This is a genomic window from Zobellia galactanivorans (assembly GCF_000973105.1).
Taxonomy (GTDB): Bacteria; Bacteroidota; Bacteroidia; order Flavobacteriales; family Flavobacteriaceae; genus Zobellia; species Zobellia galactanivorans.
The window spans coordinates 1861495-1919165 of record NC_015844.1 but is presented as its reverse complement, the minus strand read 5'-3'; the positions used below and the strand labels follow the sequence as shown (position 1 = coordinate 1919165).

The following is a 57671-nucleotide window of genomic DNA, read 5'->3' as shown; positions in this document are numbered from 1 at the left end:
ATCAACTGCAGGACTTATAGCATTGCTGGAACTTGATGAAAAAATGAATTTTGAACCAGACCGTTTTGTTGCGGTGCTGACAGCAAAAAATTAATACGAAGAGAATGAAAAAATCAATTGATGGAAAGGCCCTGGTGTATTGCGATGGGGCTTTCAATACCCCTAATGGAAAAACAGCACACGGCTTGGTTCGTTTTACCGAACGTTACGATATTGTGGGCGTATTGGATGCAAATTATGCTTCAAGGGATGCGGGCGAAGTACTTGATGGAAAAGCCAATGGTATTCCCATTTTTGCAACGATAGACGACGCCATTGAAACCTTGGGCGCTTCGGGAAATACCCCTGGGTCGCTGGTTATCGGTTTGGCTCCCGATGGCGGAAGATTGCCACAAGAAGCAAAGGCTACCATTTCCAAAGCCTTGGAAATGGGCTGGAATGTAGATAGCGGACTGCACGACTTTTTGACCAACGATACCGCATTGATGGCAATCGCCGCTAAACATAATTGTCGGGTACGTGATGTACGTAAAACACCGGATAGGGATAAACTCCATTTTTTTACAGGGGAAATAGAAAAGGTAGATTGTCTGAAACTAGCCATTTTAGGAACGGATTCCGCACTGGGAAAACGCACTACGGCTTGGTTATTGGTCCACGGTCTAAGGGATGCCGGTCAGAAGGCAGAAATGATAGGGACCGGGCAGACCGCTTGGATGCAAGGGGCAAAATACAGTATGGTAATGGACAGCTGCATCAACGATTTTGTCTCGGGTGAGATTGAACATGCCGTTGTGAGCGCGTATAAAAATGAAGACCCCGATGTTATCGTTATTGAGGGTCAGGGAAGTCTTATGAACCCGGCCTACCCAGGTGGTTTTGAGATTTTGGCAGCGGGAAGGCCTGATTATGTCATATTGCAACACGCCCCAAAGCGATTGGAATATGATGGGTTTCCAGGCTATAAAATGCACTCCTTGACCGAACAGATCAATGCCATTGAAGTGATTTCGGGCAAAAAGGTAATAGCCATTACCGTAAACCATGAAGAAATGGAGGAAGAGGAGATTTTAGAGGCGTGCAAACAAATTACCTTAGAAACAAAACTCCCTGCCTTTGATGTCTTGAAATATGGCACCAAAGAATTGGTGGCCTTGGTAAAGGAAAGAATGATATGAAAATAACCAATGTATCTTACGAGCGACTTGACCTTAAGCTCTCCATTCCCTATACCATTGCTTACGAAACCATTGATCATACGGTAAATTTTATCCTTAAAATAGAGACCGATACGGCCATTGTTGGCTACGGTTGTGGAGCTCCCGATAAGATAGTGACGGGAGAGCATCCTAAAGAAGTAGAGGCGGCCTTAAAAGACATTATCCTTCCTTATTTAAAAGGCAAGGACCCTTTTACCTACGCCTTTATTCTTAAAGACCTTAAAAAGCTCTTAGGGCGCAAGTCATCTTCTTTGGCCATGGTAGATATGGCGCTTTTCGATGTCGTTTCAAAGAAGGCCGATGTGCCACTGTATAAGTTTCTAGGCGGTTACCGACAGAGCATTCCAACAAGTATAACGATTGGTATATTATCTTTGGAAGAGACCATGGCGCAGGCCAAGGAGTTTGTGCAACAGGGTTTTTCTATCCTTAAGGTTAAAGGAGGCCATAGCTTAGCGGAAGACATTGAAAAAATGACCTTGTTACACGAAAAATTTCCCGAGGTGACTTTTCGCTTCGATGGAAACCAAGGGTATTCGGTGGTAGATTCGGTGGCATTTGTAAAGGCGACCAGCCAAATAGGTATCGAAATTTTTGAACAGCCCACGAAGCAGGAAAGGGAAGAACGCCTAGGTCAGGTCATGGATCAGATCGACATTCCGCTAATGGCCGATGAAAGTTTAAAAACCCTGACCGATGTATTCCGGCTGGCCCAGAATGAAAGGGTAGATATGGTAAATATCAAGTTGATGAAGGTAGGGGGCATTTTTGAGGGAATGCACATCAATTCCGTAGCCAAATCGGCAGGTATTGAAACCATGGTGGGCTGTAACGACGAATGTGCCTTGGGAATTTCGGCAGGACTTCATTTTGCACTCTCCCGACCCAATATAGGTTACGCCGATCTAGACGGGCATTTAGATGTGGTAGACGACCCTTTTAAAGGCTTGTTCTTACTGGAAAAAGGGGTGTTATACCCGTCCGATGTCCCGGGCTTGGGAAAAATAAATTGGTAATCGACTATTTTTCCTTGGTCTCTTGAATGGAATAATCTCTTCGAAAAGGAATAAACAAGGGGTCTACATCCTTGGTTTCTCCGACTACCGATTCGATTTCCCTTTTCAAATAGTTCAAATGGGCAATGGTCAGCCTATCGGTCATTACCGGGATGGTTCGCTTTATTTTGCTTTGCAGGTTGATAAGGTTGTCAAGGGCCAAGGAACGTACGTCGGTATTGGCGGTGTAACCTTCCGATAATTTGGCCAAGATACCTTCGACCAGACCTTCCGCTTCATCGGGTTTGTAAAGGGTAATAAGGTTGGAAACGTATGATTTTTGCAGTTTTCTACGGTAGGCGTTGGTTTGATAGAAAACGTTCATATCCCCCCAGACCAACTGGTTCAAATCGTCCATATATTCCTGGGGATGATAGGGATCTTCGTCTTCGTAGCGCTCGGCAATAAAGGTCATTCGACTCAAACGGCTGCCGCCCAAAAGGTTCATCATGACGCTTTCCATGGTCTTGGTTACCGATTCTTTCGATTGGGGAGACTGAATGGCGTTCAATATATCGTTCCGCAACAACCATTTCGGTTCCTTAAAGATATAATTGCTCAAAAACACCAAGGCCTGTTTTTGCTTTTGCTTTTCAACCGGACGGTAGACTTCTCCTTCTTCACCCATGGTCTTCGGGGTAACATAGATGCCCCCAATGTTTTTCGCTACGTGAAAAATATAATCGCTATACTGCCCTACGAGGTCCTTATAGATTTGATCGAGGTTGGCGTAGTCATCGCTACTTTTTTCCTGCGTCCATTTTTTTAGATAGGGCGCAATACGCTGTAAGTTCAGAATGCCGTACATACTGGCTTGCATGGCATCGTCACCAAGGTCTTCGGTCTGTGACCTAGGGTCGAAATCACGGCCTTCGCCACCGAACCAAAGTCTTGGGTTGGCCGAAACACTGTCGACTACCATTTGGCTCAAAAGTTCTTTTTCTTCCTTTAACGACAAATCATCCGCAAACCTTGAATAGCCCCATTGTATGGCCCATTTATCGTAATCGCCGATGCGGGGCATTAGATCTTCCGCAGGAATACTGTCTTCAGGTTGCGCTACGTAATTGAAACGGGCATAGTCCATGATCGAACTGGTATGTCCGTTCTTAAGTAAAAATTCCGCATCGCGTAATTTCTCTACGGGCGTTGCCGAGCTGGCGCCCATATTGTGTCTCAATCCTAACGTATGTCCGACCTCGTGGGAAGCGACAAAACGGATAAGATTTCCCATAAGTTCGGTGTCGTATTCCATTTTTCTTGCGCGCTCGTCTACGGCACCTGCCTGAACCATGTACCAACTGTGCAATAGGCTCATCAGGTTGTGGTACCACCCAATATGGCTCTCTAATATTTCACCGCTTCTGGGGTCGACAATATTGGGGCCGTATGCATTTTTGGAAGGAGAGGCAAAATAGCGTAAAACGGAAAAGCGGGAATCTTCCAGGCTCATGCTTTTGTCGTTCTCTGGCCAAGGTTTGCCGATGATGGCGTTTTTAAATCCGGCCTGTTCGAAAGCCACTTGCCAATCGTTGATTCCTTGTATCAGGAAAGGCCTCCACTTCTTAGGGGTGGCCGGGTCGATATAATAAACGATTGGTTTTTTCGGCTCTACCAATTCGCCGCGCTTCCATTTCAATGAATCTTCAGGCTTGGGTTCTAGTCTCCATCTGTGAATGTAGGTATTGCGGTCGACCTGTTGCTGGTCGTCGCCGTATTCCAAGTACGAACTGGCAAAATAGCCTACGCGGGCATCGTACAGTCTTTTTCTCATGGGCTCCTTCGGAAGCAAGATAAAAGAGTTGTTGATTTCCAAGGTGACGACTCCTGCAAGAATGGCCGCAGGAAGTTCCTTTCTTTTATTGGAACCCGATTTGGCCTTATAGGTCTTAACGGTCTTGATTTCCGTATTTACGGGAAATGAATTGATTTCCTTTATATATGATTTGTCTTTTTCAAGCGAGGTAAGCTTGTAATCGTCTTTTTGGTCACTACTAAGGGCCAAGAGCGGATTTTCGCTATTGATGAAATCGGTAACCTCTATTACATGCGATTGTCGGTCTTCATTGGTCGCCTTAATCGGGAAGGCTTCAAGAATGGGGGTAATGTTGGAATTGTTGACCGCCTTTGATATGGCATCGTCTTCACTGGCAGCGCTTACCAAGGTAGAAATACGAAGAAAAATATTGTTTGAAGGTCCCCTTTCAAAGGTAATGGTGTTCTCTGAAATTTTTTCACCACCGTAGTTTCCCGCACCTGAAGGGGTTTTTATGAATCGGGTCACGACCAGCATCTCACGTTTGAAAAGACTATCGGGTATTTCAAAATAATACTTGTCCCCTATTTTGTGAACATCAAAAAGTCCGTTGTTGGTATCGGCTTCACTGGTAATCAATCGGTCATAGGCCTTGGCACTGGTCGAGGCAAAGCTTTCGACCTTCCCTTTTTTATTTGATTTTCGGGCTACGCCTATGGAGCTGCATGATACAGCAAACAATAGCAAGCCTATATATGTAAAAAGTTGTTTCATTGCTATAAAAATTTACCGTCCCCTATAATTGGGAATTATAGGTGTTCGTCGGTATTTGCCCCTTAAAATCTGCCCGCGATGGGTCTTCGTATAAGTAGCGAACGCATCAGCGTATACTTTTAGTATGGTTTTGGCCGGGTCTTGGTCGCTTTTAACAGAAAATTGTACTGAACTTAAGTGGTTTACGCCCGTAATGATAAATATATACGACCATCCCAGCAAAAAAGACGAGTTCAATATACAATTCTGCCAGCTTGATATCAATTTAAATTTGAAAAAGCGTAGGCGATATGCTTTTAAGGGTAGAATGAAGCCGAAATCGTTAAACCGTATTAGCGTATCAGGATCATTATGGCCCCAAGGGCCGTAAGTACCAAAATCATCTTTCGGTAGAAATCCTCTTTAATGATCTTCACCAAACGTATGCCCAAGAAGACCCCTAAAATAATACCCGGTATCAGTTTCAGGTCGAATAAAAGGGTTTCAACGGTTATGGTCTCCCAAACAAAGATGTGCAGGGGTAATTTGAGTACATTGATAATAAGGAATAGCCAAGCGGCCGTTCCGATAAACTCATTTTTGGGTACCCGCATGGCCAAAAAGTAGATATTGCTGAAGGCCCCACCTAAATTACCGATCATGGTAGTGATGCCGGCAACGGTTCCTACAAGGCCCGCAAAGAGCCAATGCGTTGGTACGGATTTCGATTTACGCCTGTCCCACCAATACATCATAATGACGCTGACCAAGATGATAATGGCCATGGCAATTTTAAATACGGCTTCATCCAAGTCGTTTCCAATTAATACGCCGCAAACGATACCGACCAGGATCCACGGCAAGAACTTCACGATATGTGACCATCTGGTGTGGCGGTTGTAATAAATAACGGCAAAAATATCGCCCACGACCAGTAGCGGAACTACGATGCCCGTAGATGCCTTGGCGCTAAAGGCAAGGGCCATAAGGGTTACATTAACGATTGCAATTCCCTTAATACCAGCCTTTGAGAGTCCGATAACGATGGCGGCCGTAAATGCAAGGGCCCAAGCGGTAAGCGTAATGTCGAAAGAAGTGGTTAAAAACACAAGAAGAGGTTTGATTGATAAACAGCAAAAGTATTCTAAAAAAACAATATCTTTAACGATTCACCGAAAACCCTTAATTATTAATGGAGTTATCTACATTAGACTACAGTTTTATCATTGTTTTTTTTACAATTGTTCTTGGTATAGGTTTTTATGTTTCTAAAAAGTCGGGTAAAGATTCTTCGGAATTTTTTCTTTCGGGACGAACCATGCCTTGGTGGTTGTTGGGGCTGTCAATGGTTGCGACTACCTTTTCTACCGATACACCCAATTTGGTGACCGATATCGTTAGAACCAATGGCGTGTCGGGCAACTGGGTCTGGTGGGCGTTTTTGATTACGGGGCTTTTAACGGTTTTTGTCTATGCTAAACTTTGGCGTAGGTCAAATGTCAATACCGATTTAGAGTTTTATGAAATGCGCTATGGCGGTAAACCCGCTAGTTTTTTGAGAAAGTTTAGGGCCATTTATTTAGGGGCCCTTTTTAATATAATCACAATGGCTTCGGTTACCTTGGCGGCCATTAAGATCGGGGGTATTATGCTAGGCTTGGAACCATGGGAAACCGTGGTCGGAGCGGGTTTGATTACCGTTACTTTTAGCGCCCTAGGTGGTTTTAAAGGAGTGGTTTATACCGATTTTCTTTTGTTCTTCGTGGCTATGGCAGGAGCAATAGGCGCCGCGTATTATTTGGTGAACATTCCCGAAGTAGGCGGTATCGAGGCATTGATGGCCCACGAAAATGTAATGAACAAGCTTGATATCGTACCTGACTTTAGCAATAGAAAGGCGTTGATAACCCTCTTTATAATTCCTTTGGCCGTACAATGGTGGTCCTCTTGGTATCCAGGTGCGGAACCCGGTGGTGGGGGATATATCGCCCAACGTATGTTGGCGGCAAAAGATGAGAACCATGCTATCGGTGCCACTTTCTTTTTTAATATCATGCACTATGCCCTAAGGCCTTGGCCTTGGATTTTGGTAGCCTTGGCCTCATTGGTCGTATATCCTGATATTGCCAGTATCCACGAAGCCTTCCCGAATATTGCCGAAGACAAGTTGGGGCAAGATTTGGCATATTCCGCTATGTTGACCAAATTGCCGAGCGGACTCCTTGGGGTGGTTCTGGCTTCCTTGATCGCGGCTTATATGAGTACCATTTCAACCCAGCTAAACTGGGGGTCCTCCTATATTGTGTTTGATTTTTATAAGCAACAGGTAAATCCTAATGCTACGGAAAAGCAAATGGTGGCCGTGGGAAGAATCTCTACGGTGGTGCTTATGGTTCTCAGTGCAGGTTTGGCATTGGCCCTTGAAAACGCACTACAGATATTTGATATATTGTTGACTTTTGGTGCAGGTACGGGACTCATTTTTATCTTGCGTTGGTTCTGGTGGCGAATTAATGCATGGAGTGAGATTACCGCTATGTTCGCTTCCGGGATTATATCTATATTATTGAAGACAACGGCCTTAGGTCCTTTACTGTTTGCAGAAACGACCGGGGTTTTTCCAGATTGGGCCGAGTATCCCTTTGTGGTAGTGCTTACTACTACCATTTGGTTAACAGCGACCTTTATGACACAACCCGAATCGAAAGATACCCTTCGTTCTTTCTACAAGCGTATTCAACCCGGTGGTCCAGGATGGGCTAAAGTGGTCGATGAGGCCGAAGTGGACGGGGAAGTCATCAAGAAAGAAAATGAAAAGTGGAGTGTACCTCAAGGTATCACTGCAATGGTTCTTGGTTGTGTGTTGATCTATACCATTATGTTCGCGACGGGTTATTGGATCTATGGAAGAACCGAGTCCGCACTATGGCTTACCGGAATAGCCGTAGTATCCGGTATCTTGCTTATAAGGGCATGGGGCAAGATGAAAGAAAATATTCTGTAACCTCATAAAAAAAACAGGGGAAGCGTTCTAAAGCGCTTCCTCCAAGAAAATTTTAAACACCGCGTTTTTCTTGATCTCGACAATAGAGGTCGATTTGATTTCTTTTTTATTGCCTTCGGCATCAATGGTGTAGGCGCTATAGGGGATTTCTTCGCCTTCCGCAAATACCTTTATTTGGTAAATGGTCCGCGCTCCTTCCTCTAGCTCGGTATAACTGTATGTATCGAGACTTTGTCCGTATTCTTTTTCGGCATTGGTGCCATGCCTTAGCTTGAAGGTCACATGGTCGGCAGTGAAGCCTTGCGAGTTTACAAATGATAGTCCGGTTTCATTCGATATTTTGGCCTCTCCGTTTATAAGGTCGGGTTCCTTTTCGTCTTTTGAGCAACTTAGGGTCATCGACGCGAAAACAGTGCATAGTAGGTATACAAAGTACTTTTTCATAATGGCAGGTTTAGGGAGTGATTTGGGACTCCTGATTAGTGTAGATGTATGGGCAACATCTTATGAATCAACGCTGGTTGTTCGCTCTTATTGTGTTTTGGCCGATGGGTCGGTGCTCCTAATTTAGCGGGTTTAGTGGTTACATCTAGTTTTCCATATCACGTATACCAATTATGGGAAACCTGCGTTATCATCTATCCAAACCCAACAAAACCTGCCTCTGCCATGAGATTTCTTCGCATTTTGCTCGTAGTTTGTGCCCTGTCCGTTTTTTCCGTCCAAGGCCAAGAAAACACCAAATTGGAAACCCATTGGCAATACCTCTTTCAAAATCGGCAGTCTGAGGCACTCTCAAAGTTCGAAAAGAAGAAACAGAAAACCCTACAAGAAATACTCACTAGGGAAATTATTAAGAACGAGAACGGCATCTTCGCCAATGATGAAGGCTTTATAGAAAAAGTCAGTTCCTTTCCCGATTATGAATACTATCTCTATGCCCTTTGGAACCATAATTTCTTCTTTGATACCTATCTCAGCACGGGTTTTAACGGAAAAAACGTAAGGAACATAAATGAGCTAAAACTTGATGCGATCCAAAACCCAACGGTAAAGGAATCGCTTCGGTACCTAAAATCGGCCGTGGCCCAACATTCCGATGACTGGGAAACCTACTATCAAATAAATGCTGAAATACCCGCGATCAAAGCATGGCAATTCTGTGGTAGTTTTGAAAATTTGAATGGCAGTGGACTTGACACGGAATACGGTCCTGAAAAATATGCCGTGTCCCAAAATGATTTTAATGCCAACAGCAATGGTTTTATAAACTGGTATGAAATCGATGAACGTAAAAAGGAAGCCTACCAGTATTACTCGAACCATAGCGAATACGGAGGAGGGGTCAATTATGCCCAAACATTCATTTACAATCCATCGGATAGAAAAGTGGTAGTGCGCTTGGGCAGCTCGTCTTTTTCAAAACTCTGGTTGAACGATGTACTGATCTATGAGAATACTAATGACGGCATTACCGACTTAGATGCGTATAACGTTTTGGTCAACCTTCCAAAAGGCAATAACCGACTTTTAGTAAAAAATGCGGATACGAACGGCATTGCCTATTTTATTGTTAGGATTACCGACGAAGAAGGTCGCCCTATCAGTGATTTGACATATAGCGCCAAGCCGAGCGATTACCAAAAAAGTACCTTGGCTAGAATCGCCCCGCAACCGGTAGACCATCCGATAGAAGCTTTTTTTAAGAAGAGATTAGAGGCAAGCCCCAACGATTTTATGAACAAGCTATGCCTGATCAACGCCTATTTGCGTAATTCAAAGTACAACGAGGCCAAGGCTTTGTTGCAGCCTTTGCTGGCAGCATACCCGCAAAGTTCGTTTTTGCGAAAGTACCTGATCGAAAGCTACTCTAAGGAAAACGATTACGTCTCGGCCAAAGAGGTGCAGAAGAATATTCAAAACGATGACGAAAATTATTATTTGTCGTATGTATACCAATTTGAAGATTCGCGTGAATTATTCAAGCTTCCCTTGGTTGAGTTTGAAAAATTTGTAAACGATTTTTCGGCCTCTACGGATATGGATGTTTTAAAGGAATCGGCCCAATTGTTATTGCATATTAGAAAAGAAGATAAGGGTGCCGTAAAGCAGAGTCTAAAGGAAATTACAGAAAAGCACCGTGACCAATTGGGCGTAGTAAAGGCCTATATCGGAATATACTCGGGCTATTTGAACGAAGACGACAAGGCTATTGAACTGCTTGAAAACATAAACGCCAGCTATTTTGATTACGCCGCCCTGAAGACCCTGGCCAGTTTTTACAATAAGCAAAACCGAAAAGACGAGGCCTTGTCCCTGTTTGAAAATAGATATGACCTGGTCGCCCATGATAATATCTATCTCTCAGATTATATAGCCTATCTGCACGAATATAAAAAGTATGAAGCGTCATTGCCCTATATTGACCAGATGCTCAAGAACTTTCCGTATTCCTTTGTTGCCATGGAATTAAAAGGAACGGCATTGGAACAGTCTGGCCGCAAAAAGGAAGCCTTGACCTGGTATAAAAAGTCATTGAAGCACAATAGCGCCAACGCCGCGCTCCGTAAAAAAATCGACGACCTTTCGAACGCCAAAGACTATTTGGAAGAATTTGCCACCCCAAATATTTACGAGTTTATGGCCGAGAACAGGAGCAGGGGCGTTAAAGGTCATTATGGGTTTAATTATTTGTTAGATGAAAGCCTGTTGCAACTCTATCCTGAAGGGGGAGGCAAATCAAGAACCCGTTATGTGGTGGAAGTCACCAGTGACAGTGGAATAGAATCGTTGAAGGAAGTAAACTTGGGGCTTTCGGGAAATTACCACATCACGAAATCCGAAATCGTAAAGCCGAACAAAAAAATCGTTCCGGCATCGAGGAGCGGTTCAAACCTTGTTTTCAATAACCTTGAGATCGGCGATATTCTCTATGTCGATTACGAAAGTAGTTATGCCAATAGCGGACGCTTTTATAAAGACCATGTCGATTATTTTCAATTCGATTCCTATCACCCTATTTACAAGAACAGTTTAAAGGTGTTGGTACCCAAGGGTAAAGAGTTTATAAGCAAGACCCTAAACGGAGAGGTGCCCTACCGCACCGAAGAGGTAGATGACTATGTCTACCATGAGTGGGAAACCACGGGTCAAGAAGAATTGGAGCCCGAAGAGAACTTTATGCCCAGCCTTGGCGATATTGCCAGGTATGTGCATGTAAGTACCATTGGTTCCTGGGATGATATAGCCCATTGGTATTCTGATTTGGTGCGACCGCAAATGGTGGTCAATTCAGATGTTCAGGAGGCCTTCGACAAAATCTTTCCAAGGGGAAGTGCATCCCTAACCGACGACGAAAAGGCTTCAAGGATCTACTACTATATTATGGAGAACTTCAGTTATAGCTATGTAGGTTTTAGGCAGAGCGGATACGTGCCACAACGGCCAGCGAAAACTATAAAGTCCAAACTGGGCGATTGTAAGGATTTTTCCACCCTCTACGTGACCTTGGCCCAAATGGCCGGGTTAAAGGCCCACTTGGTTTTAGTGCTGACTTCAGATTACGGGGAAAAAACCATGACCTTGCCCAGTCAAGATTTCAACCACTGTATCGCCAAGGTGTTTATAGAGGGCAAGCCCCAGTACTTGGAGCTAACGGACAACAATATGCCCTATAGGGCCATACCTACCAGTTTAGAGCATGCGACCGCTTTAGATATACCTAATAAATGGGTAAAGGACGTCAAAAGCGGTATTTACAAGCTAGACGATATTGCCCATATCGCCACGGAACTTGAAAGTAAAATGGAATACAACATAGGTGAGGGGAGACATCAGTTACGGATAGAATCTATTTTAAAGGGAAGCATCAATTCGCATTATGCGGCTATTTTTAAGGAGAAGAACTATGAGGTCATACGAAAGAGCCTTGCCGATGATTTTAAAAGTAGGATTTCGGAAGACTTCACCTTCGATAGTATTCACGACATTCATTATGAACTGCGTTCCCCGGTATTAAAATATGTGTCAGATCTTACCGTAAACGAAAAGTTCGATGAAATTGGCAGTATGAAGGTATTTCGTATTCCGGCCGTGAACAATGCCTATAATACTTCGATCATACAAGATGATGAGCGGGCCTTTCCCATAGATTATCTATTGTATGAGAATGCCGACACCTACAAATCGAGTTATGTGATCAAATTGGAGGAGGGTCAGCGCTTTGTTGAAATTCCTGAAAGTGCCGATTACAGTTTTAAAAAGCATCGTTTCAAAATCGATTACGATTTGGTCAAAGACAATGAACTACATATTTCCATAGAGGCAAATACCCCTAAAGTACGTATTGCCGCAAGTGACTACAAAGCCTTTAAGGCCTATGTAAAAGCGGCTTTGGATGCCAAGCAGCAACTGATCGGTTTTAAAAAGGACAAAAAGGGCACCAAGGTGAGCTTTTCGGAGAAAAAATAGTTTAAGCCTCGTTTCGGTGAGACATGAGCTTGGCTACATACTTGCCGATAACATCGAACTCAAGGTTGACCACCGTGCCGATTTGGTACGACTTAAATCGGGTGTGCTCGTAGGTGTAGGGAATAATGGCAACACTAAAACTGTTCTTGCCTGAATTTACGACAGTAAGGCTCGTGCCGTCAATAGTAATGGAGCCTTTTTCTATGGTAGGGTTTCCGGTAGCGGCATCGTATTCGAAGGTAAAGAACCAACTTCCGTCTTTTTCCTCAATGGCCGTACAGGTTCCGGTCTGGTCAACATGGCCCTGAACGATATGGCCGTCTAGGCGCGAACCCAAAATCATGGCGCGTTCCAAGTTTACCTTTTCGCCTACCTTTAATTCCCCTAAATTCGTTTTTTGTAGGGTCTCGTCAATGGCGGTTACGGTATAGGTGTTTTCATCTAATGAAACTACGGTAAGGCAGACGCCGTTATGCGCTACGCTCTGGTCAATTTTGAGTTCTGGGGCCAAAGAAGATTTTACCGTTATGTGAAGGTTTCCGCCTTCATGTTGTAATTGCTGTATTTCGCCCAAAGTTTCGATAATGCCCGTAAACATGTTCCGTTAAATTTAAGTAGTTTTGTACCCTATATGATTAGGCAAAGGTAAAGAATAAGATGCAGGAAGAAGGAAAAATTAGACTCGGTATTTCAATAGGCGATTTGAACGGAATAGGTTGCGAGGTCGTACTCAAGACCTTTGAAGATGCCCGTATGCTCGATTTTTGCACCCCGGTTATCTTTGCTTCGAACAAAACCATTTCTTTTCAGAAAAAGGAATTGGGGCTCGATATCAACTATCACGGTGTAAGTGATGCCTCAAAAGCGGTGGACGGCAAGATAAACGTGGTAAATGTCTGGAAGGAGGTTCCTAAAATCAAATTCGGCGAAGCCACCCCAGAAGCCGGTAAGTTCGCCATTGCATCTTTACGTGCGGCGGTCGAGGCATTGAAAAACGACAGCATAGACGTTTTGGTTACGGCCCCGATCAATAAGAACAATATTCAGGCCGATGATTTTAAGTTTCCCGGACATACCGATTTCTTGGCGCAAGAGCTGGAAGGGGAGAGCTTGATGTTCATGGTCACCGACGATCTTAAGGTGGGCTTGCTTACCGATCACCTTGCGGTAAAAGATGTTTCTGCCGCAATCAACCCGATTTTAATTCGGGATAAAGTGCGCACCATAGAAAAATCACTTCAGATGGATTTTGGCATACGTGCGCCTAAAATAGCTTTGTTGGGCATTAACCCGCATAGTGGCGATAACGGCGTTATCGGCAAAGAAGACGATGAGGTGTTGAAGCCGGTCATTAAAGAAATGTCAGATGCGGGCCATTTGGTTTTCGGGCCTTACTCGGCCGATAGCTTTTTCGGTTCCGATGCCTATAAGAGTTTTGATGCCATATTGGCCGCATATCACGACCAAGGGCTTATCCCTTTTAAAACCTTGTCGTTTGGCAAGGGGGTCAACTATACGGCAGGCCTTTCAAAGGTGCGGACTTCCCCCGATCACGGTACGGCCTACGAGATTGCCGGAAAAGGAGAGGCCGACCCCAGCTCCTTCAAAGAAGCGGTGTTTACCGCCTTGCATATATTTAAGAACAGAAAAGAGTACCAAGAGCTTACTGCAAACCCCTTGCAAAAGCAGCGAATTCGCCGTTAAAATTGGGTTTTTGCCGTATACAAGCCGCTAAAATTCAATAAATGGGCTAAAAGATAGGCGAACTTCTTGAAATCCAATTAAAAAAGCGTTGGAATTTTACTAAAAAATAGTATCTTTGCACCCGCCTTTAATCAGGCGGTATATTAAAATCAGTGTTGAAATGATGAAGCAAAAGGAGTTTTACATTCCTTTCTCGGGGTTAGGACAAGGAAAACACGAATTTGAGTATACGATTAACAACCCGTTCTTTGAATCTTTTGGGTACGACGAATTCAACGCCGCCGACATCGATTTGCATGTGGTCTTGAATAAAATGAGCACTATGCTCGAGTTTGAGATGAAAGCCCAAGGCACGGTTAATGTAAATTGCGACCTGACCAACGAACCTTTTGATCAGCCTATTGGGGCAGATTTGGAATTAGTGGTCAAGTTCGGGAGTGAGTTTAATGACGAAGATGATGAGATTTTGATTATTCCCCATGGAGAACATCAGGTCAATATTGCGCAATACGTATACGAAATGTTAGTGTTGGCCGTACCACAAAAAAGAATTCACCCAGGGGTTTTAGATGGTACGTTGCAGTCGGAAGCTTTAAAAAAGCTAGAAGAATTGCAGCCCAAGGAAGAGAAAAAAGAGAGTGATCCCAGATGGGACGAATTAAAGAAACTGTTAACGGATAAATAAGTTTTAAATGGCACATCCTAAGAGAAAAATATCGAAAACCAGAAGGGATAAAAGAAGAACCCACTATAAAGCGGTAGCGCCAACTTTGGCAAAAGACCCTACCACTGGCGAGATGCACCTGTTTCACAGAGCACACTGGCATGAAGGTAAGCTTTATTACAAAGGTCAGGTTTTAATTGACAAGACTGAAGAAGCCGAAGCATAAATGTCTCCGGTTATCTTATAATGAATTCACGACTCCCGTATTTTATGACGGGAGTTTTTTATTTCTAGTACTCAAATCTCAAAAACGCTTAGTTTTAAAACAAAAATTCGTAAAAATTGATTAATTTTCACCAATTTTGAGGCATTTTTGAAGGTTTCTGATATCAAATCAACTTTAAGATGAGTAAAACAACAGCAGCGATTACAGCTGTAGGAGGATATGTTCCTAATTTTGTTCTAACCAATAAAATGCTGGAAGATATGGTAGAGACAAATGATGAATGGATCGTCTCTAGAACGGGGATTAAAGAAAGAAGGGTGCTGAAACCCGAAGAAGGTCAGGGTACTTCGTACTTGGCCATAAAAGCCGCTGAAGATCTTATCAAAAGAAAGAATATTGATCCAAAAGAAATAGACCTTGTTATTGTTGCCACGGCCACACCTGATAGTATGGTGGCATCGACCGCAGCGTTTGTAGCATCTAAAATAGGTGCCGTTGATGCGTATGCCTACGATCTTTTGGCCGCCTGCTCGAGTTTTTTGTTCGGTATGTCTACCGCGGCAAGCTATATTGAATCGGGAAGGTATAAAAAAGTACTATTGATCGGGGCTGATAAAATGTCGTCGATCATAGATTATACGGATCGAACCACTTGTATTATTTTTGGCGATGGTGCCGGTGCGGCGTTGTTCGAACCGAACGAGGATGGTTTTGGTCTGCAAGACGAATACTTGAGGGCCGATGGTTCGGGAAGACAATATTTGGGCATGGATGCCGGAGGTTCCCTAATGCCGGCTACGGAAGAAACCGTTAAGAACAGAAAACACTTTATCTATCAAGATGGTAGAACGGTGTTTAAGTTTGCCGTTTCGAATATGGCCGATGTTGCCGAAAAAATAATGAAAAGGAACGACCTTGAGCATACCGATGTTTCTTGGTTGGTGCCCCATCAGGCGAATAAAAGAATTATTGATGCTACGGCCAATAGAATGGGGCTCGACAATTCTAAAGTGCTAATGAACATAGAAAAATACGGGAATACCACATCGGCTACCCTGCCTTTGTTATTGTCCGATTTTGAAAGTAAATTGAAAAAAGGTGACAACCTTGTTTTTGCCGCTTTTGGAGGCGGTTTTACATGGGGTTCCATCTACCTAAAATGGGCCTACTAATAAAATACCGATCATTTAAATAAAATCAAATTCCATGGATATTAAAGAAATTCAAACCCTGATCAAATTTGTTGCAAAGTCGGGAGCCAGTGAAGTAAAGTTAGAGATGGAGGATTTAAAAATTACCATCAAGACCGGTTCTTCCGATTCTGGAAACGAAACGACTTACGTACAACAAATCCCAATGGCGCAGCCTCAAATGATGGCTTCCCCCCAACCGCCTGTGCAGAGCATTGAAGCAGGTTCGACCGATAAAAAGGCCGAGAAAAAGGAAGACGATTCAAAGTATATTACTATCAAATCACCTATCATAGGTACTTTTTATAGAAAGCCATCACCAGATAAGAGCCCCTTTGTAGAGGTGGGCAGTACTATCGGTAAAGGTGATGTCCTCTGTGTTATAGAGGCCATGAAACTTTTCAACGATATAGAGTCAGAGGTTTCAGGTAAAATTGTGAAGATTTTGGTTGAAGATTCCTCTCCGGTAGAATTCGACCAGCCCTTGTTTTTGGTAGATCCTTCATAAATGTAAATTCTGAATCCCAAATTATTGTCCCCGAACCGGGATTGCATTTTTGGTACTTGGATTTTAGAATTTAAATTGAAAAAGTATGTTCAAAAAAATATTGATTGCAAATAGGGGAGAGATTGCGCTTCGGGTTATACGTACCTGTAAGGAAATGGGTATAAAAACCGTTGCCGTCTACTCTAAGGCAGATGAAGAAAGTTTGCATGTGCGCTTTGCGGATGAGGCTGTCTGTATAGGTCCGGCCCCGAGTAGTGAGTCGTACCTTAAAATACCGAATATTATTGCGGCGGCTGAAATTACCAATGCCGATGCCATTCACCCAGGTTATGGTTTTCTTTCGGAAAACTCTAAGTTTTCTAAAATTTGTGCCGAACACGATATAAAGTTTATCGGTGCTTCCGGAGAGCATATTGACCGTATGGGAGATAAGTCTTCCGCCAAAAAAACCATGAAAGAGGCCGGTGTACCTACCGTGCCTGGATCCGATGGTCTTTTGAAAGATGTTGCCGACGCTAAAAAGATTGCCAAAAAAATGGGCTATCCCGTTATGATAAAGGCAACCGCAGGTGGTGGAGGAAAAGGTATGCGTGCCGTTTGGAAAGAAGAGGAAATGGAAGACCTCTTTGAAAGTGCCGTTCAAGAAGCTACGGCTGCTTTCGGTAACGGGGGTATGTATATGGAAAAATTGATCGAAGAACCAAGGCATATTGAAATCCAGATTGTAGGAGACCAATATGGTAAGGCCTGTCACCTTTCTGAAAGGGATTGTTCCATTCAACGTAGGCACCAAAAGCTGACCGAAGAAACGCCTTCTCCGTTTATGACCGACAAGCTTCGTGAAGATATGGGCAAAGCGGCCGTAAAGGCAGCCGAGTACATCAAATACGAAGGTGCGGGTACCATTGAGTTTTTGGTAGATAAACACCGGAACTTCTACTTTATGGAGATGAATACCCGTATTCAGGTAGAGCATCCTATTACCGAGCAAGTTATCGATTACGATTTGATCCGTGAGCAGATCTTGGTAGCGGGCGGCGTGCCGATCTCAGGTAAAAACTACCTGCCGAAATTACATTCTATAGAGTGTAGGATCAATGCCGAAGACCCGTATAACAACTTTAGGCCTTCTCCAGGTAGAATAACTACCTTGCATATTCCAGGTGGCCACGGTGTTCGTATGGATACCCATGTGTACAGCGGATACAGCATTCCTCCGAACTATGACTCCATGATCGCCAAACTGATAACCACGGCGCAAACCCGTGAAGAGGCTATCAATAAAATGAAAAGGGCGCTTGACGAATTCGTAATCGAAGGCGTGAAAACGACCATTCCTTTTCACAGACAATTAATGGATCATCCTGATTATTTGGCCGGTAACTATACCACCAAATTTATGGAAGACTTTAAAATGGATCCTCCCCCAGCGGAATAATCCATATTCTATAAAAAAAAAGACCGTGATCACATCACGGTCTTTTTTTGGTTTTATCCTTTAATTAAAAGTGGTAAAATCTTTTAAGGGAGCGGTAACCATCTGCATCAAATGTAACTACTCTTGTAAAGTCGGGACTCGCAATAATCTTATTATATTGCTCAAGGGTTACACTACCGCTCAAGCTTACTTCATTTGCACCACCAATTTGATTTACGAAGTAGTTCTTTATCTCAATACCTCCAATCTTCAATTGGTATATGTCGTAATCTTCCGCCTCACTTATTAAATTGTTTTCAAACTTTACAACAAATTGTAAGGGTGTTGTTTCGTGTTCCGGTCCATAAAGTACAACACTCTCAATGTTGGCAGTAGTAGGACTGTACTCGGTTACGCGTACTTGAAGATTTTCATTATCGCTTTTTGAGTAGTACATGGTTCCATTCCAATCGGTATCCCAGCCAAGTTCAAACTGTAAATTGTACGTTTTATTGGTTTCTGGTACATCTTCTGAATCAAAATTATAGGTAATTGAACCATCCTGATTTATACCGAATGCCCCAGTAAACTTTTCACCGTCTAAGTAAAAGTTTACCTCATTCAATCCACCCTTGTCGTATAGATTTGGTATGGTGAATATACGTTTTGGTTCATTGGTCTCTTGCTCTATGGTAAAGGTAGCCGGGGGAGCGGGATCAGTGCTTATTTCCAAGGTATTACTAAAGGTTCTGCCTCCTTTGCGGTCAGTAGCCCTTACTTGTACCTTGTAAGTGGTGTTGGCCTGTAGACCATTTTGTCTGGCGCCACCGCTTCCTATGGTTACCGTTCCTCCATACTTCTCTTCGGTAGCATTCACATCATCTATAAATAGTTCATATTTTAAACTACCATCGTTATCAGGGTCTTCCGATTCGCCCACGTCTATTAGAAATGAATAAAAGGTGGTTTCCAAAAGGGTTATGTCAAAAGCTGTCGGAGGTGCGTTGTAGAGCGTCTTAAATTGAAACTCTTTCACTCCTAATTCCTTTCCGTCTTGCTTGGCCACTATCTTACCCTGATATTCGGTATCGTTTTCCAGCACGAAAAATTCGTATTTTTTATAGGTTAAATCGCTTTCGCGTAGTTCGTCCATAAAATAGAGGTCGTACTTGATTTCCCCTGAATTACTGGAAGTATAAGACCATGAAATTTTTGCATTGGTATATTTTGCATAATCTAAGGTAATGTTTAGGTTGGCATCTACCTTGGCCTTGTCCGTGGTGTTGAAGTTCAATTTTTTCTCATTGCGGTTGCCTTCTGGGTCGGTTGCGATGAGTTTCACTTCGTAGTTGGTCTTGCTTTCGAGTCCCGTTAGGTTGTAACTGTTTGTGCTAAGCCCTTCTACAATTGAAGAATTGTTCAGGTAAAGCGCATAGGATACAACACTTCCTTCAGGGTCTATGGCGGTGGTCCAATTTATTTCGGCCGTAGTGGCCGAAACTTCGCCTAGGCTTAGTTCAAAATCTTTTGGAGAAAGGTTGCCGTTTTCGTCTTTTGAACACGAAGAGAGGGCAAGCACCGCTATCAATAAAAGTGTGAACACTTTATTTTTCTTTGGGTACTTTAGGGGAACAAATTTGAGCATATGTTTATTTTTAGAATATTTTAACGAAGCTATGGTCTATATATTTCGATGGCGTGCGCTAAATAAGCTATTTAAAAACCAAGTAATTTTGTAACTAATCTTAACTGTCTTGAAACTAAGTTATTGGGAGTATAACACCTGGTTGACCGATATCGACTTTACCATTGTTGGCAGTGGTATCGTAGGGCTTAACTGTGCCCTGCGACTTCGTGAGCGATTTCCAAAAGCGAAAATATTGATTTTGGAAAAAGGCTTTTTGCCCCAAGGGGCCAGCACCAAAAATGCCGGTTTTGCCTGTTTCGGGAGTATTTCCGAGGTTATGGCCGATTTGGGGAGCCACAGCGAACAAGAGGTGATAGACCTCGTGGCCCAACGTTGGAAAGGCATAGGCTTGCTCCGAAAGAAACTCGGGGATCAAAGTATCGATTTTCAAGTGAACGGCGGACATGAACTGTTTCTCGATTCGGCCGATGCGCTCTATCTCGACTGTGCGGAACGGCTTCCTGAAATCAACAAACTCTTGCAATCGGTCTATGGGGCCGATGCCTTTCACTTGGGGCCCAATACGTTCGGCTTCCATAAAGTGAAGAAAAAATACATTACCAATAGCTTCGAAGGGCAATTGCACACCGGTAAAATGATGAACGGACTATTGCGCTTGGTACAGGCGGCAGGGGTTCTCCAATTGAACTCCATCACCGTAGAGGATTTCTCGGGAAAAGCATCGGGCGTGCACGTAAAGACCGACAGGTTTGAGTTTGTAACCCGTAAGTTGTTTATTGCCACCAATGGTTTTGCCGCCCAATTGTTGAACGAGGAAGTTCAACCGGCCAGGGCACAAGTATTGATTACCGAGCCTATCGCCGGTCTTCATATTAAGGGGACTTTTCATTTCGATGAGGGCTATTATTATTTCAGGAATATCGATGACCGTATTTTGTTCGGGGGAGGAAGGAATCTCGACCTAAAAGGTGAGGAAACCGACCGGTTCGCTTGTACGCCACGCATTCAAGAACGTCTGGAAATGCTGCTTAAAGAAGTCATCTTGCCCGATACACCCCATAAGGTTGCCCAAAGGTGGAGCGGGATCATGGGCACGGGGCCACAGAAGAAACCGATTGTTAAAGCGATTTCCGACCATGTTTATTGCGGACTGCGTTTGGGAGGGATGGGAATAGCCATAGGAAGCGCCGTAGGGGCAGAGTTGGCCGACTTGACCCAATAGGCCGTTACCCAAAAGAACCGTCTTTAAAACCGAAAAAATGTCTTTTTCTAGGGAATTGGTTTTTCGTTTTGTCAACATGGTTAGAATTGCTACTTTAACTACTTCCAAGTAATTTCTCCTTGATTTATGAAAGACAAGAAACACCTCCGCAGTAGTGAATGGTTTGGCGGAAAGGACAAAATGGGCTTCGTACATCGCTCATGGTTAAGAAACCAAGGTTATCCCGACGATTATTTTAAAGACAAACCCGTAATAGGCATCTGTAATACCTGGTCTGAACTCACTCCTTGTAACGGACATCTGCGCGATTTTGCCGAAGTGGTCAAAAGGGGAATTTTGGAAGCCGGCGGTTTTCCTATGGAGTTTCCGGTCATGTCTTTGGGCGAAACCATTATGAGGCCAACCTCAATGCTGTTCCGTAACTTGGCCAGTATGGATACCGAAGAATCGATACGCGCCAATCCGCTTGATGGCATCGTTCTATTGACGGGCTGCGATAAAACCACGCCCAGTACCGTAATGGGGGCCTGTAGCGTTGACCTGCCTACTATTGTCGTACCTGGCGGACCCATGCTCAGCGGAAGGTTTCGCGGTGAGAAAATGGGGTCGGGAAGTATGAATTGGATGATCAAGGAAAAACGCAGTGTAGATGGTTTTACCGATGATGATTTTACGGAGGCGGAAGTCTGTGTGGCACGGAGTATCGGGCATTGTAATACGATGGGAACGGCCTCTACTATGGCTACTATGGTGGAAGCCTTAGGGTTGACCTTACCCGGGTTTTCGTCCATTCCCGCTGCCGATTCGAGAAAAAAGTTGTTTGCCCAGCTCTCGGGAAGGCGAATCGTAGAGATGGTAAAAGAAGATTTGACCTTGTCTAAAATATTGACCCGACAAGCCTTCGAAAATGCCATAGTGACCAATGCCGCGGTCGGCGGGTCTACTAACCTCATTATCCATTTGACGGCCATAGCGGGACGGATTGGGGTGGACTTAAACCTTGAGGATTTCGATACCTTGGGAAGTAAGGTTCCCCTTTTGGTCAATATGAAACCTTCAGGGAAGCACTTAATGGAAGACTTCTTTTATGCGGGCGGAATTTCCGTAGTGTTGAAGGAACTAAGTAAAAAATTACATGCCGATGCATTGACCGTAAACGGAAAGTATATTACCGAAAACTATACCCAGGCCGTCTGCTATGATGACGATGTGATCGGGACCATGGAAAAACCCTTTCAGCAAGAAGCGGGCATAGCCGTACTCAAGGGGAACCTGTGCGAAGATGGTGCGGTCATAAAACCATCGGCGGCCTCAAAGGAATTGATGAAGCATTCGGGTAGGGCCGTGGTTTTTGAGAGTATGGAAGACTACCATACCCGAATAGACGACCCTGATCTTGATATTGACAAAAACAGCGTTATCGTATTAAAAGGTGTGGGGCCAAAAGGTTATCCCGGTATGCCCGAAGTGGGTAACGTAGACCTTCCAAAAAAACTATTGATGCAAGGGGTTACCGATATGGTGCGTATTTCCGATGGGAGGATGAGCGGAACGGCGGCAGGAACCGTTATTCTACACGTTTCCCCTGAATCTACCGTGGGCGGTACACTGGCTTTGGTGCAAAATGGCGATTGGATCACACTCGATGTCGAGAACAGAAAGCTTCATTTAGACATTTCAGGGGAGGAATTGGCAAAACGTAAGGCGGCTTGGAAAGCGCCCGAACCCTTGGCGGATAGGGGCTATGTAAAAATGTACATAGACCATGTGGAGCAGGCGCACAAAGGGGCCGACCTAGACTTCTTGGTCGGTGGTTCGGGGTCTAAGGTGGATAGGGATTTACATTAAGCCATATGATAAGCAAAGAAGAACTCTACCGGTTTTGTAGCACTTTCGTAGCCGAGCGTATCGCTAGGATCCAAAAAAACATTGAAGACATTCAAACGTCGTTGACCTCAGAAACCAAAAGTAGTGCGGGAGACAAGCATGAAACAGGGCGTGCCATGTTGCAGCTGGAACGTGAAAAACTCGGGCAGCAGCTGGCGGAAGCCGAAAAAATGAAGCAGGTAATGTCTAAAGTTCCCAAAGACGGGAATACCGCCACCGTCGGCCTAGGCAGTTGGGTGGTCACGGCAAGGGCCGATTACTTTTTGGCGATTTCCGCAGGGGAGTTTAAAACCCGGCAAAAAAGCGTCTATTGTATTTCTGCGGCTACGCCGATCGCTAAATTGCTTTTCGGAAAACAAATCGGGGATGCCGTGGTTTTTAACGGGCAAGACCTAAAGATTGTAGATATAAAATAATCACGGCACGAATAAGGGAAATGCTAGCCCATGCCCTTCATTGATGCCAAGGTGGCCGACCAAACGATTACCGAAGAAAGAAAAATACCTATGGTATTGGCCCAAAAGGCTTTCGTTTTCTCGATTTTAAAGAGGTATGAGGCAATACTTCCGGCATATACGCCTGTACCGGGCATAGGAATCATCACAAAAAATATAAGGCCCCAAAAGCCGTAACGTTTTATTTTGTCGCCCGAACCGGTCTTGGCCTTTCGTGCAACGAATATGGCCGATTTCTTATAAAAGCCCCAACGCAAAAAATAGCGGTTGATCTTCTCAAGAAAGAAGAGCATTAACGGAAATACAAGCACATTGGCGGCAAAACAAAAAAGAAATACGAGATAGATATTAAGACCATTGAGCAACCCATAGGGTATACCTACCTTGGCTTCCCCAAAGGGGGAAAGGCTCCATAATATGGCAATGATAAAATCTATAATCACAATAATTTTTTTTAGAGGGCTAAACTACTAATCCACGGGATTTAAGCATCATTTGAACTCATAAATAATTCCAAAAATTGCATTGTGGCAAGATAGGTGGTCAAGTTTAACAATTTTTAACTATTCGACGTATGGTGCCATATTGTCTATAAGGGTTTGCGAATATAATTCAATACAATAATCCGGCTTTCTCAAGCTAACACTTTCTAAACTAGGATGCCTTGTTTTTCTGTTAATATGCACCTTTTTTATAGGGTGTAAAATCGAAAATGGAGATATGGCCCTTGATGATGATGAAGAAAACAATAATGCCCGGGCCAAAGTGATCAAATTTGATGACAATCACTTAGTTGGTAGCGTTATACATGGGAAAAGGGAACCCGTTCAGGCTCCCTTTTTTATACTTATAAGTTCGTAGAACCCCCTGATGTTCCGCAAATTACTTAACAAGAATAGTATTGTCGGTAGCGGTTGGGTTCATGGGACAGAAATACACATACTCCCCGGCTTCCAAAACTGTGGGTTTAGACAATTGGGTTTTTCCGGTAGCTACCACTTCGGTAACATAAGCGGTTTGAATATGGTTTTCCGGCTTGCTGATATCTTCGCCCTTTTTAACCAAAACAAAACCGACATCGTGTCCAACATCTTTGTTGGCAATTTCAAAGATATAAGTCCCCGGGCTAACCGTAAGTTGCTTTTGGGTAAACTCCCCTGGAGTTTGTTCCAAGGCAATTGTCTTGACCTCTTTTTTGCTCATTTCATTTTGGGCATTTGCTGAAAATGCTAGGGTAAAAACCAATACTACTGCTGTTATTATATTTTTCATAATTTTTAATTTTTGTCCTTTGTTTGTTTTAAAAAGACGGTTGCTTGTAAAAAATGTGTAAATCAAATATCATAGGAGGCCCTAGGTGATATGGTATTGCCTAGGGCTTGTTTTTAAGCTTCTACGGCCTCTAAGGGTGCGGCTACGGGAAAGTCTACGGGAACATCGGTGGTTTTGTGCAGATAGTTAGAGATGGTTTTGTCGCCCACCAATACTATGGTGTCTACTAGGTTCTCTTTCGTCCATCCTGCATTTAAGAACTTTTCAACTACGGCCCCATCGGCTGCACCTCGGTTTTCCGTGACGTCTTTGGCAAAATTGGCCAAGGCGTCGAGTTTATGGTCAAAAGAAGCTTTTCCGGCCCTAAGTTCAAGAATTTCCGAATCACTGAAGCCGTTCATTTTTCCGATTGCGGTGTGTGCTGCAAGACAGTAACTACAATCGTTCACCTGGCTTACGGCTAGGTTTACCACTTCTTTTTGCTTGGCGGTCAAGGAAGTCTTGGCACTGCTCAATGCCAGGTAATTGGCCAAAGCGTTTTCCGAATAGGCATAAGTGGCATAAAGATTAGGTACAAAGCCTACCGCTTTTTCTAGATTATCGAATATGGCTTGGTTGTTTGAACTTACTTCTTCTCTTGTGGGTACGTTAAATTTGCTCATAATTTGTGACAGTTATATCATATGCCCGAACTGTTGTTTTTTCGCTACGGGCAATGACTGTTAATACGATGTTGTTTTAATATTTTATGTAGGGTCTTTCGGCATCACAATAAAAATCGTGATGTTGTTTTTGCTCACAATGGGTTTGCACATCTACGGTTTGTAGTTGTCTAGTGGGCCGAGAGAAAATCTCGATAAGGTTAAAAAGTGATATATGTTTTAGTTTCATCTTGCGTTGTTTTTAATTACAAGGCAAAGATGCGAATGAAAGAGGGGCAGGTGTTAGGAGCGATTGCCCGACCGCTTGTACAAATTTCCCTTTACAGGGCTATTTCTGGTGTTTCTCGGTATTGTGAGGGGGAACATCCCGTCATTTTCTTGAAAAACCGACTAAAATGGGCCGGGTCGTTAAAACCAAGGTCATAGGCTATTTCTTGGTTTTGCTTGTCGGTAAAATGGATCAATCGCTTTGCTTCAAGGGCCAGGCGTTCAAGAATAATTTGTTGTGGCGATTTTTGATTGTATATGGAAAAGAGGTTCGACAGCGTTTTCGGACTCTTAAAAAGAAGTTCGGCATAATCGCTTACCTTTCTTTTGGTCTTGTAATGGGTATCTACCAATACGTTGAACTTTCTTATAATTTCTACTTGGTCGTTGTTCAGCTTCTTTACGATAAGTTGCTCTTTGGCCAAGCGCGTACAAATAATGATCAATCGTTTTAAAAGCATTTGAAGCATATCGCCCTGTATGGCGTCAGGGGTGGAAAACTCATCTTGAAACACCTCGTATAGGGTGTCGAATTTTCGTTTTTGTTCTTTGGGAATGGAAATTATGGGAAGGTCTTGGGTGCCGAAAAATAGTATGCCGTTGCAAGACACTTCGTGGTCATGGTCATTGATGCAGTAAAATTCCCGATTAAAATGAAAGGCGGTCAAAGGTAATTCCGTTTTTTCATAGGAAACATGTTGCAGGTATGTGGTGGTGACCAATTGATTGGGCAATAGCTCTACAGGTATGCCGTCAACATGGAGTTCAAGGGAGGCTTGATTTCTATTCCACAGCATATAAATGTTCCCCGATTTTACCGAAAATTGCTTTTCATGCGCTTTGATGTCATCGGTAAACCCTAAATGCGATCCTATTTTGGTATCGTTGAACTCGAATTTCATACACGGTAAATAGATTGATTCTAGCTTTTGGTCTGTCTATAGGATAAAAACTTACGAAAGGCGACCAGTGTTAAACATTTGTTGTAATTTGTTAAACAAAATAGCTTTTTGTACTATTGAGTCCTAAGTAAAGAAAGGAAGTAATTATATCTTTTGAAAAATGAAAGCGTACGATAAGGCGGCAAAAAAGTATTACGGCTCTTTAGATTTAGCACCTTTGCCCTTGTTGTCTTGGGATGTACATGCGACTCATGTTCGCGTACTGTGTGAAACCGGTAATGCCTTGGTCGATTTGTGCCAGTTTGCCGAAATGAATCGCTGGGCCTATTCAAAATTGAAGGATTTGGTTTTGGGGGAAGACCAAGTAGTCGTAATTACCGACCCCCAATTGAGTATAGTCCATACGACTCCCAATATAAATACAATGACGGGTTATCGACCCGATGAAATTATAGGGAAAACCCCTAAGATGTTCCAGGGGAAAGATACCGACAGGCAGGTCCTTTTAAAAATAAGAACGGCCATAGAAAGGAAAAAACCCTTCAAGGCCGTTGTTCTTAATTATAGGAAAGATGGCAGTGCGTATTCATGTCAAATACAGGCAGAACCTGTTTTCGACAAAGCCGGCCAACTCGTGAATTTCATTGCGTACGAAAGGGAGGTGGCCTAAAAGCTTCCCTCCTTCGAACCTTGAAATTACACTTATTCTATTTCTGTCACCCTTAGCGTGTTGACCATACCTTTGTCTTTGATCGGCATTGCCGCCAAACTGATAAGCATATCTCCAGTTTCTAAAAGGCCTTTATCACATGCCATTTTGTTCACGTCTTCGATCGTTTGATCGGTAGATACGTATTTGTCATAATAAAAGGCACGCACGCCCCATAAAAGGTTCAATTGCGTAAGTATACGTTTGTTTGAGGTAAACACCAAAATGTGTGCACTAGGTCGCCAAGCCGAGATTTGAAAGGCCGTATACCCACTATTGGTCAATGTAGAGATGGCCTTGGCCTTGATTTCATTGGCCATAATTGCGGCATGGTAACAAATCGACTTTGTAATATATCTTTTTGTACGGATATGTGGTGGATCGTGTGGTACTTGAATAAGTTCAGAGCTTTCTACACTTTGAAGGATACTGCTCATTTTTTCGATAACCTGTACCGGGTAATTCCCCACTGAGGTTTCCCCAGAGAGCATCACGGCATCGGCACCGTCCATTACGGAGTTGGCTACATCGTTCACCTCTGCACGTGTCGGTGTAAGGCTGGTAATCATCGTTTCCATCATTTGGGTGGCGATTATTACGGGGATACGGGCTTTTTTGGCCCTAAGCACCAATTGTTTCTGAATTAATGGAACCTCTTGGGCAGGAACTTCAACACCTAAGTCGCCACGGGCTACCATTAGTCCGTCGCAATAGGCAACGATTTTGTCTATGTTTTCAACGGCTTCCGGTTTTTCGATTTTCGCGATGATCGGAATTTTTACGTCTGTATGTTCTTTAATGATCGCTTGAAGATCAATAAGGTCTTGGCTAAAACGGACGAAGGAAAGCGCGATCCAATCGACATTTTGCGAAATGGCAAAAATGGCATCTTTTACGTCTTTTTCGGTCAAGGCGGGTAAAGAGATATTTGTATTGGGAAGGTTTACGCCTTTTTTAGACCGCAAAGGTCCTCCTTGTATAACCTTGGTTTTTACTTGCTCCTTTCCGTCAGTGGTTATGACTTCGAACATCAACTTTCCGTCGTCTAACAAAATACGCTCACCGGGCTTGACGTCTTGAGGAAAAGCATCATAGTTCATATATACCCTTTCGGCGGTACCTTCAAAAGGTTCGCCCGTAACAAAGGTAATTTCGTCTCCAGGGGCTACAACGACTTCACTGGCCATAACACCGACCCTAAGTTTCGGGCCTTGTAAATCGGCCAGAATAGAGGTGTTTCTACCTGTTTCTTCATTGAGTTCCCTAATCATTTTTATACGTTCGGTAACGTCGTTATAATCGGCATGTGAAAAATTAATGCGAAAGACATCTACGCCGGCTTCCATCATATCTCTCAGCACTTCCTTTTTGCTCGTGGCCGGCCCTAGGGTGGCAACGATTTTTGTCTTTTTGTTACTTGGCATTGATTAAAAAATTAAATTGTTCTTAGATTTGAGTTTGTCGGTTTCTATGGCGTAAGCCGTAATAATCTTGGGTATGTTCTGTAGTGTTTTCACAAGGTTTTCCATATTGATGAATCCATCTTGTTCGATTTTTAAAAAGTAATCTACATCTCGATGTTCAGGAACCATGTGAAAAGTTGTGAACGAGGGCTCGTTTTGAAAAAGCCCATTTCTTTCCGCGGTGTCCTCTACAAAACCATTGTTGGTAAACAATGTCCAATACCTATCGTTAATGTCGTCTTTCCATTCGAAAATTGGAACGCTAACATGCCCCGAAAGGTCAAGGTCTTTACGACATCTCTTAAATTGTGTTTTCAACCCGAGATTAAGGGCGTAGGCCAAGGCGTAATCTTCAAGGCTGCTGTGCAAGGCAACTAAATCGAATGTATCTTCGTAAAAGTCGTTCGTAATTTTATGTACTGCTACCATAAGGCACAAAGTGGTAAAGATAATATTAATACCGTACAACGCCTAAATCAAGAAAGAGTAAAATTGGTTTTGAACAAACTATAACATTTTGGTTACATTAAACCACAATTTATGACTTGTCCATCTTGTCTTGAAGGGCGTAATAGGCCCTTTTTGAGGCGCGTTCTTCCGCTTTCTTTTTAGAGGTGGCCCTTGCTTTTGCAACAACATTGTCCGCAATGGTGAGTTTTACGGCAAAATGTTTTAAAGTGTCGTTTCCGGTGTCTTCGTAAACATCAAAATCAAATGATTTTTTCTGTTTCTGACACCATTCGATAATCAGGCTCTTATAGCTAATGACCTGTCCCTCCAATTGTTCGATATCGACGTACGGGGCAATTACTTTTCGATGAATGAACTTTTCACAGAACTTATACCCCCGATCGAGGTAAATGGCCCCGACCAAGGCTTCAAAAACATTGCCATGTATGTTTTCCCCAAAATGCGATTTTGGGATACGGCTTTTTACGAAATGGATCAGGCCCAGATCTTTTCCCAGTTCGTTCAGGTGTTTTCTACTCACTATTTTCGATCGCATCTTGGTGAGGTAGCCCTCGTCGCCTTCGGGTACCTTGTCGTACAGGTGCTTTGAAATTATAGTGCCCAACATAGAATCGCCCAAAAATTCAAGGCGTTCATAGTTCAATGGGTTGCCGTCTTCGTCTTTTTCGTTGGCCGAGCGGTGTAGAAATGCTTTTTTGTACACCGAAATATCTTTGGGCTTGAACCCTAATATTTTGGTCATCCCTCCAAAAAAATCCCCATCCTCTTTAGAATGGGAATTGAATATATTGGAAGGAAATCGCATAATAGACTACTCGCTAAATTTTTTGAAAATTACGCAAGCATTGTGTCCGCCAAACCCAAAAGTATTGCTCAAGGCAACATTTACTTCGCGTTTTTGCGCCTTGTTCAATGTGAGGTTCAGTTTGGGGTCAATATTTTCATCTACCGTGCTGTGGTTTATAGTCGGTGGTACCAGACTGTGTTCCATGGCCAAAATGGATGCAATGGCCTCAATGGCTCCGGCGGCACCTAGTAGGTGACCGGTCATCGATTTGGTAGAGTTGATATTGATGTTCGGGGCATGGTCGCCAAAGACCTCACTAATGGCCTTTAGTTCCGCTACGTCACCAAGAGGGGTAGAAGTACCATGGGTATTGATGGCATCTACATCTTCGGGCTTTAGTCCGGCATCCCTTAAACAGTTTTTCATTACTTGAACTACCCCTATTCCGTCAGGATGTGGAGCGGTCATATGGTAGGCATCGCTTGATAGTCCGCCTCCGGCAACTTCTGCATATATTTTTGCCCCACGTGCTTTGGCGTGCTCGTATTCTTCAAGAATCAGAGCTCCTGCGCCTTCACCCAGAACGAATCCGTCGCGAGTAGCATCAAATGGCCTAGAGGCCGTTTCGGGACTTTCGTTACGGGTCGATAATGCGTGCATGGCACCGAAACCGCCCATACCTGCTATGGTAACCGCCGCTTCACTACCCCCGGTAACTACTACGTCACAATGGCCCAAGCGAATATAGTTGAGCGCATCGATCATAGCGTTGGCCGATGAGGCACAAGCTGAAACCGTAGTGTAGTTAGGCCCCATAAAACCATGTTTGATAGAAATATGCCCTGGGGCGATATCAGCTATCATTTTAGGTATGAAGAAGGGGTTGAATCTTGGGGTACCATCACCTTGGGCAAAATTAATTACCTCGTTTTGAAAGGTTTCAAGACCGCCGATACCGGCGCCCCAAATGACGCCAACGCGAAATTTGTCTACTTGTTCTAGGTTTAATCCTGAATCGGCTATCGCTTCATCGGAAGAGACCAAGGCGTATTGCGCGAATCTGTCCAATTTTCTCGCCTCCTTGCGATCAAAATGATCTAGAGGGTTGAAATTCTTGAGTTCACAGGCAAATTTCACCTTAAATTTTTCGGTATCGTAGTAGGTAACGGGAGCAGAACCGCTCTTTCCGTTTTTAAGACCTTCCCAATATTCATCAATATTGTTACCAATGGGAGTCAACGCACCCAACCCGGTAACCACAACTCGCTTTAATTGCATTGAACCTAATTTTTGGTTTACTTAGTAAGTCAAGCGTAAATTAAAAAAATTATCCATGCGATAAAGGTTACCACATGGATAATTTTGAATCTCGTTCAAGAAATCATAAAGATTACTTCGCTTCTTCTATATAGCTAATGGCCTGGCCAACTGTTGCGATGTTCTCAGCTTGATCGTCGGGGATTTGAATATCAAATTCTTTCTCGAATTCCATGATCAACTCCACGGTATCCAATGAGTCTGCCCCTAGGTCGTTAGTAAAGCTAGCTTCCGTTACTACTTCGTTTTCATCCACACCTAATTTATCAACGATGATAGCTTTTACTCTTGATGCAATGTCTGACATAATAATATTGTTTTTAAAAAATTAAATTGATGGCAAAAATAAAAAACTTTGGACTAAATCCACTATTTGTCGTTAAAATGTCTTGTAATTTATAAAATTTCAGGATAAGAGCGGTATTTTTGATCTAAATAATTCGCTATCAGTAACGTTTAAAGGCTACATGAAAAACATCGTACTATTTGCTTCCGGTTCTGGATCCAATGTTGAAAATATCGTTCGCTACTTTCAAGATAATTCAAAGGTAAACATCAGCGCCGTACTTTCGAACAAAAAAGACGCTAAAGTATTGGATAGGTGCAATAATTTGAAAATCAACGCACTGTATTTTAATCGAAACGCTTTTTATGCCACTGAATGTGTGCTCGATATTTTAAGGGCATTCAATCCCGATCTTATCGTTCTGGCGGGCTTTTTGTGGAAAATACCCGAGAACCTTATCGCTGCCTTTCCCGATAAAATCGTAAATATTCACCCAGCCCTTTTGCCTAAATATGGGGGAAAGGGAATGTACGGAAATAATGTACACGAAGCCGTTCGGGCCAATAATGAGACCGAAACGGGCATTACCATCCACTATGTCAATGAAAATTACGACGAAGGCGCCGTTATTCGGCAAGTAAAAACGTCAGTTTCGACAGATGACACCCCAGAAAGCATTGCACGGAAAGTACATGAGCTTGAATACGAATATTTCCCGAAGGTTATTGCGCAATTGTTAGAGGTAGAATAATGGCGAAAAAGGCAAAATTCTATACGGTTTGGCAAGGAAAAAAACCAGGTATCTACGACTCGTGGTCCGATTGCAAAGCGGCCATCACGGGCTTCAAGGGCGCTCAATATAAGTCTTTTGAGACCTTTGAGCAGGCCAAAAAGGCCTTTAATGGCAATTACAACGATTTTAAAGGAAAGAAAAAAGGGAAACCCGTAATGACTCCCGAACAACTGCAAAGGTTCGGCACTCCCAATTACCATTCCATTTCGGTAGATGCGGCCTCCAGTGGAAACCCTGGGGTCATGGAATATCAAGGGGTCGATACCAAAACGGGCAAAAAACTTTTTAGACAGGGGCCTTTTGCCCAAGGAACGAACAATATTGGGGAGTTCTTGGCCATTGTGCACGGGTTGGCCTTTTTAAAACAGAACAAAAGCGACCGTATTATCTATACCGACTCCCGTACGGCTATGAGCTGGGTGCGTAAAAAGACCTGTAACACCAAATTAAAGGAGACGCCGCAGAACAAAGAACTTTTCGATTTGATCCGAAGGGCCTTGGATTGGTTGAAGAACAACTCGTACCAGACCCCCGTTGTAAAATGGGAAACTAAGGCTTGGGGCGAGATACCTGCCGATTTTGGAAGAAAATAAGCTGTTATTGGTATCGGTGTAAGGTTTAAAATATGCTTTGTGCGGCAATTGAATTGTTAAAAGTGGTTTGGGTTTTTGGGGCTGCATTCTTGTCAGTTGCCGTAGCTGCGGAGCTGAAAAAATCTAAGCTGACCGATCACTGTTTTTTGTAAGGGTATATTTGCACATATTCGCATTACAAAACCGTATATTTGCAGCTAAATTAAAAAACTTACATGGGCAAACTTCTAATCGTGGGCACTGTTGCCTTTGACGAAATTGAAACTCCTTTTGGTAAAACCGATAAAATTTTGGGTGGTGCGGCCACCTTTATTGGTCTTGCCGCTTCACAGTATAACGTAGAATCTGCAATTGTATCGGTCGTAGGTGAAGATCTTCCACAGGCTTACTTAGATGTATTAAAGGCCAAGAACATCGATCTTACTTCCCTGGAAATTGTAAAAGGGGGTAAGACCTTTTATTGGAAAGGAAAGTATCATAACGACCTTAACTCTAGGGATACCTTGGTTACGGAACTAAATACCTTAGCGGACTTTAACCCGGTAGTGCCTGAAGGTTTTAAAGATGCAGATGTGGTAATGTTAGGGAATCTTCATCCAAGCACCCAGTTGAGTGTTATTAATCAGATGAAAGAACGACCAAAGCTAATAGTATTGGATACTATGAACTTTTGGATGGACAATGCCCTACCTGAATTGACCGAGGTCATCAAACATATAGACGTGCTTACCATCAACGATGAAGAAGCACGCCAATTGACCAAGGAATACTCCTTGGTAAAAGCGGCGAAGGTCATCCAGGAAATGGGACCTAAATACTTGGTCATAAAAAAGGGAGAGCACGGAGCACTCTTGTTTCATGAGGGTAAAATTTTCTTTGCCCCGGCCTTGCCCCTAGAAGAGGTTTTTGATCCCACAGGAGCGGGAGATACCTTTGCAGGTGGTTTTTCAGGCTATTTGGCGGCAACGGAAAACCTTTCGTTCAACAATATGAAGAATGCTGTAATACACGGTTCAAATTTGGCATCGTTCTCCGTTGAAAAATTCGGCACCGAGCGTATGCAAGAACTGAAGAAGGACGAAGTGAACAAAAGGCTGCATCAATTTAAGGCCTTGACCCAATTTGATATAGAATTACAATAACGACACGCCCCAAATTTAGGGGCTTTTTTAATATGCAGATTTACAATGAGTGACGCTATCAAACATGAATGTGGTATTTCGGTAATTCGCTTGCTTAAGCCTTTGGAATACTATAAGGAGAAGTACGGTACGGCCTTTTACGGGGTGAACAAAATGTACCTGATGATGGAAAAGCAGCACAACCGAGGCCAAGATGGTGCCGGCTTTGCCAGCATAAAGCTTGATGTTGCACCGGGGGAGCGTTATATGAGCCGGGTGAGGTCAATAGCCCAGCAGCCGATACAAGATATTTTTGCCCAAATCAACGACCGGATCAATAGTACCCTTCAGGAACACCCCGAATATGTTGACGACGTTGCAGCGCAGAAAAAGAACATACCTTATATAGGGGAAGTACTTTTAGGGCACGTGCGCTACGGGACCTTTGGTAAGAATAGTATAGAGAGTGTACACCCTTTCTTAAGGCAGAACAACTGGATGCACCGTAATATTATTGTTGCGGGGAACTTCAACATGACCAATGTTCATGAGTTGTTCGACAATTTGATCCAAATAGGGCAGCACCCTAAGGAAATGGCCGATACGGTAACCGTAATGGAGAAAATCGGTCACTTTTTAGATGATGCCGTTGCCAAGTTGTACAAGCAGATCAAGAAAGAAGGGTACACCAAGCAGGAAGCTTCACCGATTATAGCAGAACGCTTGAAAGTGCATAAAATATTGAGAAGGGCCGCCAAAAACTGGGATGGGGGCTATGCCATGGCCGGTCTTTTGGGCCATGGGGATGCTTTTGTACTCAGGGACCCCGCAGGTATTCGCCCTACCTATTATTACCAAGATGATGAGGTGGTCGTAGTGGCTTCCGAACGTCCGGCGATACAAACCGTTTTTAACGTGCCTTACGAATCGGTCAAGGAATTGGATCCGGGACACGCCATTATTGTCAAAAAAGACGGTACTTCTTCCATAAACCAAATTTTAGAACCTGTAGAGCGAAAGGCCTGTTCTTTTGAACGGATCTATTTTTCTAGGGGAAGCGATAAAGAAATTTATCAAGAACGAAAGAAATTGGGGCGCCTGGTTTTTCCACAAATCCTTAAGGCCATTGACCATGATATAAAGAATACCGTGTTTTCCTATATACCCAATACGGCCGAAACTTCTTTTTTCGGAATGGTGAGGGAAGCACAAAATTACCTGAACAAAAGAAAAGAAGAGCAAATTCTTTCCATTGGTTCAAAAATTACCAGCCAAGAGTTACATGAAATTTTGGAGGTTCGTCCGCGGATCGAGAAAGTGGCCATCAAAGATGCAAAGCTGCGCACTTTTATTACACAAGATAGCAGCCGAGACGATTTGGTGACGCACGTATACGACATTTCATACGGTTCTGTGAAGAAAGGGGACAACCTGGTCATTATAGACGATAGTATCGTTAGGGGAACGACCTTAAAGAAAAGTATACTTCGCATACTCGATAGATTATCGCCCAAAAAGATTATTGTAGTATCGTCGGCACCGCAGATCAGATACCCTGATTGCTATGGTATAGACATGGCCAAGTTAGAAGACTTTATCGCTTTTAGAGCGGCCTTGGCCTTGCACGAAGAGCGCCAGACGATGAATGTTGTAGAAGACATCTATAATAAATGTCTAAAACAGTTAAATACTAAGGATAAAGACGTAATCAATTACGTTAGGGAATTCTATGCACCGTTTACCGCAGATGAGATTTCACAAAAAATCGGAGAGCTGCTCAGTCCTGAAGATATTCGAGCTGAAGTAGAGATCATTTATCAGAGCGTTGAGTCACTTCATGAGGCTTGTCCAAAGAATTTGGGGGACTGGTATTTCACCGGAAACTACCCGACACCAGGGGGCAACCGCGTGGTGAACAAGGCCTTTATCAACTTCTATGAAGGAAAGAACGAAAGGGCATATTAACGATTTGTTTCGATGAAATGCATTTTTTAATGTAGTTCGTCGATCATATAAGCTATTTAGCGTGTTTTTAACTTCTTACAGCTGTTGTGGGACTACATTTGGTCTTGCCATAGCATAAGTAGGTTAAGTTCATGGTAAGATTTGGGGCAAAAAGGTGGAGATTTCTCCACCTTTTTATTTTTACAGACTTTTCTAACCATCTATAAGGTTTTTTACCCTTCACCTGTATTGCGTTTCTATTCACAATATCTCTTTTTTGCTCATTTCGTGTCTTTTATCCGATTTTTATACGGTTCGGCAAAGATGTTTTCACTCGCCTTAACACGGCTGTATATTTGTAGGACCATAGCATAAGTAGGTTAAGTTCATGGTAAGATTTGGGGAAAAAGGCGGAGTTTATCTCCGCCTTTTTATTTTCCAATATTTTCAAAACCATTTTTAACTCCTTCCTCAGATAGTTCTCTTCTCCATAGTATAGCTCCAAAATATTGTAAATAATCCGGATTTTATTGATAAAGAGGTATTTCAGCCACGGTTTTGATCGTTCGTCCGAAACCTTTTTCTTAAGCCTCATAACGCTTTATATTAGTAGGACCATAGCATAAGTAGGTTAAGTTCATGGTAAGATTTGGGGAAAAAGGCGGAGTTTATCTCCGCCTTTTTATTTTTTCAATACATTGGAAACGATTTTAACTCCTTCCTCAGATAGTTCTCTTCTCCTTAGTATAGCTCCAGAACTTTAGAAATAATCCGGGCTTTATTGATAAAGAAGTATTTCAGCCACGGTTTTGATCGTTCGTCCGAAACCTTTTTCTCAAACCTGATAACGCTTTATATTAGTAGGACCATAGCATAAGTAGGTTAAGTTCATGGTAAGATTTGGGGAAAAAAGGTGGAGCTATGCTCCGCCTTTTTTATTATACAAACCCTTGTAAACATCAGACTTGACGGGCTTTTCAGGCGTTTTTGTCAACAATTGGGTTGAAAAAAAACCCCGAAAATAGTTTTTTTATTTCCCACAATACCAGTATTTTAGTATCGCCATAGCATAAGTAGGTTAAGTTTATGGTAAGATTTGGGACGAAAAGGGTGGAGTTTACTCCGCCCTTTTCTATTTTAAATAAGGAACTAAAAAAACCGCTACGATCTAAATCGTAGCGGTTTTTTGTGTTTTACAAGAGTAAATTCTCGGCTGCTTCTTACTTGTTGGCAGCGTAAAGTTCGGCAACTTTATTCCAATTGATAACATTGAAAAAAGCGCTGATGTAATCAGGTCTCTTGTTTTGATAATTTAAGTAGTATGCGTGTTCCCAAACATCAAGACCTAGGATAGGAAATCCGTCACAGCCTGTTTCGGGCATCAAAGGGTTGTCTTGGTTAGGAGTGGAGCACACTTCCAACTTGCCTCCCTTATGTACGCAAAGCCATGCCCAGCCTGAACCAAAACGGGTAGCGGCGGAAGCACTGAATTTTTCCTTGAAAGCCTCAAATGAACCGAAGGCACTGTTGATGGCATCTGCAAGTTCGCCAGATGGTTCTCCACCTCCATTAGGTGACATAACTTCCCAGAAAAGCGAGTGGTTGTAAAAACCGCCTCCATTGTTTCTGACGGCGCTGTTAGACATGTCTAGGTTCTCAAGGATCTCTTCGATCGATTTGCCGGCCAATGCAGTTCCTTCAATAGCACCGTTCAATTTGGTAGTGTAACCATTGTGGTGTTTTGTATGGTGGATTTCCATTGTTCTAGCGTCGATATGTGGTTCCAATGCGTCGTACGCATAGGGTAATTTTGGTAAATCAAAAGCCATTTTTATGTGTTTTTAGATTAAAAATTAACGAAACCAAATTTACAGTTTTTAACATACAAATTCACTAAATAATTTGTTAAGAACCTTTTTAGAATTAGTATTTTGCATAAAAAAGCACTTGCAACACAGCACTTTTAAAATATATAACGCTTCCGCGGGCTCGGGCAAGACCCATACGCTGACCAAAGAGTACCTTAAAATCGTACTCTCGCCAGGAGACCGTTTCAGTAAAATTTTGGCCATAACGTTTACCAATAAAGCGGTAAACGAAATGAAACACCGTATTTTGGACAGTTTGTTCAAATTTGGTCAGGTCAAGGACGAGGCCGGGGCTCCCCCACTTTTTCTTGACCTGATGAAAGAACTTGGTATCGATGCCGCTGAGTTGCGCCAACGTTCTAAGCAGACCTTAAAGGAAATTCTGCACAACTATGCCTTTTTCGATATTTCTACGATCGATAAGTTTACCCACAGGTTGATCCGAACCTTTGCCAAAGATTTAAAATTGCCCCAAAATTTTGAAGTGGTCTTAGATACCGACCTATTGCTCGATGAAGCGGTGGCAAAACTCGTGCACAAAGCGGGAACGGATAAACAGTTGACCCAGGTTTTGTTGGATTTTGCCCTGGAAAAAATTGACGATGATAAGAGTTGGGATATTGCCTATGACCTAGGAAACATAGGTAAGCTGCTCTTTAGGGAAAACCATGCCGAGCACCTGCAGAACCTCAGGGATAAAAATATTGACGATTTTGTGGGCCTGAAAAAAACCTTGCGCTCCAGAATAAAGGCTACTCAAGAAAGCCTTGTAGGCTTTGCTGACCTGGCCCTGCAGTTGATCGAGCAAAACGGATTGGAATTCCCTGATTTTACGAGGTCTTATTTCCCGAAATTCATGGAAAAAATTTCCAGCGGGGATTTGGCTATAGATTTCAACGCGGGGTGGAAGCAGAATTTTGAAGATACCGTACTTTATAATAAGTCTACTGCAGATGCTACAAAAGCCATATTAGATGATTTGCATCCACAGTTCTCTGAAATCTTCAATAAGATAAGGCATACGTTCTATGAGCTTTCCTTTCTGAAAAATGCCTATTCGAACCTAGTACCTTTAACGGTGCTGAACGCCATACAAGGGGAGGTCAAAAATTTACAGAACGAACGCGATCAACTTTCCATTGCGGAGTTCAATACTATTATATCAAAAGAAATAAAAAATCAGCCTGCGCCTTTTATTTATGAGCGTTTGGGTGAAAAATACCGCCATTATTTTGTTGATGAGTTTCAAGATACCTCAACCTTGCAATGGAATAACCTTATCCCTTTGATCGGTCATGCCTTAGAGGGGGAAGACCTGCAAGGAAATAAGGGCTCCTTGTTTTTGGTGGGCGATGCCAAGCAGGCCATTTATCGCTGGCGAGGTGGCCGCGCAGAACAGTTTCTTGATTTGGTCAATAAAACGGCGAGTCCGTTCGCAATCCCTGCCGAAACCGAATCCTTGCCTACCAATTGGCGTAGTTATGATGAGGTGATCAAATTTAATAACGACTTTTTTACCGCCACCAGTCCCTTTTTGAACAATGCCATGTACAATGCCATGTTCGTAGAAGGGAACCAACAGGGTTGTAATTCAAAACAGGGGGGCACCGTACAGCTCAAGTTTATAGATAAAGACGACGATAAGACCAAAGACGAACAGTACTGTGAGGAAGTACTGGCCACTATTGCGGCCGTCATCGAAAAAAAATACGGCTACGAAGACATTTGTATTTTGGTCAGGGGCAATCGGCAAGGGGTCTTGTTGGCCGATTTTCTCACCCAAGAACAAATACCGACCATTTCGTCAGAGAGTCTTTTGCTCAACAGTAGCGATAAGGTGCGTTTTTTGGCCGACCTCATTGGGTATATCGGTAACCCCGAAGACTTGGAAATCGCCTATAACCTACTTACCTTCCTTTCAAAAGGAAGACAAAGCAGGCACCAATACATTTCAGGGCACCTAAAAAGGCTGCCCGAACTGCTTAAAAATGAATTCGGTCTTGATGTAGACGAACTAAAAGAACTTTCGGTCTACGATGGTATGGAACGGGTGATACGCCAATGTAATTTGGTGGAAGGCTCTGACGCCTATGTTACTTTTTTTATGGATTTTGTTCTGGAAACCGAGCAAAAAGAAGGTACGGGCATTCAGGCTTTTTTAAACCTTTGGGAGAAGAAGAAAGGCAAACTCAGTATTTCGGCACCCGATAATATCGATGCGGTTCGTATAATGACCGTTCATAAATCGAAAGGGCTCGAATTTCCGATCGTGATATTTCCTTTTGCCAATGAGAATATCTACAAGCGAATGGATAAAAAGATATGGCTTCCGCTAAATGCCGAAGCTTTTGACGGGTTCGAGGAAATTTTGGTGACCGAGAAAAAAGAGGTTGAGCACTATGGCGAAGAGGCGGCACAGATCTATTCCGAAGAAGAACACAAAATGGAACTTGATGCCCTTAACCTTTTGTATGTAGCATTGACACGGGCCGAAAAGGCACTTTATGTTATATCGGAAAAGGATTTGGCCAAGGGGCAGCATAAAACGGATTATTATTCGGGACTCTTTATTGAATACCTAAAAGGAAAGGGCTTGTGGTCCGATGACGAATTGACCTATGCCTTTGGCGAACTTGAGGAAGCACCGCAAGTGCATCAAACAAAGGCCTTACGGCAAATCGATTATAGCTTTACCCATAAGGATAGGTCCGGGTTTAAGATTTTGACGCGTTCCGGAATGTTGTGGGATACCGATAGGGAAACCGCAATTTCAAAGGGAAACCTTATACATTATATATTAGGATGTATAGAAAGCGAAGAGGATATAGAGGCCGCATTAAACAAGGCGGTTCGGCAAGGTGAAATAGAAAAGCAGGAAATCGAGGAGGTGCGGGGCAAGTTAGAAGGCATCGTAAAACATCCGAAGTTAAATGCCTATTATACAAAAGGTAATACGGTCAAGAACGAAAAGGATATTATTACCGCCGAGGGCCAAGTTGTACGGCCCGATAGAATTGTCATAAACGGAAACCGGGCGACCCTTATCGATTACAAGACCGGTAAGGCCAATCCGAAGTATAAGGAGCAGCTCTATTTCTATGCCGATGCCTTGACCGACATGGGCTATGTTGTAGAAAATAAGATCATTGTCTATATTAATGATGACATAACACCAGAATTCATATAATAGAGGAAAAGATGTACGGAAAAATTCAGGAGCACCTAAAGCAAGAACTGGCGCAGATCAAGGAAGAAGGTCTTTATAAAAGCGAACGGATTATCACGTCGCCACAAGGGGCGGTGATCAAAATTTCAACGGGAGAAGAGGTCATCAACTTCTGTGCGAACAATTATTTGGGACTTTCGTCCCATCCGGAAGTGATACAGGCGGCCAAAGATACCCTTGATAGCCATGGCTTTGGTATGTCGTCGGTACGTTTTATTTGCGGTACCCAAGACATACACAAAGAGCTCGAAAGGAAAATAGCCGATTTTTACGGTACGGAAGATACCATATTATATGCTGCGGCCTTTGATGCCAATGGTGGGGTCTTTGAGCCCTTGTTTACAGCCGAAGATGCCATCATATCCGATGCACTCAACCACGCATCCATTATTGATGGGGTGAGATTGTGCAAGGCCAAACGTTACCGCTATGCCAATAGCGACATGGAAGACCTTGAAAAACAATTGAAGCAGGCCGATGCAGATGGGGCACGGTTCAAGATAATCGTAACGGATGGCGTATTCTCTATGGATGGACTCGTGGCTCCATTGGATCAGATCTGTGACTTGGCGGATCAATACGATGCCCTCGTTATGATAGATGAATGTCATGCAACCGGCTTTATAGGCCCGACCGGAAAAGGTACTTTGGAAGAAAAAGGTGTTATGGGCCGTATCGATATCATTACGGGTACCTTGGGCAAAGCCCTTGGTGGTGCCATGGGCGGATATACTACCGGTAAAAGGGAAATTATAGAAATTCTACGGCAACGTTCTAGACCCTATCTGTTTTCCAATTCTTTGGCGCCCGCTATCGTAGGGGCTTCCATTAAGGTATTCGAACTTCTTGAAAGGGATGCTTCGCTACGCGATAAGGTGCAGGAAAACGCGGCCTATTTCAAGGAAGGAATGAAGAAAGCCGGCTTTGATATTATAGATGGGGAATCGGCAATTGTGCCCGTAATGCTGTATGACGCCAAATTAGCGCAGGAAATGGCGAGTCGTTTGTTAGAAAAAGGAATTTATGTAATAGGATTTTTCTTCCCAGTAGTCCCAAAAGGGAAGGCAAGAATTCGTGTTCAGCTATCTGCTGCCCATGAAATCAAGCATTTAGACCGTGCTATAGAGGCATTTATCGAAGTTGGAAAGGACTTAAAAATCGTTTAAATGCACTATTTACGGCATTAAATGCGTTAAAAAAAATAAGAAATTGATTTTGTTAATAATATTTAACAACTTACATTTGCAGCTAATAAACACTTAAACTTAAAAATTTGAACATGAAACATCTTAGCAAATTATTGGTTGTTGCTGTCCTTATTGTAGGCATCAATAACATACAAGCGCAAGACGAGAATAATCCATGGCAAGTACAATTCGGAGTTAATGCCATAGATGTGTACCCGACAAGCGATGACAATTTCCCGACACAGACTAGTTCTTTCGGTAATGAGCTTATGAACGCTTCGGACCACTGGAATATTCTTCCTTCTATCTCCTATGTTGGTGTGTCAAGATCTGTAGGTGACGGTCTTTCCGTTGGTGTTAGAGGATCTTTGAACAAAATCAGCAAATTAGGTGATATAGGTGTAGACGATCTTTCGCACTACGCTTTAGATGGTACAATTAAATATAACTTCCTTAAGGAAAAAGTTGTAGATCCATTCGTAGAAGTAGGTGGAGGTTATACCTGGGTTGACGAAATTGGTGCTGGTACCGTTAACGGTGGTGTTGGTGTAAACTTCTGGTTTACTGACAACATCGGTCTTACTGTACAGACTGTTTACAAGCACGCTTTCGAAGATTACGGTCGTAAGCACTGGCAACATTTAGCCGGTATCTCTGTTAAGTTTGGTGGTACCGATACTGACGGTGATGGTGTATATGACAAAGATGATGCCTGTCCAGAAGTTGCTGGTCTAGAAGCTTTCAACGGTTGTCCTGATGCTGACGGTGATGGAATTGAAGACAGCAAAGATGCTTGTCCTAACGAAGCTGGTTCTAAAGAAATGAACGGTTGTCCTGATGCTGACGGTGACGGTGTTGCCGATAAAGATGACAAATGTCCTAATGAAGCTGGATTGGCTAACCTAGCAGGTTGTCCTGATGCTGACGGTGACGGTGTTGCCGATGGTGACGATGAGTGTCCTAACGAAGCAGGTCCTGCTGAGAACAAAGGATGCCCATGGCCTGATACTGACGGTGACGGTGTATTGGACAAAGATGACAAATGTCCAGAAGTTGCAGGTACTGTAGCTAACGCTGGTTGTCCTGAAGTTACTGAAGAAGTTCAAAAACAATTGAACGACTACGCTAGAACTATCTTGTTCGATACAGGTAAGTCTTCTATCAAAGCTGAGTCTACTTCTGTAATGGTTGACATCATCACTATCTTGAAAGAGTACCCAACTGCTAAATTTACAGTAGAAGGTCACACTGATAGTGTTGGTAGCAAGAAATTGAACCAAAGCCTTTCTGAATCAAGAGCACTTGCTGTAAAAGAGTTCTTAGTAGAAAAAGGTATCGAAGAGTTCAGATTGTCTGCTATCGGTTACGGTGAAGAAAAGCCAATCGCTTCTAACAACACAAGAAGTGGTAGAAAAGAAAACAGAAGAGTTGAAATCAACTTAGTGAAGTAATTTCTCTCAACTAAATAAATTGAAAAGCCCTGACATTTGTCAGGGCTTTTTTTATTTTTGGCTATGCAGAGTTTTCTAGAGGAAGTAGTCAAAGAAGTTTGGAATAAGCACAGTTCACATGAGCATATCGTTTTTGTGCTGCCGAGCAAGCGTGCGGGTACGTTTCTGAAAAATGCTATTGCCAAATCGGCCGACAGTACCTTTTTTGCCCCTGAGATATACAGTATCGAAACCTTTATCGAACAGGTTTCGGGTTTATCGTATGCTACCAATACCCAGCAACTCTTCATCCTATACAACACCTATCTTAAGGAGTCTTCAAAAGAGAAGGACAGCTTTTATAGTTTCTCCAATTGGGCGCAGACCCTTTTACAAGATTTTAACGAGATCGATCGATATTTAGTTGACGCCAAAAGGCTATTTTCGAATCTTGCCGCCATTCAAGAACTGACACATTGGTCGGTTCAGAAAGAGAAGACCCAAATGATGGAAGATTACCTTCGTTTTTGGCATAATCTCGAATCGCTCTACAGCAATTTTAACGAGGCCCTTTTGTCTTCTGGCCTTGGACATCAGGGTTTGGTATATCGCGAAGCGTATGATAAGTTGGGCGACTATCTCGATGAGAACCCCGGCAAGTTCTTCGTTTTTATTGGGTTCAATGCCTTGAATACGGCGGAAACCAAAATCATACAGCATATACTCGAACATGCCGACTCCGATATCTATTGGGATATTGATTCTTATTTTCTTGAGGATAAGGTACACGATGCAGGCTTTTTTTTAAGACAGCATCTTAAAACATGGCCTTATCTTAAGAACAACGCCTTAAAAGGAGTAAGTTCGTATTACCTTGGCGATAAGAATATCAATATTATCGGTGTGCCGAAAAATGTATCGCAAGCAAAGTATACGGCACACTTACTAGAGGAAATACAGGCCAAACAACCCGCTGATTTAGCCCGTACCGCGGTAGTGTTGGGCGATGAATCCCTTTTGAACCCTGTCTTGAATTCCATACCTGAAAGCATCGAAAGGGTCAATGTTACCATGGGCTATCCTTTGAACAAGATTCCCTTGGCCAGTTTGTTCGACCAGTTCATCAATTTGTATATCAATCGCAACGAACAGGGTTGGTTTTACCAGAACCTTTTGTCGTTTTTGGCGCATCCGTACGTGCAGACCCTTTTGCACGCCGGGAATACGGCCGAAAGGGGGCATTCTATTGAGGAAACTATTAAAAGTAAGAACTGGGTCTATATAAATGCGGATCAGATCAAACAGATAGAAGGGGGCGAAGGAGGGGCTACCCAGCTTCTTTTTCATAAGGAAACACCTTCTCCCAAAGAAATTCTGGAACTCTGTTTACGTATCATCGCGGTCCTTAAAGACCGGCTTCATAACGCTAAGGATGCCCTGGCATTGGAGTATCTTTATAGGTATTTCAATCTGTTCAACCAGCTATCGGACCTGGTTACCAAGTACGAGTTTATAACCGACCTTAAATCTTTATTGGGACTTTACCGTGAGCTATTGTCTTCTGAAACCCTTGACTTTCAAGGGGAGCCTTTAGAAGGCCTACAGGTAATGGGAATGCTCGAAAGCCGTAACCTAGATTTTGAGACCGTAATCATTACTTCGGTCAACGAAGGCATCCTACCTTCGGGAAAATCGAACAACTCTTTTATTCCCTTTGATCTTAAGGTGCAATTGGGCCTTCCTACCTATAAGGAAAAGGATGCGGTTTACACCTATCACTTTTACCGCTTGTTACAAAGGGCTAAAAATGTCTATATCCTTTACAACACCGAACCTGATGTATTGGAAGGCGGTGAGCGCAGTAGGCTTATCAACCAATTGCTGACCGATGAAAATAGAAGCTTGAACATACATGAGAGCGTGGCCTCTCCTGCAATAGTGCCGAAACTGCACGCCTTGGAATCTATAGAAAAAGACGCGGGTTTAATCGAATTGATAAAGGCCCATGCCCTAAGGGGGTTTTCACCGACCTCGCTGAGCAATTATGTACGCAACCCCATTGATTTTTACAAGCGCAATTTACTCGGTATAGACGATGTGTTGGAGGTGGAAGAAACCATAGCCGCCAATACTTTCGGAACTATCGTTCACGATACCTTAGAGGAACTCTATACACCTTTTATAGGAAGCATCTTGACTGAGGAAAAGCTGGTGGATGCTAAAACAAAAGTGGTGGAACTGGTAAAAAAACACTTTGCCAAGACCTATTTGGATGGTGATATTTCGAGGGGGAAGAACCTTATAGCATTTAATGTAGTGCTCCGTTATATCGAGAATTTCATCAATCTTGAAATTGCCGATGTCAAAAAACATCAGATCAAGATCATTGGTTTGGAGGAAAATTTAAAGGTGGCCTTAGACATTGATGGGATTGACTTCCCGATCAACCTAAAAGGAAAACTCGATAGGATCGATGAAGTTGATGGTACCTTGAGGATCATAGACTACAAAACGGGTAGTGTTGAACGGAATCAGTTGGAAATTGTAAATGGTACATCCATTACCTCCGATTACAAGTTCAGTAAAGCGTTTCAGCTGCTGTGCTACGCGGGCATGTATGCATCGGAACACCCAGGGGTGCTTATGGAAGCGGGGATCATATCGTTTAAGAAACTGGGGTCGGGCGTTATGAAGTTCGCTACCAAGGATAAGGCGGGGAACGGGGCTAAAAAGGAAACAAAAATAGGGAAAGAAACCCTTTCCCTATTCTCTACCGAGCTTAGCGCCCTAATTACCGAAATCTGTGATATAAACATTCCCTTCACCGAAAAGGAAGTCTAGCTTATACCATAGGTTTCCTATTTATTTTTTATCCGGTCTTGTAGGTCGTACCTCTATTTTACTTGGCAAGGTACGCGGATGCATTTTCAGCAGGTCATATACAAGTTCGCCAATGTCTTCGGGCTGAATTTTCCAGGCATCCTTTTCATTGGTTTCGTTACCGGCAAAATCGGTCGCCACCGAACCGGGCATAATGGTAGATACCTTGATGTCATACTTGCGCAAATCTAGCATGGCCGCTTGGGTAAAACCGACCACCCCGAATTTTGAGGCGTTATATCCGGCTCCCGAAGCAAAAAAGTTGGTGCCGGCCAAACTCGCCAGGGTAATGTAGTAGCCCTTTGATTTTTTCAAGGCTTCTACCGACGCCTTCAGGGTGTGGAATACACCGCTCAAGTTCGTGTCTATCATTTGGTGCCAGGCATCCTCTTCAAGTTCGTCTACCGGGGCAAAATGGCCTACACCGGCGTTGGCTACGACCACATCTAACTGGCCCCAAGTATCCAATATCTTTTGAACCGCTGCCTTTTCATCGCCATGTTTGGCAACGTTTGATGCCAAGGCTAGAACACGGCCTTCCGCGTCGAGCTGCTTTGCAGCTTCCTGTACGGTTTCAAGCGTGCGTCCACTGATGGCCACTCGGGCCCCTGACTCTAATAATTTGGCGGCTACCCCGTAACCGATTCCCTTTGATCCTCCCGTGATATATACTACTTTATCCTTTACATCCATGTGTTTCGTTTTTTTTATAAAATTAAATCGATTTAAACAGAGAAGAAAGAGAAGGGCGTTATACTTTTCTTAAATGCGAGATCTTGGCCGTTTTAATTCTGAATGTGGTCAATACGATACTATTTGTGCAATTTTAACAGTCGGCTTTGTTAATATTGACTAGTGTTTGTTGCCCTAACGTTGATTGTGTAGTTTTTCTTGCCTATACCAGAATAGTAACCTATTTTAGAGGCAGCAGGTTGTTTCTAGAACCATGGAAAGCCCTGTAAAAGAAAAAAGAAGTTTGAACTACGTTGAAAAACCAATAAAAGTGACCAAATTTTTAGACGATAATTTTTTGCTCGAGAGCAAGCAGGCACAGACCCTCTATCACGAGTATGCCGCCCAGATGCCCATTATCGATTACCACAACCATTTACCGCCTAAAGACCTAGCCGAAAACCGGGTTTTTACGAGTATTACAAAGGCTTGGATCGATGGGGACCATTACAAGTGGAGAGCCATGCGTACCCTAGGTATCGATGAGAAATACATAACGGGCGAGGCTACCGATAAGGAGAAGTTCATGAAATGGGCCCAAGCGGTTCCGCATACGATGCGCAACCCATTGTACCATTGGACGCATCTGGAGTTGTCTCGGTATTTTGGAATTACGGAGACCCTGAACGAAAAGAACGCTTCAGCGGTATACGATGCCACTACGGAAATGCTACAGTCCCAAGACTTTGGTGCCAGGGGGCTTATCACAAAAATGAACGTAGATGTACTTTGTACTACCGAAGACCCGATCGATACACTGGAATATCACCAACAATTGGTGAAAAGCGATTTTAAGACCAAGGTGAGCACGGCCTTTAGGCCCGATAAGGCTATCTTGATCGGTAGCGAAACCTATAATGAATATGTCGATAGTTTGTCAAAGGTTTGCGACACCGAAATTACTACCTATGACGAGCTGTGTGATGCACTTCGGCAACGAATCGAATATTTTAATTTTAACGGTTGTTTCGTGTGCGACCACGGTCTATCGCACCTGTATGCCGAAGATTTTACCGAATCGGAAGTAAAAGCTATTTTCAAACAAAGAAGAGGTGGAAGTCAAGTAAGCCCCTTGGAAGCGGCGAAATTTCAGAGTGCCCTTTTGTTGTTCCTTTCAGAGACTTACCACGAATTTGGTTGGGTACAACAGTTTCATTTGGGGGCCTTGCGTAACAACAATACGAGAATGCTTTCCGAATTGGGTCCCGATACGGGATGGGATTCCATAGGTGATTATAGCCAAGGCGAGAGTCTCTCTAAATTTCTTGATACCCTCGATAGCAAAAATAAACTTACCAAGACCATACTCTATAACTTAAACCCTAGGGACAATGCCTTAATGGCAACCATGACCGGAAACTTTAACGATGGAAGTGTCAAGGGCAAGGTACAATGGGGCTCCGGATGGTGGTTCTTGGATCAAAAGCACGGTATGATCGATCAGATCAACACCTTGTCGAATATGGGACTTATCAGCTGTTTTATCGGGATGCTTACAGACTCAAGAAGTTTCCTTTCCTTTCCTAGGCACGAATATTTCCGTCGGATTCTCTGTAACCTGTTCGGCAATGAAATGGCCAAGGGCGAACTTCCCAACGATATGGAGTGGATCGGTACCATGGTACGGAACATCTGCTACAATAATGCAAAAGAATACTTCGATCTTTAATTAAGAGCTACATGAAACTATATTTAAAAGTTGTTTTTTTCAGCCTAGGTATGCTGTTGGTAAATGGCTGTGGCGAGCTTAGCGGCACCCGTACCTTGCGTTTGGCCCACGGCCTCGATGTCAATCATTCGGTACACAAGGCCATGGTTAAGATGGGTGAGGACCTGAAAAGGGTCTCAGGGGGCAAAATGCGCCTCGAAATTTACCCGAACCAGCAATTGGGTACAGAGCGCCAATGTTTGGAACTCCTGCAAATAGGCAGCTTGGATATGACCAAGGTGTCGGTAGGGACTTTGGAGAACTTCGCGCCAAAAATGAAGGTATTGGGCCTGCCCTTTTTGTTTAGGGACAGGCAACACTCATTCGATGTGTTAGACGGCCCTATTGGGCAGGAACTGTTGAACGACGGTGAGCAATATTGGCTCAAGGGATTGGGGTATTACGATGCCGGAAGCCGTAGTTTCTATACCAAAGACCGCCCCATAAATAGTCCGGAAGACCTTGAAGGTTTAAAGATCAGGGTTATGGAAAGTGTTACGGCCATGGACATGGTAAAAGACCTAGGGGGTTCACCAACGCCCATTTCTTGGGGCGAACTGTATACGGCCCTACAACAAGGTGTTGTCGACGGTGCGGAGAACAACCCGCCTAGCTTCTATCTTTCCCGACATTACGAAGTCTGTAAATTTTATACCCTAGATGAACATACCGTATTGCCCGATGTACTTTTGGCAGGTACCCATTTGTGGGATAGCCTTTCCGAAGAAGAACAAGGCTGGCTCAAGCAGGCCGTTGACGGATCCATCGGTTACCAACGTAAACTATGGGCCGAATCGGAAGAGGAAGCATTGGCCGAGGTAGAAAAGGCAGGGGTTGAAATTATCAGGCCCGATAAAAGTCTCTTTTCCGAAAAAATCAAGGATTCCTTTGACAAGTACAAGGATGACGAGGCCATGTATAAATTGATTCAAGAAATTCAAGCAACCAAATAATATGGAATTACGGAAAAACATAGACAAGGTGTTGGCCTATTTTCTCGTTACGATAATGGGCGTTATGGTGTTAAACGTTCTGTGGCAGGTGTTCAGCCGATTTTTATTGGGCTCTCCGAGCTCCTTTACGGATGAATTGGCCAGGTACCTTATGATTTGGATCGGGATATTGGGTGCGGCATATGTGTCGGGAAAAAACCTGCACGTAGCCATTGATGTTCTGCCAAAACGCTTCAGTGAAAGAACCCAGCGCAAACTACAGCTAGTGGTCCATTGGTTGGTGATACTCTTTAGCCTAGGGGCCTTGGTCATCGGAGGGTCTCGATTGGTGTATATTACGCATGTACTCGACCAGCATTCTCCGGCCTTGCAAGTTCCTTTATCCGTGGTATACTTGGTGATACCCATAAGTGGCTTGCTCATTATCTATTATAAAATATCTGACCTTCTTAACGATTAAGTATTATGGAGTATTTACCAATTTTAGTTTTGGTGCTGAGTTTTGTGGTTTTATTGGCCATTGGAACCCCCGTTGCCTGGAGTATCGCCATATCATCTGTGCTTACCATGTTGGTGAGCATTCCGGTATTACCGGCATTCACAACGGTTTCCCAACGTATAGGGACAGGACTTGACAGTTTTGCGCTTTTGGCGATTCCGCTCTTTATCCTTTCTGGGGAATTGATGAACAAGGGAGGTATCGCACACCGCTTGATCGCCTTTGCGAAGACCCTAGTGGGCGCTTTGCCCGGAGGTTTGGCCTTGATCAACATTGTTTCCGCCATGCTCATGGGGGCCATTGCAGGCTCTTCTATGGCCGCTGCGTCTGCCATGGGAAGTATTTTAGGGCCGGAGATGGAAAGGGAAGGCTATTCCCGTGAATTTGGTGCTGCCGTAAATATAACGGCCGCTACGACCGGTCTTGTCATTCCCCCTAGTAACGTGCTTATCGTCTATTCCTTGGCAAGTGGAGGGGCTTCGATCGCGGCCCTGTTCTTGGCTGGGTATATTCCTGGAATATTGACGGGACTCTTCCTGATGATCGTTGCTTCGTTCTGGGCAAAGAAAAAGGGCTATAAGGTTGGGGAGCGCAGCTCGTTCAAACAGATCTTTAAGACATTTGTCGATGCCCTTCCAAGTCTTTTTATGTTGGTAGTCGTTATTGGCGGTATAGTTGTGGGAGTCTTTACGGCAACCGAAGCTTCGGCCATAGCCGTACTGTACAGTCTGTTGTTGGGACTCTTTTATAAGGAGATTTCATTCGAACGGCTTCCTAAGATTTTATTGGATTCTACCTCTACGACCGCTATTGTCATGCTCTTGATCGGAGCTTCAATGAGTATGTCTTGGGCCTTATCATACGAGAATATTCCCCAAGAAATAAGCTCTGGGCTTTTGGGCATCAGTGACAATAAAATCGTAATACTGCTTATCATCAACTTACTGCTTTTGTTCGTTGGTATTTTTATGGATATGACCCCGGCGGTATTGATCTTTACGCCCATATTCTTGCCGGTGGTAACCAAATTAGGATTAGATCCCGTGCATTTTGGTATTATTATGGTTCTGAACCTTTGTATCGGACTCTGTACGCCGCCCGTGGGCTCAGTGCTCTTTGTGGGGGTCGGTATTGCCAATACTACCATAGAAAAGGTCATAAAACCGCTATTTCCATTGTTTATCGCCATGATAATAGCCCTACTGCTCGTAACCTATATTCCGCAGCTTAGTCTGTGGTTGCCTAGTTTGTTCGATTTGTAGGATGCCCTAGTGTATTGGACCGATTTATGAACGGATTATATTTGTGGGGTGCTCGTATGCACCCCACTCTGATTTTAAGGGTAGCGAGGTAATTTCATGCTTAACACAAGCATAATAAAGCCCTAATCTTAGGGTTACGGTCAGGGCCCGAATAAGACCCATCTTTGCCGTGCAATATCCGGCATACGTTCTTATTTGAATTAGCTTGAATAATATTCAGCCGATGGGGACATCGGTTTTTTTGGTTTTAATGGCTTTCGTGTGTTTTCTTCCTTTTAAGAAATTACCGTACCATTTTCCCGAAGCCTTGATGGTGCGCTTTAAGGTTTGAAAATCGATATGCACCAAACCGAACCGCGGATAATAGCCTTCGGCCCACTCAAAATTGTCGGTAAAGGTCCATACAAAATAACCCGATACTTTTAATCCTTCCGAACGGGCCTTGTGGACCTGTGCGAGATAGTTTTGAAGATAGGAGGTTCGTTGGGTGTCATTGACTTCCCCTTCCTCCATACGGTCTTTAAAGGCGGCTCCATTTTCGGTAATCAAAATCTTGTTTACGCCCTTGTAAGCGTTGAATTTTTTCAACATTTCGTATATGCTGGGCGGGTAAACCTCCCAATCCATTAAGGTCGTTGGGACGTTTCGCTCCGTGGCCTTTACAATTTTAGCCCTTAAATAGGGTACCGTATAGCTGTGGCGAACGACTTCCCGCGTATAGTTTTGAATACCGATAAAATCAAACTCAAAAACGCTGTTCTGGGCGTCTTCGGGTCTTTGGTATTTTTTTATTTTCCGAAGAACGGGTATACTTTCATTAGGGTAACCAAGGCCCAGGCTCGGTTCAATAAACAGTCGGTTTAAAAGCGCATCGGCCTTGTGGGCCGCCTTGATATCCTTTTTGCTTTTGGAGCGAGGTGTAATTTGCGAACAGGAAAAAGTGGTTCCGATTACGGCCTTTGGTACGGTTTTGCGTAATGTCTTTCCGCCCAAGGCCTGACATAGAACGGCGTGGTGTATAGCGGGAAGAAAGTTTTTGAGTCCCTTTTTACCAGGGGCGTGTACGCCTAAAAAATAGCCCGCCCCGGTAAATACCATAGGTTCGTTGAGTACCATCCAATGTTTGACGCGGTCACCGAAATTTTCGGCGCAAATTTGTGCATAGGCTTCGAACCAATGAAGTATTTTTCTATTGGTCCAACCGCCTAGGTCTTCAAGGGCCTGGGGTAGGTCCCAATGGTAGAGCGTGACCCAGGGGGTAATGCCGCACTCGAGACAAAAATCAATGAGGGCGTTATAGAAGTCGATTCCTTTTTGATTCACCTTGCCCGTACCGTCGGGCAGTATTCTCGACCATGATAATGAAAAACGGAAATGGTCGATATTCATTGATTTCATCAGGAGAATATCAGCTTTGTACCTGTTGTAGAAGTCACAAGCGATCTGCCCGTGTTGGTCTTGAAAAATGTTTCCTTTTTTGCTTACGAAGCCATCCCAAATTGATTTTCCCTTTCCATCGGTTTTATAGGCGCCTTCAATCTGATAGGCTGCGGTAGAAACGCCCCAGACAAAATCGGTTCCAAAATCTTCAGCTTGCAAGTCAAATAGGGGAGTCCCACTGGTATGCGTCATTTAAAGAGGTCTGTTTTTTTGAACCGTTAACGATTCTTGTAATACCGATTCTATTATTTCATCGGTAATATCGGGGTAGTGCACATCTAACCTGACTTCGGTGTCTACCCAATCTTTTATCTTGTCAAGATGCTTCATCTTTAGTGATTTGATTACCGGAACCCCCATTTCTTTTAGGGCGGCGGCATTGCACTGCTGTTCATATTGACCTTTCATGGGGATGACCAAAAGTTTCTTCTGCATATGTAAGGCTTCGGCCGGGGTCTCAAAACCTGCGCCGCAAAGCACCCCCTTGCTGCTTGCCATACTTTTTATAAACGCCTCATTGGTAATGGGGCTAATGGTAATATTGTTCGAAAAAATCTCTTTTTGGTTGTGCTTAGAGAATACCTGCCATTTTACAGCCTTTATTTGAGAGAGCATATGGAGGAGTTTCTCATCGCTGTACGAGGGAAGGTAAACGGTGTAGTGTTCTCCCGAGGTGCGGGTAGTGGACCTAACATCTTGTCTGATGATCGGGGTAAATATACGTTCGTCATAAGATTTAAAATGGAATCCGTATTGGGTAGTTGACGGTGCGTATTTTTCGAGTATGATCTTACCTATAGGGTCGTTTTTCTTCGGTTTGGGGGCATAGCGAGATAAAACGGCCGCCTGGTGGCTCAATGCCACACAAGGAAGGTTCTTGGTCTTGCAGGCCCATGCCGAAATGGGTTCAAAATCGTTGATGACCAAATCATATGCCGCCACCGGAACGCTTTTTATTTCCTTCTTTATCCTGGCGGAATTTGTCTTTAGATAGGTGCTCCACATATCAACGCCACCTTTTTTTCCGAATATAAAACTCCATCCGCTTAGCTGGTATTTTACGGGAAAGGGAAGTTTAATATCGGCTTGGGTGCCACTGACCAGTATATCTAGTTCTATATTCTTTTTCATTAAGGCGGGAATGATGTCGCGAGCCCTGCTCAAATGCCCATTTCCCGTGCCTTGTATGGCGTAGAGTACTTTCATCTACCTTGTTTTTTGAGGTGGGTCATTTACTTACTTTTGATGCGACCATATCGTTGAACTCTGACATAAGGCTCTGGAAAAGTTCTTTTTTTTCCAGCATATCAACATGGTCGTTATGGTCTGAATTGTAGGATTGAAGGTACATGTCGTCTTCGTACCTGTATAGCTCCCATTTGCCTTTGGTGTATTCAAGTGCGGTAAGGTTTTCGATCCAATCTCCCGAATTTAAGTAGATTACCGAACCGTTTTCGGTTTCTATGGATTTGATCTCGGGTTGGTGAATATGGCCACATACGACGTAATCAAAATCGTTTTCTATGGCAATATCCGCAGCGGTTTGTTCGAAGTTGTTGATAAACTTTACTGCCGATTTTACACTGTTCTTTATTTTTTTGGACATGGAAACAGGACCCCTTCCAAATTTTTTATAGCAGAAATTTACGGCGCTATTGATGAGTATGAGGGTATCGTATCCAATGGCCCCCAACTTTGCCAACCATTTCGAATGCTGCATGGTAACATCAAAAACATCGCCGTGAAAGATCCAGGCCTGCTTGCCATGTACCGTTAAGACCAGTTTATTGACGATACTGAAGGAGCCAAGCTTAAATCCGGAAAATTTACGCATCATTTCATCATGGTTGCCGGTAATGTAGTGTACCTGTACACCTTTGGCAATCCACTCCATAAGCAATTTTACCACCTTCATGTGCGATTTGGGCCAGTAACGTTTGTTGAACTGCCATATATCTACAATATCGCCGTTGAGCACTACTTGCTTCGGGTTGATAGATTTTAGGTACTTGATAAGTTCTTTGGCATGGCAACCATAGGTGCCAAGGTGTACGTCTGAAATGACAACAATATCAACAGGTCTTTTTTTCATGGTAACGAAGGGGGCTAGGCTTTCTGGGTTTTTTGAATTTTAGGAGGCGAAAAATAGCTTCTAAGTTGCGAAATTAGAATGTGGGCCATAAGGGCGGATAGGTATACCGGAACTATTTTCATACAGAGAAAACAAGTTTCGATAAAGATTGGGTTTTTAGTTGACACGGCCGTAAACTCTAGATTAACAATTTGTTAGTTAATCTTTACGTGTGAAGAGGTGGTTTTTCGACATGAAAAAACCGGTGCATGAGACAAATACACCGGTTTTACTAAACTAACTCAAACTAGACTAACTCAAATAATCACAGGGTAAAATTCGTTTAAACACACTGTTGGGGAGTTAACTTAATATCAAGCTATCATTATGAAAATCATTGTTTCAATCTTTGTTTAAGGATAGGACTTTTCCGGGCATGTTCGGCGCTTCGGTTTTAAGGTCCAAAGCCTTTAGAACCGTTGGTGCTATCTGGTTGCTGTATAGTTGTTTCGGACTTGAGATTTCACCATGGGCGGAAACGCCTTTTCCAAATAAAATCATCCATACCTGTCCGGCACCTTTTATTTTGTCGCCGTGGCTTTTCCAAGTTTCCAAAGGTTGGGTGCCCCTTCCGTGGTCTGTAGTGATTATAAAGAGGGTCTTGTCTTTGTAGAAAGGGTCTTGTTGAGTGAAATCGTACAGGTTTTTGAGCAGGGCGTCGGTGTTATGGGCCGATGTCAAGTAGGCTTCGTAATTGCCGTCATGGGCAAAGTCATCGGTTTCCCCATAGGCGATATAAGTTAATTGGGGGTGGTTTTTCTTCATATGCTCAATAGCATAATAGTGGGTAAATGCATCCAAACGAACGGTGCCCCATGGGCTGGGGACCTTTGGCTGTAGTTCGTTCAAGAATTTTTCGCGCTCGCTGAGCTGATCGCCTTTGGCAATTTCAAATCCGGCATTTACCGGTACCCCGGAACGTTCTTCGTTTACGATGAAAGGAAAAACATCCCAACTGCCAAAAGCGGCGACTTTGTTCTTATAGCGCTCATCCGAATGGGCGATTTCAAGAATGGTGGTGTTGGGATTGGGAATTTTGTCGTTACTGTTTATGCGTTTATCATCGGCCTTTCCGGTCAATATTTCATTGTAGCCCGGATATGAAAACCACATTCGGTTGGTAAGGTCTACCTTACTCCCGAGGTTTCGATTGCCATGTATTTGTCCTTTTTGCGAGAGGGTATTCCAAACAAAGGGCATTAAGGCCTTTCTTCTTTCTTGGGGCGTTGGTTTCCAAAATCGGGATTTCAATGCCGTGGTATCGTGAACGTAGGCGCGGTTTGACACCAAAAGGGGATCCGCTCCGGAAAAGAGTTCTTGCCATCGTAGTCCATCCAAAGTAATCAATATCACTTTTGTATCGCTCTCTTGAGCTTGGGCATTTACAAAAAGAAGTCCAAAAAGACAGAATATCAGTTTTTTCATGGGGTGTTGGTTTTAAAGGTTAAGGTGTTCGACCAGTCGCTCCAATTCAGGTGCTGGTCACGATAACGAACGCGCCAGAAATAGGTTGTGTCTGGCTTTAGTCTTTTAGAAGCTTCATCGGTAAGGTCGTCACCTTCTTGTCTATTTTCAAGATAATACCAATTTTCTGACTGTTTCCAACTATCTAAGATCAAATCTGAAAAATCGGCATTGGTAGCAATTTGCCAATGCGTTGCGGCATGATAGGCTCCCTCAAATGAACTGGCGAAACCGCCGGCTTTAAGTGTGGTTCCGGTAAATGCGATGTTTTCTCCCTTGGGGGAAATGGCTTCGGGCGTTTCGGGCTTGTGGCTTTTGGCGAAAATGGTGATTTCATCGGTCTTTTCGTTGGATCTTGAGATGTTTTCATTGCCCCTGCTTATTCGTTTTAAAGTGAATTTAGGACGGCCCTCGGTGGCATCTACCTCTACCATGACAAAGCCATATTCATCTTGGGTTACGGTAAATTCGTCGTAATCGCGACCCTCAAATTCGCCCCAGTTGTCTATAGCACCACCGGCCGAAGCAACATTTACCCAAAGGTGTTTGTGGTCTTTCGATTGCCCTCGCGAATAGCCATGGGTGTGTCCGAAGAAGTGAATACTGGGTTTGCCGGTTTTTGTGGTGAAATCTTCAAGGAGCTTAATTACTTTTCCGGTAGATTCCTCTTCTCCGGGTATCCATAATTCCGATTTATGCGGATGGTGTAATTGGGCGAATACAAAGTCGATATCGGGGGTTTTGGCGGCTTCTGCCAAAACCTCCTTCAACCAGGTGTATTGTTGTTCTATATCTCGGTAGCCTTCGTTGGAATTCAGGCCGATGATGCGCGTATTGCCATAATCTTTATACCACCAGTGTTCGGCATAGGCAGGTGTTCCATTTTTTGGCAGGCTGAAGTATTTGAAGTAATAGGCCGAATTTTTTTCATGGTTGCCCAGTACGGGGTAAACGGGAACCTCCGAGAACAGTTTTTGTGCCGGGGCAAAGAAGTCGTCTTTCCACTGGTCGTATTTGGTGCCGTTTTCCACAAGGTCGCCAGGCACTAAAACCAATGCGAGGTTATCGGTAAGTTCTTTGCCGTACTCCGTTTTAATATAGGGAAGAATACCCTCGTTTACGATT

The 57671-nt window shown here is 43.5% G+C and carries 49 protein-coding genes (2 of these 49 only partly in view); 27 read left to right on the top strand and 22 right to left on the bottom strand.

The genetic code is table 11. The annotated features are described in order from the left end of the window. The 3 genes in view from ZOBGAL_RS07700 to ZOBGAL_RS07690 are tightly spaced (at most 10 nt apart) and all read left to right on the top strand, a layout consistent with a single transcriptional unit that may run on beyond the window. Positions 1 to 94, top strand: the end of a protein-coding gene (locus ZOBGAL_RS07700; protein WP_013992985.1) for a pyridoxal-phosphate dependent enzyme. The gene continues 968 nt to the left of window position 1, outside the view; only the last 94 of its 1062 coding nucleotides appear in the window; its start codon lies beyond the left edge, outside the window; it ends in the stop codon at positions 92 to 94. 10 nt (positions 95 to 104) lie between these two features. Continuing rightward, positions 105 to 1178, top strand: coding sequence for a DUF1611 domain-containing protein (locus ZOBGAL_RS07695; RefSeq protein WP_013992984.1), 1074 nt, complete (start codon positions 105 to 107; stop codon positions 1176 to 1178). After that, complete coding sequence (locus tag ZOBGAL_RS07690) at positions 1175 to 2236, top strand: mandelate racemase/muconate lactonizing enzyme family protein (protein ID WP_013992983.1); 1062 nt, start codon at positions 1175 to 1177, stop codon at positions 2234 to 2236. Before ZOBGAL_RS07695 ends, ZOBGAL_RS07690 begins: the two co-directional genes overlap by 4 nt. Positions 2237 to 2240: 4 nt before the next feature. On the opposite strand, the gene ZOBGAL_RS07685 is transcribed toward ZOBGAL_RS07690, so the two are convergent. Together ZOBGAL_RS07685 and ZOBGAL_RS07680 are read right to left on the bottom strand one after the other, a co-directional pair. Continuing rightward, a complete protein-coding gene (locus ZOBGAL_RS07685) occupies positions 2241 to 4805 on the bottom strand; it encodes a zinc-dependent metalloprotease (protein ID WP_013992982.1) in 2565 nt (854 codons plus the stop codon). Positions 4806 to 5137: 332 nt separating this feature from the next. Continuing rightward, positions 5138 to 5893 (bottom strand): sulfite exporter TauE/SafE family protein, encoded by a 756-nt coding sequence (locus ZOBGAL_RS07680; protein ID WP_013992980.1) that lies wholly within the window; start codon positions 5891 to 5893, stop codon positions 5138 to 5140. A gap of 83 nt (positions 5894 to 5976) precedes the next feature. Between ZOBGAL_RS07680 and ZOBGAL_RS07675 the strand changes: the two genes are divergently transcribed. Next, positions 5977 to 7788, top strand: coding sequence for a sodium:solute symporter family protein (locus tag ZOBGAL_RS07675; protein ID WP_013992979.1), 1812 nt, complete (start codon positions 5977 to 5979; stop codon positions 7786 to 7788). Positions 7789 to 7815: 27 nt separating this feature from the next. On the opposite strand, the gene ZOBGAL_RS07670 is transcribed toward ZOBGAL_RS07675, so the two are convergent. Beyond that, positions 7816 to 8232, bottom strand: coding sequence for a hypothetical protein (locus tag ZOBGAL_RS07670; protein ID WP_013992978.1), 417 nt, complete (start codon positions 8230 to 8232; stop codon positions 7816 to 7818). 225 nt (positions 8233 to 8457) lie between these two features. Between ZOBGAL_RS07670 and ZOBGAL_RS07665 the strand changes: the two genes are divergently transcribed. Beyond that, entirely contained in the window at positions 8458 to 12258 is a 3801-nt protein-coding gene (locus ZOBGAL_RS07665) for a transglutaminase domain-containing protein (RefSeq protein ID WP_013992977.1), read from the top strand. A gap of 1 nt (position 12259) precedes the next feature. Here the strand turns inward: ZOBGAL_RS07665 and ZOBGAL_RS07660 are convergent, their stop codons facing one another. After that, the gene (locus ZOBGAL_RS07660; RefSeq protein ID WP_013992976.1) at positions 12260 to 12856 is read right to left on the bottom strand and encodes a riboflavin synthase; all 597 of its coding nucleotides are present in this window, start codon (positions 12854 to 12856) and stop codon (positions 12260 to 12262) included. Between the two features lie 59 nt (positions 12857 to 12915). Here ZOBGAL_RS07660 and pdxA point away from each other — a divergent pair, with 59 nt between their 5' ends. From pdxA to accC, 6 genes are all read left to right on the top strand, one after another. Further along, positions 12916 to 13962 (top strand): 4-hydroxythreonine-4-phosphate dehydrogenase PdxA, encoded by a 1047-nt coding sequence (gene pdxA, locus ZOBGAL_RS07655; protein WP_013992975.1) that lies wholly within the window; start codon positions 12916 to 12918, stop codon positions 13960 to 13962. Positions 13963 to 14122: 160 nt separating this feature from the next. Continuing rightward, positions 14123 to 14647, top strand: coding sequence for a YceD family protein (locus ZOBGAL_RS07650; RefSeq protein ID WP_013992974.1), 525 nt, complete (start codon positions 14123 to 14125; stop codon positions 14645 to 14647). A gap of 7 nt (positions 14648 to 14654) precedes the next feature. Then, complete coding sequence (rpmF, locus tag ZOBGAL_RS07645) at positions 14655 to 14852, top strand: 50S ribosomal protein L32 (RefSeq protein ID WP_013992973.1); 198 nt, start codon at positions 14655 to 14657, stop codon at positions 14850 to 14852. Positions 14853 to 15031: 179 nt separating this feature from the next. Then, positions 15032 to 16024: a beta-ketoacyl-ACP synthase III gene (locus ZOBGAL_RS07640; protein ID WP_013992971.1), complete on the top strand. Its 993-nt coding sequence runs from the start codon at positions 15032 to 15034 to the stop codon at positions 16022 to 16024. Positions 16025 to 16058: 34 nt separating this feature from the next. After that, on the top strand, positions 16059 to 16550 hold the full coding sequence (accB, locus tag ZOBGAL_RS07635) for an acetyl-CoA carboxylase biotin carboxyl carrier protein (protein WP_013992970.1): 492 nt from the start codon (positions 16059 to 16061) through the stop codon (positions 16548 to 16550). 85 nt (positions 16551 to 16635) lie between these two features. Continuing rightward, positions 16636 to 17988 carry an acetyl-CoA carboxylase biotin carboxylase subunit gene (accC, locus tag ZOBGAL_RS07630; RefSeq protein ID WP_013992969.1) on the top strand — a complete coding sequence of 451 codons (1353 nt, stop codon included), beginning with the start codon at positions 16636 to 16638 and terminating at the stop codon, positions 17986 to 17988. A 64-nt stretch (positions 17989 to 18052) separates the two neighbouring features. On the opposite strand, the gene ZOBGAL_RS07625 is transcribed toward accC, so the two are convergent. Further along, entirely contained in the window at positions 18053 to 19612 is a 1560-nt protein-coding gene (locus tag ZOBGAL_RS07625) for a fibronectin type III domain-containing protein (RefSeq protein WP_013992968.1), read from the bottom strand. Between the two features lie 109 nt (positions 19613 to 19721). Between ZOBGAL_RS07625 and ZOBGAL_RS07620 the strand changes: the two genes are divergently transcribed. From ZOBGAL_RS07620 to ZOBGAL_RS07610, 3 genes are all read left to right on the top strand, one after another. Then, the gene (locus tag ZOBGAL_RS07620; RefSeq protein ID WP_013992967.1) at positions 19722 to 20837 is read left to right on the top strand and encodes an NAD(P)/FAD-dependent oxidoreductase; all 1116 of its coding nucleotides are present in this window, start codon (positions 19722 to 19724) and stop codon (positions 20835 to 20837) included. Between the two features lie 126 nt (positions 20838 to 20963). After that, positions 20964 to 22685, top strand: coding sequence for an IlvD/Edd family dehydratase (locus ZOBGAL_RS07615; protein ID WP_013992966.1), 1722 nt, complete (start codon positions 20964 to 20966; stop codon positions 22683 to 22685). Positions 22686 to 22690: 5 nt separating this feature from the next. Continuing rightward, a complete protein-coding gene (locus tag ZOBGAL_RS07610; RefSeq protein ID WP_013992965.1) occupies positions 22691 to 23140 on the top strand; it encodes a 3-oxoacyl-ACP synthase in 450 nt (149 codons plus the stop codon). Between the two features lie 23 nt (positions 23141 to 23163). On the opposite strand, the gene ZOBGAL_RS07605 is transcribed toward ZOBGAL_RS07610, so the two are convergent. The 5 genes from ZOBGAL_RS07605 to ZOBGAL_RS07590 form a co-directional block, all read right to left on the bottom strand. Then, entirely contained in the window at positions 23164 to 23622 is a 459-nt protein-coding gene (locus ZOBGAL_RS07605) for a COG2426 family protein (RefSeq protein ID WP_013992964.1), read from the bottom strand. A 439-nt stretch (positions 23623 to 24061) separates the two neighbouring features. Further along, the gene (locus tag ZOBGAL_RS07600; RefSeq protein ID WP_013992962.1) at positions 24062 to 24451 is read right to left on the bottom strand and encodes a cupredoxin domain-containing protein; all 390 of its coding nucleotides are present in this window, start codon (positions 24449 to 24451) and stop codon (positions 24062 to 24064) included. Positions 24452 to 24564: 113 nt separating this feature from the next. Further along, positions 24565 to 25113, bottom strand: a complete 549-nt coding sequence (locus tag ZOBGAL_RS07595; RefSeq protein ID WP_013992961.1) for a carboxymuconolactone decarboxylase family protein — start codon at positions 25111 to 25113, stop codon at positions 24565 to 24567. A 76-nt stretch (positions 25114 to 25189) separates the two neighbouring features. Continuing rightward, complete coding sequence (locus ZOBGAL_RS23535; protein ID WP_013992960.1) at positions 25190 to 25342, bottom strand: hypothetical protein; 153 nt, start codon at positions 25340 to 25342, stop codon at positions 25190 to 25192. Between the two features lie 91 nt (positions 25343 to 25433). Continuing rightward, positions 25434 to 26282: a helix-turn-helix domain-containing protein gene (locus ZOBGAL_RS07590; protein WP_013992959.1), complete on the bottom strand. Its 849-nt coding sequence runs from the start codon at positions 26280 to 26282 to the stop codon at positions 25434 to 25436. A gap of 160 nt (positions 26283 to 26442) precedes the next feature. On the opposite strand from ZOBGAL_RS07590, the gene ZOBGAL_RS07585 reads away from it, so the two are divergent. Then, a complete protein-coding gene (locus tag ZOBGAL_RS07585; RefSeq protein WP_013992958.1) occupies positions 26443 to 26952 on the top strand; it encodes a PAS domain-containing protein in 510 nt (169 codons plus the stop codon). Between the two features lie 32 nt (positions 26953 to 26984). On the opposite strand, the gene pyk is transcribed toward ZOBGAL_RS07585, so the two are convergent. The 5 genes from pyk to ZOBGAL_RS07560 all read right to left on the bottom strand — a co-directional run bounded on the left by pyk (position 26985) and on the right by ZOBGAL_RS07560 (position 31336). Further along, positions 26985 to 28415, bottom strand: a complete 1431-nt coding sequence (gene pyk, locus ZOBGAL_RS07580) for a pyruvate kinase (protein WP_013992957.1) — start codon at positions 28413 to 28415, stop codon at positions 26985 to 26987. Between the two features lie 3 nt (positions 28416 to 28418). Further along, a complete protein-coding gene (locus tag ZOBGAL_RS07575; protein ID WP_013992956.1) occupies positions 28419 to 28883 on the bottom strand; it encodes an IPExxxVDY family protein in 465 nt (154 codons plus the stop codon). A 109-nt stretch (positions 28884 to 28992) separates the two neighbouring features. Next, a complete protein-coding gene (rnc, locus tag ZOBGAL_RS07570; RefSeq protein ID WP_013992955.1) occupies positions 28993 to 29730 on the bottom strand; it encodes a ribonuclease III in 738 nt (245 codons plus the stop codon). Between the two features lie 6 nt (positions 29731 to 29736). Further along, the gene (gene fabF / locus ZOBGAL_RS07565) at positions 29737 to 30990 is read right to left on the bottom strand and encodes a beta-ketoacyl-ACP synthase II (RefSeq protein WP_013992954.1); all 1254 of its coding nucleotides are present in this window, start codon (positions 30988 to 30990) and stop codon (positions 29737 to 29739) included. A 112-nt stretch (positions 30991 to 31102) separates the two neighbouring features. After that, the gene (locus ZOBGAL_RS07560) at positions 31103 to 31336 is read right to left on the bottom strand and encodes an acyl carrier protein (RefSeq protein ID WP_008269813.1); all 234 of its coding nucleotides are present in this window, start codon (positions 31334 to 31336) and stop codon (positions 31103 to 31105) included. Positions 31337 to 31496: 160 nt separating this feature from the next. Between ZOBGAL_RS07560 and purN the strand changes: the two genes are divergently transcribed. The 4 genes from purN (at position 31497) to ZOBGAL_RS07540 (ending at position 35787) form a co-directional block, all read left to right on the top strand. Further along, positions 31497 to 32066 carry a phosphoribosylglycinamide formyltransferase gene (purN, locus tag ZOBGAL_RS07555; RefSeq protein ID WP_013992953.1) on the top strand — a complete coding sequence of 190 codons (570 nt, stop codon included), beginning with the start codon at positions 31497 to 31499 and terminating at the stop codon, positions 32064 to 32066. Next, positions 32066 to 32701, top strand: a complete 636-nt coding sequence (locus tag ZOBGAL_RS07550) for a ribonuclease H1 domain-containing protein (protein ID WP_013992952.1) — start codon at positions 32066 to 32068, stop codon at positions 32699 to 32701. Before purN ends, ZOBGAL_RS07550 begins: the two co-directional genes overlap by 1 nt. Before the next feature lie 215 nt (positions 32702 to 32916). Further along, a complete protein-coding gene (locus tag ZOBGAL_RS07545) occupies positions 32917 to 33843 on the top strand; it encodes a PfkB family carbohydrate kinase (RefSeq protein WP_013992950.1) in 927 nt (308 codons plus the stop codon). A 45-nt stretch (positions 33844 to 33888) separates the two neighbouring features. Beyond that, the gene (locus ZOBGAL_RS07540; RefSeq protein WP_013992949.1) at positions 33889 to 35787 is read left to right on the top strand and encodes an amidophosphoribosyltransferase; all 1899 of its coding nucleotides are present in this window, start codon (positions 33889 to 33891) and stop codon (positions 35785 to 35787) included. Positions 35788 to 36986: 1199 nt separating this feature from the next. Here the strand turns inward: ZOBGAL_RS07540 and ZOBGAL_RS07530 are convergent. Continuing rightward, positions 36987 to 37595 (bottom strand): superoxide dismutase, encoded by a 609-nt coding sequence (locus tag ZOBGAL_RS07530; protein WP_013992947.1) that lies wholly within the window; start codon positions 37593 to 37595, stop codon positions 36987 to 36989. A 118-nt stretch (positions 37596 to 37713) separates the two neighbouring features. Here ZOBGAL_RS07530 and ZOBGAL_RS07525 point away from each other — a divergent pair, with 118 nt between their 5' ends. From ZOBGAL_RS07525 to ZOBGAL_RS07510, 4 genes are all read left to right on the top strand, one after another. Then, positions 37714 to 40821: a UvrD-helicase domain-containing protein gene (locus ZOBGAL_RS07525; RefSeq protein WP_046287396.1), complete on the top strand. Its 3108-nt coding sequence runs from the start codon at positions 37714 to 37716 to the stop codon at positions 40819 to 40821. 11 nt (positions 40822 to 40832) lie between these two features. Continuing rightward, positions 40833 to 42026, top strand: a complete 1194-nt coding sequence (kbl, locus tag ZOBGAL_RS07520) for a glycine C-acetyltransferase (RefSeq protein ID WP_013992945.1) — start codon at positions 40833 to 40835, stop codon at positions 42024 to 42026. A gap of 113 nt (positions 42027 to 42139) precedes the next feature. Next, positions 42140 to 43498, top strand: a complete 1359-nt coding sequence (locus ZOBGAL_RS07515; protein ID WP_013992944.1) for an OmpA family protein — start codon at positions 42140 to 42142, stop codon at positions 43496 to 43498. A gap of 63 nt (positions 43499 to 43561) precedes the next feature. Then, complete coding sequence (locus ZOBGAL_RS07510) at positions 43562 to 46318, top strand: PD-(D/E)XK nuclease family protein (protein ID WP_013992943.1); 2757 nt, start codon at positions 43562 to 43564, stop codon at positions 46316 to 46318. Positions 46319 to 46339: 21 nt separating this feature from the next. Here the strand turns inward: ZOBGAL_RS07510 and ZOBGAL_RS07505 are convergent, their stop codons facing one another. Further along, on the bottom strand, positions 46340 to 47050 hold the full coding sequence (locus ZOBGAL_RS07505; RefSeq protein ID WP_013992942.1) for an SDR family oxidoreductase: 711 nt from the start codon (positions 47048 to 47050) through the stop codon (positions 46340 to 46342). Positions 47051 to 47354: 304 nt separating this feature from the next. Here ZOBGAL_RS07505 and uxaC point away from each other — a divergent pair, with 304 nt between their 5' ends. The 4 genes from uxaC to ZOBGAL_RS07485 are packed head-to-tail and all read left to right on the top strand — an operon-like array spanning position 47355 to position 51511. Then, positions 47355 to 48758 (top strand): glucuronate isomerase, encoded by a 1404-nt coding sequence (gene uxaC / locus ZOBGAL_RS07500; protein ID WP_046287812.1) that lies wholly within the window; start codon positions 47355 to 47357, stop codon positions 48756 to 48758. Positions 48759 to 48769: 11 nt separating this feature from the next. Continuing rightward, on the top strand, positions 48770 to 49750 hold the full coding sequence (locus ZOBGAL_RS07495) for a TRAP transporter substrate-binding protein (protein ID WP_013992940.1): 981 nt from the start codon (positions 48770 to 48772) through the stop codon (positions 49748 to 49750). Between the two features lies 1 nt (position 49751). Continuing rightward, positions 49752 to 50210 (top strand): TRAP transporter small permease, encoded by a 459-nt coding sequence (locus ZOBGAL_RS07490; protein ID WP_013992939.1) that lies wholly within the window; start codon positions 49752 to 49754, stop codon positions 50208 to 50210. A 5-nt stretch (positions 50211 to 50215) separates the two neighbouring features. Beyond that, a complete protein-coding gene (locus tag ZOBGAL_RS07485) occupies positions 50216 to 51511 on the top strand; it encodes a TRAP transporter large permease (protein WP_013992938.1) in 1296 nt (431 codons plus the stop codon). A gap of 216 nt (positions 51512 to 51727) precedes the next feature. On the opposite strand, the gene ZOBGAL_RS07480 is transcribed toward ZOBGAL_RS07485, so the two are convergent. The 5 genes from ZOBGAL_RS07480 to ZOBGAL_RS07460 all read right to left on the bottom strand — a co-directional run. After that, positions 51728 to 53143: a GH1 family beta-glucosidase gene (locus tag ZOBGAL_RS07480; RefSeq protein ID WP_013992937.1), complete on the bottom strand. Its 1416-nt coding sequence runs from the start codon at positions 53141 to 53143 to the stop codon at positions 51728 to 51730. Continuing rightward, positions 53144 to 54157, bottom strand: a complete 1014-nt coding sequence (locus ZOBGAL_RS07475) for a glycosyltransferase family protein (protein ID WP_013992936.1) — start codon at positions 54155 to 54157, stop codon at positions 53144 to 53146. Positions 54158 to 54179: 22 nt separating this feature from the next. After that, positions 54180 to 55043, bottom strand: a complete 864-nt coding sequence (locus ZOBGAL_RS07470) for a UDP-2,3-diacylglucosamine diphosphatase (protein WP_013992935.1) — start codon at positions 55041 to 55043, stop codon at positions 54180 to 54182. Positions 55044 to 55424: 381 nt separating this feature from the next. Continuing rightward, the gene (locus ZOBGAL_RS07465; protein WP_013992933.1) at positions 55425 to 56507 is read right to left on the bottom strand and encodes a sulfatase-like hydrolase/transferase; all 1083 of its coding nucleotides are present in this window, start codon (positions 56505 to 56507) and stop codon (positions 55425 to 55427) included. Then, positions 56504 to 57671, bottom strand: the 3' portion of a protein-coding gene (locus ZOBGAL_RS07460; RefSeq protein ID WP_231854804.1) for a fibronectin type III domain-containing protein. It continues 392 nt past the right edge of the window; the window shows 1168 of its 1560 coding nt (coding positions 393-1560); the start codon falls outside the window, past its right edge — the gene reads right to left on this strand; the stop codon is at positions 56504 to 56506. The genes ZOBGAL_RS07465 and ZOBGAL_RS07460 overlap by 4 nt, the downstream gene beginning before the upstream one ends.

Coding starts and splice junctions, on each gene's coding strand:
- ZOBGAL_RS07695 (WP_013992984.1), top strand. CDS start 105: ATGAAAAAATCAATTGATGGAAAGGCCCTGGTGTATTGCGATGGGGCT.
- ZOBGAL_RS07690 (WP_013992983.1), top strand. CDS start 1,175: ATGAAAATAACCAATGTATCTTACGAGCGACTTGACCTTAAGCTCTCC.
- ZOBGAL_RS07685 (WP_013992982.1), bottom strand. CDS start 4,805: ATGAAACAACTTTTTACATATATAGGCTTGCTATTGTTTGCTGTATCA.
- ZOBGAL_RS07675 (WP_013992979.1), top strand. CDS start 5,977: ATGGAGTTATCTACATTAGACTACAGTTTTATCATTGTTTTTTTTACA.
- ZOBGAL_RS07670 (WP_013992978.1), bottom strand. CDS start 8,232: ATGAAAAAGTACTTTGTATACCTACTATGCACTGTTTTCGCGTCGATG.
- ZOBGAL_RS07665 (WP_013992977.1), top strand. CDS start 8,458: ATGAGATTTCTTCGCATTTTGCTCGTAGTTTGTGCCCTGTCCGTTTTT.
- ZOBGAL_RS07660 (WP_013992976.1), bottom strand. CDS start 12,856: ATGTTTACGGGCATTATCGAAACTTTGGGCGAAATACAGCAATTACAA.
- pdxA (WP_013992975.1), top strand. CDS start 12,916: ATGCAGGAAGAAGGAAAAATTAGACTCGGTATTTCAATAGGCGATTTG.
- ZOBGAL_RS07650 (WP_013992974.1), top strand. CDS start 14,123: ATGATGAAGCAAAAGGAGTTTTACATTCCTTTCTCGGGGTTAGGACAA.
- rpmF (WP_013992973.1), top strand. CDS start 14,655: ATGGCACATCCTAAGAGAAAAATATCGAAAACCAGAAGGGATAAAAGA.
- ZOBGAL_RS07640 (WP_013992971.1), top strand. CDS start 15,032: ATGAGTAAAACAACAGCAGCGATTACAGCTGTAGGAGGATATGTTCCT.
- accB (WP_013992970.1), top strand. CDS start 16,059: ATGGATATTAAAGAAATTCAAACCCTGATCAAATTTGTTGCAAAGTCG.
- accC (WP_013992969.1), top strand. CDS start 16,636: ATGTTCAAAAAAATATTGATTGCAAATAGGGGAGAGATTGCGCTTCGG.
- ZOBGAL_RS07625 (WP_013992968.1), bottom strand. CDS start 19,612: ATGCTCAAATTTGTTCCCCTAAAGTACCCAAAGAAAAATAAAGTGTTC.
- ZOBGAL_RS07615 (WP_013992966.1), top strand. CDS start 20,964: ATGAAAGACAAGAAACACCTCCGCAGTAGTGAATGGTTTGGCGGAAAG.
- ZOBGAL_RS07610 (WP_013992965.1), top strand. CDS start 22,691: ATGATAAGCAAAGAAGAACTCTACCGGTTTTGTAGCACTTTCGTAGCC.
- ZOBGAL_RS07600 (WP_013992962.1), bottom strand. CDS start 24,451: ATGAAAAATATAATAACAGCAGTAGTATTGGTTTTTACCCTAGCATTT.
- ZOBGAL_RS07595 (WP_013992961.1), bottom strand. CDS start 25,113: ATGAGCAAATTTAACGTACCCACAAGAGAAGAAGTAAGTTCAAACAAC.
- ZOBGAL_RS23535 (WP_013992960.1), bottom strand. CDS start 25,342: ATGAAACTAAAACATATATCACTTTTTAACCTTATCGAGATTTTCTCT.
- ZOBGAL_RS07590 (WP_013992959.1), bottom strand. CDS start 26,282: ATGAAATTCGAGTTCAACGATACCAAAATAGGATCGCATTTAGGGTTT.
- ZOBGAL_RS07585 (WP_013992958.1), top strand. CDS start 26,443: ATGAAAGCGTACGATAAGGCGGCAAAAAAGTATTACGGCTCTTTAGAT.
- pyk (WP_013992957.1), bottom strand. CDS start 28,415: ATGCCAAGTAACAAAAAGACAAAAATCGTTGCCACCCTAGGGCCGGCC.
- ZOBGAL_RS07575 (WP_013992956.1), bottom strand. CDS start 28,883: ATGGTAGCAGTACATAAAATTACGAACGACTTTTACGAAGATACATTC.
- rnc (WP_013992955.1), bottom strand. CDS start 29,730: ATGCGATTTCCTTCCAATATATTCAATTCCCATTCTAAAGAGGATGGG.
- fabF (WP_013992954.1), bottom strand. CDS start 30,990: ATGCAATTAAAGCGAGTTGTGGTTACCGGGTTGGGTGCGTTGACTCCC.
- ZOBGAL_RS07560 (WP_008269813.1), bottom strand. CDS start 31,336: ATGTCAGACATTGCATCAAGAGTAAAAGCTATCATCGTTGATAAATTA.
- purN (WP_013992953.1), top strand. CDS start 31,497: ATGAAAAACATCGTACTATTTGCTTCCGGTTCTGGATCCAATGTTGAA.
- ZOBGAL_RS07550 (WP_013992952.1), top strand. CDS start 32,066: ATGGCGAAAAAGGCAAAATTCTATACGGTTTGGCAAGGAAAAAAACCA.
- ZOBGAL_RS07545 (WP_013992950.1), top strand. CDS start 32,917: ATGGGCAAACTTCTAATCGTGGGCACTGTTGCCTTTGACGAAATTGAA.
- ZOBGAL_RS07540 (WP_013992949.1), top strand. CDS start 33,889: ATGAGTGACGCTATCAAACATGAATGTGGTATTTCGGTAATTCGCTTG.
- ZOBGAL_RS07530 (WP_013992947.1), bottom strand. CDS start 37,595: ATGGCTTTTGATTTACCAAAATTACCCTATGCGTACGACGCATTGGAA.
- kbl (WP_013992945.1), top strand. CDS start 40,833: ATGTACGGAAAAATTCAGGAGCACCTAAAGCAAGAACTGGCGCAGATC.
- ZOBGAL_RS07515 (WP_013992944.1), top strand. CDS start 42,140: ATGAAACATCTTAGCAAATTATTGGTTGTTGCTGTCCTTATTGTAGGC.
- ZOBGAL_RS07510 (WP_013992943.1), top strand. CDS start 43,562: ATGCAGAGTTTTCTAGAGGAAGTAGTCAAAGAAGTTTGGAATAAGCAC.
- ZOBGAL_RS07505 (WP_013992942.1), bottom strand. CDS start 47,050: ATGGATGTAAAGGATAAAGTAGTATATATCACGGGAGGATCAAAGGGA.
- ZOBGAL_RS07495 (WP_013992940.1), top strand. CDS start 48,770: ATGAAACTATATTTAAAAGTTGTTTTTTTCAGCCTAGGTATGCTGTTG.
- ZOBGAL_RS07490 (WP_013992939.1), top strand. CDS start 49,752: ATGGAATTACGGAAAAACATAGACAAGGTGTTGGCCTATTTTCTCGTT.
- ZOBGAL_RS07485 (WP_013992938.1), top strand. CDS start 50,216: ATGGAGTATTTACCAATTTTAGTTTTGGTGCTGAGTTTTGTGGTTTTA.
- ZOBGAL_RS07480 (WP_013992937.1), bottom strand. CDS start 53,143: ATGACGCATACCAGTGGGACTCCCCTATTTGACTTGCAAGCTGAAGAT.
- ZOBGAL_RS07475 (WP_013992936.1), bottom strand. CDS start 54,157: ATGAAAGTACTCTACGCCATACAAGGCACGGGAAATGGGCATTTGAGC.
- ZOBGAL_RS07470 (WP_013992935.1), bottom strand. CDS start 55,043: ATGAAAAAAAGACCTGTTGATATTGTTGTCATTTCAGACGTACACCTT.
- ZOBGAL_RS07465 (WP_013992933.1), bottom strand. CDS start 56,507: ATGAAAAAACTGATATTCTGTCTTTTTGGACTTCTTTTTGTAAATGCC.